Source organism: Bacteroides sp. (genome assembly GCA_036351255.1).
Lineage (GTDB): Bacteria > Bacteroidota > Bacteroidia > Bacteroidales > UBA7960 > UBA7960.
Window position 1 is genome coordinate 1 of record JAZBOS010000079.1, and the last position, 57,671, is coordinate 57,671.

44 protein-coding genes and 1 pseudogene (1 of these 45 running past the window's edge) are annotated in these 57,671 nt (G+C 47.3%); 24 read left to right on the top strand and 21 right to left on the bottom strand.

Translation table 11 applies throughout. The features are described from left to right. The 3 genes from V2I46_07255 to V2I46_07265 form a co-directional block, all read right to left on the bottom strand. A partial coding sequence (locus V2I46_07255) for a ubiquinone/menaquinone biosynthesis methyltransferase (GenBank protein ID MEE4177289.1) occupies positions 1-669 on the bottom strand: 669 nt, incomplete at its 3' end. A gap of 62 nt (positions 670-731) precedes the next feature. Further along, positions 732-1,517, bottom strand: coding sequence for a tRNA threonylcarbamoyladenosine dehydratase (locus V2I46_07260; protein MEE4177290.1), 786 nt, complete (start codon positions 1,515-1,517; stop codon positions 732-734). A 3-nt stretch (positions 1,518-1,520) separates the two neighbouring features. Beyond that, entirely contained in the window at positions 1,521-2,195 is a 675-nt protein-coding gene (locus V2I46_07265; protein MEE4177291.1) for a TatD family hydrolase, read from the bottom strand. A 226-nt stretch (positions 2,196-2,421) separates the two neighbouring features. Between V2I46_07265 and ppdK the strand changes: the two genes are divergently transcribed. Next, positions 2,422-5,181, top strand: coding sequence for a pyruvate, phosphate dikinase (gene ppdK, locus V2I46_07270; GenBank protein MEE4177292.1), 2,760 nt, complete (start codon positions 2,422-2,424; stop codon positions 5,179-5,181). A 221-nt stretch (positions 5,182-5,402) separates the two neighbouring features. Beyond that, positions 5,403-5,714 (top strand): GxxExxY protein, encoded by a 312-nt coding sequence (locus V2I46_07275; protein ID MEE4177293.1) that lies wholly within the window; start codon positions 5,403-5,405, stop codon positions 5,712-5,714. Positions 5,715-5,793: 79 nt separating this feature from the next. On the opposite strand, the gene V2I46_07280 is transcribed toward V2I46_07275, so the two are convergent. Beyond that, positions 5,794-7,452: a M28 family metallopeptidase gene (locus tag V2I46_07280; GenBank protein MEE4177294.1), complete on the bottom strand. Its 1,659-nt coding sequence runs from the start codon at positions 7,450-7,452 to the stop codon at positions 5,794-5,796. 239 nt (positions 7,453-7,691) lie between these two features. Here V2I46_07280 and pckA point away from each other — a divergent pair, with 239 nt between their 5' ends. Then, positions 7,692-9,317 (top strand): phosphoenolpyruvate carboxykinase (ATP), encoded by a 1,626-nt coding sequence (gene pckA / locus V2I46_07285; protein MEE4177295.1) that lies wholly within the window; start codon positions 7,692-7,694, stop codon positions 9,315-9,317. Here the strand turns inward: pckA and V2I46_07290 are convergent. Continuing rightward, positions 9,314-9,610 (bottom strand): hypothetical protein, encoded by a 297-nt coding sequence (locus V2I46_07290; protein ID MEE4177296.1) that lies wholly within the window; start codon positions 9,608-9,610, stop codon positions 9,314-9,316. The two genes, pckA and V2I46_07290, sit on opposite strands and share 4 nt — an antisense overlap. Between V2I46_07290 and V2I46_07295 the strand changes: the two genes are divergently transcribed. Together V2I46_07295 and V2I46_07300 are read left to right on the top strand one after the other, a co-directional pair. After that, positions 9,546-9,737, top strand: a complete 192-nt coding sequence (locus V2I46_07295) for a cold shock domain-containing protein (protein ID MEE4177297.1) — start codon at positions 9,546-9,548, stop codon at positions 9,735-9,737. The genes V2I46_07290 and V2I46_07295 overlap by 65 nt on opposite strands. Positions 9,738-10,011: 274 nt before the next feature. Then, a complete protein-coding gene (locus tag V2I46_07300) occupies positions 10,012-11,889 on the top strand; it encodes an ABC-F family ATP-binding cassette domain-containing protein (protein MEE4177298.1) in 1,878 nt (625 codons plus the stop codon). 490 nt (positions 11,890-12,379) lie between these two features. Here V2I46_07300 and dnaN read toward each other — a convergent pair whose 3' ends face one another. From dnaN to V2I46_07325, 5 genes are all read right to left on the bottom strand, one after another. After that, on the bottom strand, positions 12,380-13,504 hold the full coding sequence (gene dnaN / locus V2I46_07305) for a DNA polymerase III subunit beta (protein ID MEE4177299.1): 1,125 nt from the start codon (positions 13,502-13,504) through the stop codon (positions 12,380-12,382). An 81-nt stretch (positions 13,505-13,585) separates the two neighbouring features. Next, positions 13,586-14,659 carry a DUF4340 domain-containing protein gene (locus V2I46_07310; protein MEE4177300.1) on the bottom strand — a complete coding sequence of 358 codons (1,074 nt, stop codon included), beginning with the start codon at positions 14,657-14,659 and terminating at the stop codon, positions 13,586-13,588. 3 nt (positions 14,660-14,662) lie between these two features. Next, complete coding sequence (gene gldG / locus V2I46_07315) at positions 14,663-16,399, bottom strand: gliding motility-associated ABC transporter substrate-binding protein GldG (protein MEE4177301.1); 1,737 nt, start codon at positions 16,397-16,399, stop codon at positions 14,663-14,665. A gap of 38 nt (positions 16,400-16,437) precedes the next feature. Continuing rightward, positions 16,438-17,169: a gliding motility-associated ABC transporter permease subunit GldF gene (gldF, locus tag V2I46_07320; GenBank protein MEE4177302.1), complete on the bottom strand. Its 732-nt coding sequence runs from the start codon at positions 17,167-17,169 to the stop codon at positions 16,438-16,440. Between the two features lie 6 nt (positions 17,170-17,175). Next, positions 17,176-17,964, bottom strand: a complete 789-nt coding sequence (locus V2I46_07325) for an SAM-dependent chlorinase/fluorinase (protein ID MEE4177303.1) — start codon at positions 17,962-17,964, stop codon at positions 17,176-17,178. Positions 17,965-18,154: 190 nt separating this feature from the next. Between V2I46_07325 and V2I46_07330 the strand changes: the two genes are divergently transcribed. The 11 genes from V2I46_07330 (at position 18,155) to V2I46_07380 (ending at position 36,611) form a co-directional block, all read left to right on the top strand. Then, positions 18,155-19,150, top strand: coding sequence for a PhoH family protein (locus V2I46_07330; protein MEE4177304.1), 996 nt, complete (start codon positions 18,155-18,157; stop codon positions 19,148-19,150). Between the two features lie 18 nt (positions 19,151-19,168). Then, complete coding sequence (locus tag V2I46_07335) at positions 19,169-20,125, top strand: phosphoribosylaminoimidazolesuccinocarboxamide synthase (GenBank protein ID MEE4177305.1); 957 nt, start codon at positions 19,169-19,171, stop codon at positions 20,123-20,125. A 271-nt stretch (positions 20,126-20,396) separates the two neighbouring features. Then, positions 20,397-20,975, top strand: a complete 579-nt coding sequence (locus tag V2I46_07340) for a hypothetical protein (GenBank protein MEE4177306.1) — start codon at positions 20,397-20,399, stop codon at positions 20,973-20,975. Further along, positions 20,972-25,201, top strand: a complete 4,230-nt coding sequence (locus V2I46_07345) for a gliding motility-associated C-terminal domain-containing protein (protein ID MEE4177307.1) — start codon at positions 20,972-20,974, stop codon at positions 25,199-25,201. The genes V2I46_07340 and V2I46_07345 overlap by 4 nt, the downstream gene beginning before the upstream one ends. Before the next feature lie 105 nt (positions 25,202-25,306). Then, positions 25,307-27,643, top strand: coding sequence for an OmpA family protein (locus V2I46_07350; GenBank protein MEE4177308.1), 2,337 nt, complete (start codon positions 25,307-25,309; stop codon positions 27,641-27,643). Positions 27,644-27,787: 144 nt separating this feature from the next. Further along, positions 27,788-28,705, top strand: a complete 918-nt coding sequence (locus tag V2I46_07355; GenBank protein ID MEE4177309.1) for a type IX secretion system membrane protein PorP/SprF — start codon at positions 27,788-27,790, stop codon at positions 28,703-28,705. A 431-nt stretch (positions 28,706-29,136) separates the two neighbouring features. Continuing rightward, positions 29,137-31,071, top strand: a complete 1,935-nt coding sequence (locus V2I46_07360; GenBank protein ID MEE4177310.1) for a KamA family radical SAM protein — start codon at positions 29,137-29,139, stop codon at positions 31,069-31,071. Positions 31,072-31,485: 414 nt separating this feature from the next. Beyond that, on the top strand, positions 31,486-32,799 hold the full coding sequence (locus V2I46_07365; GenBank protein ID MEE4177311.1) for a bifunctional lysine ketoglutarate reductase /saccharopine dehydrogenase family protein: 1,314 nt from the start codon (positions 31,486-31,488) through the stop codon (positions 32,797-32,799). Between the two features lie 35 nt (positions 32,800-32,834). Continuing rightward, positions 32,835-34,169: a saccharopine dehydrogenase C-terminal domain-containing protein gene (locus V2I46_07370; GenBank protein ID MEE4177312.1), complete on the top strand. Its 1,335-nt coding sequence runs from the start codon at positions 32,835-32,837 to the stop codon at positions 34,167-34,169. A 163-nt stretch (positions 34,170-34,332) separates the two neighbouring features. Continuing rightward, a complete protein-coding gene (locus V2I46_07375; protein ID MEE4177313.1) occupies positions 34,333-35,490 on the top strand; it encodes an MFS transporter in 1,158 nt (385 codons plus the stop codon). Beyond that, complete coding sequence (locus tag V2I46_07380) at positions 35,490-36,611, top strand: ROK family protein (GenBank protein ID MEE4177314.1); 1,122 nt, start codon at positions 35,490-35,492, stop codon at positions 36,609-36,611. The genes V2I46_07375 and V2I46_07380 overlap by 1 nt, the downstream gene beginning before the upstream one ends. Before the next feature lie 38 nt (positions 36,612-36,649). Here the strand turns inward: V2I46_07380 and V2I46_07385 are convergent, their stop codons facing one another. Next, positions 36,650-37,405 (bottom strand): isoprenylcysteine carboxylmethyltransferase family protein, encoded by a 756-nt coding sequence (locus V2I46_07385; protein MEE4177315.1) that lies wholly within the window; start codon positions 37,403-37,405, stop codon positions 36,650-36,652. Between the two features lie 242 nt (positions 37,406-37,647). Between V2I46_07385 and V2I46_07390 the strand changes: the two genes are divergently transcribed. Beyond that, on the top strand, positions 37,648-38,487 hold the full coding sequence (locus V2I46_07390) for a mechanosensitive ion channel domain-containing protein (protein MEE4177316.1): 840 nt from the start codon (positions 37,648-37,650) through the stop codon (positions 38,485-38,487). Positions 38,488-38,589: 102 nt separating this feature from the next. On the opposite strand, the gene V2I46_07395 is transcribed toward V2I46_07390, so the two are convergent. Further along, positions 38,590-40,956: a hypothetical protein gene (locus V2I46_07395; GenBank protein ID MEE4177317.1), complete on the bottom strand. Its 2,367-nt coding sequence runs from the start codon at positions 40,954-40,956 to the stop codon at positions 38,590-38,592. Positions 40,957-41,249: 293 nt separating this feature from the next. Between V2I46_07395 and V2I46_07400 the strand changes: the two genes are divergently transcribed. Both V2I46_07400 and V2I46_07405 read left to right on the top strand, forming a co-directional pair. After that, positions 41,250-41,972 carry a TerB family tellurite resistance protein gene (locus V2I46_07400; GenBank protein MEE4177318.1) on the top strand — a complete coding sequence of 241 codons (723 nt, stop codon included), beginning with the start codon at positions 41,250-41,252 and terminating at the stop codon, positions 41,970-41,972. Between the two features lie 194 nt (positions 41,973-42,166). After that, positions 42,167-43,861: a T9SS type A sorting domain-containing protein gene (locus tag V2I46_07405; protein ID MEE4177319.1), complete on the top strand. Its 1,695-nt coding sequence runs from the start codon at positions 42,167-42,169 to the stop codon at positions 43,859-43,861. Between the two features lie 13 nt (positions 43,862-43,874). Here the strand turns inward: V2I46_07405 and atpG are convergent, their stop codons facing one another. The 9 genes and pseudogenes from atpG to V2I46_07450 form a co-directional block, all read right to left on the bottom strand. After that, positions 43,875-44,771: an ATP synthase F1 subunit gamma gene (atpG, locus tag V2I46_07410; protein MEE4177320.1), complete on the bottom strand. Its 897-nt coding sequence runs from the start codon at positions 44,769-44,771 to the stop codon at positions 43,875-43,877. 48 nt (positions 44,772-44,819) lie between these two features. Further along, positions 44,820-46,400, bottom strand: a pseudogene (gene atpA, locus V2I46_07415) (F0F1 ATP synthase subunit alpha). 21 nt (positions 46,401-46,421) lie between these two features. Beyond that, complete coding sequence (atpH, locus tag V2I46_07420) at positions 46,422-46,967, bottom strand: ATP synthase F1 subunit delta (protein MEE4177321.1); 546 nt, start codon at positions 46,965-46,967, stop codon at positions 46,422-46,424. A gap of 21 nt (positions 46,968-46,988) precedes the next feature. Continuing rightward, positions 46,989-47,483 carry a F0F1 ATP synthase subunit B gene (gene atpF, locus V2I46_07425; protein ID MEE4177322.1) on the bottom strand — a complete coding sequence of 165 codons (495 nt, stop codon included), beginning with the start codon at positions 47,481-47,483 and terminating at the stop codon, positions 46,989-46,991. A gap of 95 nt (positions 47,484-47,578) precedes the next feature. Then, positions 47,579-47,842: an ATP synthase F0 subunit C gene (gene atpE / locus V2I46_07430; protein ID MEE4177323.1), complete on the bottom strand. Its 264-nt coding sequence runs from the start codon at positions 47,840-47,842 to the stop codon at positions 47,579-47,581. Between the two features lie 51 nt (positions 47,843-47,893). Further along, a complete protein-coding gene (gene atpB / locus V2I46_07435) occupies positions 47,894-49,015 on the bottom strand; it encodes a F0F1 ATP synthase subunit A (GenBank protein MEE4177324.1) in 1,122 nt (373 codons plus the stop codon). An 85-nt stretch (positions 49,016-49,100) separates the two neighbouring features. Beyond that, the gene (locus V2I46_07440) at positions 49,101-49,487 is read right to left on the bottom strand and encodes a hypothetical protein (GenBank protein MEE4177325.1); all 387 of its coding nucleotides are present in this window, start codon (positions 49,485-49,487) and stop codon (positions 49,101-49,103) included. 61 nt (positions 49,488-49,548) lie between these two features. Continuing rightward, a complete protein-coding gene (locus V2I46_07445) occupies positions 49,549-49,947 on the bottom strand; it encodes a polymer-forming cytoskeletal protein (protein MEE4177326.1) in 399 nt (132 codons plus the stop codon). A 91-nt stretch (positions 49,948-50,038) separates the two neighbouring features. Then, positions 50,039-52,657: a tetratricopeptide repeat protein gene (locus V2I46_07450; protein MEE4177327.1), complete on the bottom strand. Its 2,619-nt coding sequence runs from the start codon at positions 52,655-52,657 to the stop codon at positions 50,039-50,041. A 225-nt stretch (positions 52,658-52,882) separates the two neighbouring features. Here V2I46_07450 and V2I46_07455 point away from each other — a divergent pair, with 225 nt between their 5' ends. The 5 genes in view from V2I46_07455 to V2I46_07475 are tightly spaced (at most 49 nt apart) and all read left to right on the top strand, a layout consistent with a single transcriptional unit that may run on beyond the window. Then, positions 52,883-53,758, top strand: coding sequence for a M23 family metallopeptidase (locus tag V2I46_07455; protein ID MEE4177328.1), 876 nt, complete (start codon positions 52,883-52,885; stop codon positions 53,756-53,758). Then, entirely contained in the window at positions 53,758-54,924 is a 1,167-nt protein-coding gene (locus tag V2I46_07460) for a 1-deoxy-D-xylulose-5-phosphate reductoisomerase (protein ID MEE4177329.1), read from the top strand. The genes V2I46_07455 and V2I46_07460 overlap by 1 nt, the downstream gene beginning before the upstream one ends. Before the next feature lie 49 nt (positions 54,925-54,973). Beyond that, complete coding sequence (rseP, locus tag V2I46_07465) at positions 54,974-56,296, top strand: RIP metalloprotease RseP (GenBank protein ID MEE4177330.1); 1,323 nt, start codon at positions 54,974-54,976, stop codon at positions 56,294-56,296. Between the two features lie 31 nt (positions 56,297-56,327). After that, a complete protein-coding gene (iadA, locus tag V2I46_07470) occupies positions 56,328-57,488 on the top strand; it encodes a beta-aspartyl-peptidase (protein MEE4177331.1) in 1,161 nt (386 codons plus the stop codon). A gap of 17 nt (positions 57,489-57,505) precedes the next feature. Next, positions 57,506-57,671 carry the start of a ribonuclease Z gene (locus tag V2I46_07475; GenBank protein MEE4177332.1) on the top strand. 764 nt of this gene lie beyond the right edge of the window, so only the first 166 of its 930 coding nucleotides appear in the window; it begins with the start codon at positions 57,506-57,508; the stop codon falls past the right edge of the window.

Below are 57,671 nucleotides of genomic sequence, written 5' to 3' on the forward strand. Positions count from 1 at the left end.
CACTTGGCTGAACCCTGCCTTCAACAGGATCTTTTTCATTTCTTCGGGGGTATAAAAATCGGAAGCTGAATGGGCAAGATATTTATAGGCCGGTTTATCTCCCGAAAGCAAACCACCCACCGGCGCAGTGATATACCGCATCTGGGCGTGAAACAAACCACGCATCACAGGGTTATCAGGCTGACTGGTTTCCACAGCCACAAATTGTCCTCCGGGTCTCAACACCCGGAGTATCTGGGCAAAGAATTTATCCGTATCTGGATTCTTATAGGTCAGGTTACGAAAGGCAAAGGCAATGCCCACGCCATCAAAAAAGCCATCTTCATAGGGCAAATCGGCCGCATCTCCATAACGAAAATCGACCTTGCTGCCGTTCCTTTCTGAAGCTTTCTTGCGTGCCAACTCAAGCATGGGCTGGCTGAAATCAATGGCATAAATTTCGGTTCCGGCAGGAGCATTTTTTTCGAGACGAAAGGCAAGGTCGCCCGTTCCGGTACAAAGATCCAAAAGCCTCTTGGGTTTATTATCCAGCAGCGCCTTCGTGGCTTTTTTGCGCCAGCTCTCATCGAATCGAAGGGTTAAGACACGGTTGATAAGGTCATATTTTGGGGGTACCGACATAAACATCTTTTGCAGGGGCCGGTAGTTTTTCTTTTCGGATGCTTCCAAGTTTCTAATTTTAAAGGTTCGGGAAATCAGTAGCATGCTAACAAGCAAAGAGGCCTTTTGGTTTAATCGGCTATCACTTTACCGGATTTTTCAGAAGCAACGCGGGGCCTGTTGACCAGCTCAATACCGATACCCAGCAATTCGCGAATCACCACAGAAGCACAAACACACCCAAAAATGGCCGGCATATAGGAGATTGTACCCACGGTGGTTTTCTTATTGGGTTCATTTTCCACGGGTGTTATGGCTTCCTCATCCACCAGCTCCGTTGAAAAGACCGCTTTAAAGCCCCCTAAAACACTCAAGCGGCGGAGGCGCTTGCGCAAAATCCTGGCCAGGTTGCAATGAAAGGTATTCGAGAAATCGGCCACCACGACTTTTGAAGGGTCAAGTTTTCCTCCTGCCCCCATAGAACTTACCAGAGGGAGGCCAAGTTTCACTGCGCTTTTTATCAGGAAGATCTTCGGGCTGAGGGTATCTATGGCATCTACTACATAATTGTATGATTGCTCAAGGATTTCATCGGTGCGTGCATCGCGCAGAAACTCATCATGCACCGTTAGTTTCAATTCAGGGTTGATATCAAGGAGCCGCTGGGCCATCAGGCTTGTTTTCCTTTTCCCGTGGGTTGATTCAAGGGCCAGTAGTTGCCGGTTACGGTTCGAGGGGTTAACCTGGTCTCCATCAGCAATGGTAAGCTGACCCACACCTGCCCGGCACAACATTTCAGCCGCATAAGCCCCTACCCCTCCCAGACCTGCAACAAACACATGCGCAGCGCGCAGTTTGTCCAGGTTCTCGGTCTTAATAAGCAATTCGGTGCGTTCCTGCCAGTGTGATGTATTCATTCGCTATTCCCCAAAAAGCTTTGTAAACCGTTTATAAATTCTTTCTCCGAGCACCTCCTGGTTGGTTTGTTTCAACTGGGCGGCACGATCATATACTGCCTCGATCTCCAGACCAGAATCGTCAGTCTCCAGAAAGAAATCATCCAGGCCAATATGAAGAAGGCTATGCAAAGCGCGATTGTGGTCCTTAATTATGGCGGGGCCAAATGAAAGCAGGCAGCCAGCATCGAGACATTGCTTTGCAAGTTGCGCCGATCCACTGAACCCATGAAAAATCCAGGGCTGGCTTGCCTTCAGTAGCTTCCTTAGGCCCAGCACCTCCTGAAAAGCACGCACGCAATGAATCACCAGGGGCATTTGGAGGGATTCAGATAGTTCAGCGTGGATCCTGAAAATGGCTTCCTGCATTTCCATTGGCATTTCAATGGCCTTATCCAGTCCGGTTTCTCCAACAGCAACCACCTTAGGATAGCCAAGGGCAAAATGCAACTGTTCCTTCAGGATTGCAGGATCCTCCTTACCACGGATATTCCAGGGATGCAATCCAACGGACAATAACTGGTCGCCGCTGGTGTTGAAACTGTCAATATCGGAAAGAAAAACATTGCGCAGTGACCTCACCCCCGGCCTGGCCGGTCCATGGGTATGCATATCAATAAAAAGTGGGTTTGTGTTCATTAAAACAAAGTTAAGAATTTAGGACTGACAGAAAAACATTTGTGAATATCCGCAAATTTTCCTTAAATTTGTACTCTTTTTTACAGCGCATTTTACGCTTAACTAAAAGATTTTCAACAACATAAGTAGATTTTTTCGAAACTTAAGGGTCAATAATATCAATTTTTTAAAATCAAAACAGATGAACGACAAAACGAAACAAGCAGATCAAATAGTTGATACTATAATGAAGAATAAAAAGGTATACTTCTTCGGCGGCAAGCGTGCCGATGGTGACTCTACCCTTCGTAACCTGCTTGGAGGTAAAGGCGCTAACCTGGCCGAGATGGTGAACATTGGAGCACCCGTACCTCCCGGATTTACAATTACCACAGAAGTTTGCACCCTCTATAACCTCCAAGGCCGCGAAAATGTGGTTGAGGCCATTAAAGCTGAAGTTCATGAAAACATGCGTAAAGTGGAAGCCCAGATGGGTGCCGGTTTCGGTGATAAGGATAACCCCCTGCTGATGTCGGTCCGTTCAGGTGCCAGGGCATCTATGCCTGGCATGATGGATACCGTCCTTAACCTGGGTTTGAACGAAGCCACCCTGGAGGGACTTGCCAAGAAAACCGGTAATGAACGCTTTGTATGGGACTCCTACCGCCGTTTCGTTCAGATGTACGGCGATGTGGTTATGGGCATGAAACCCGCAAATAAAGAAGACCACGATCCTTTTGATGAGATCATGGATCACCTCAAAGAAGAAAAAGGTGCCAAAAACGACCAGGACCTTTCCACCGATGACCTGAAAGAACTGGTTAAACGCTTCAAGAAGGCAGTGAAGGAAGTTACCGGAAAAGACTTCCCGGAAGACCCGTGGGAGCAGCTCTGGGGATCCGTAATGGCTGTTTTCGAATCGTGGAACAACCCCCGTGCCACCTATTATCGTAAAATGCACAACATCCCCGCAGAATGGGGAACCGCTGTAAACGTCCAGGCCATGGTATTTGGCAATATGGGCGACACTTCGGCTACTGGAGTGGCCTTTACCCGTGATGCTGCCACCGGTGAAAATATCTTCAATGGTGAATACCTTGTCAATGCACAGGGAGAAGACGTGGTGGCCGGTATCCGTACCCCCCGCCAGATCACCAAAGAAGGCTCACTGCGCTGGGCCAAACTACAGGGCGTAAGCGAAGAAGAAAGGAAAGCCAACTATCCTTCTCTGGAAGAGCTTTTTCCTGAGCTTTACAAGCAACTCGATGAACTGCAGAATAACCTGGAAAATCACTACCGTGATATGCAGGACCTGGAGTTCACCATTCAGGAAGGCAAACTTTGGATGCTTCAGACCCGCAATGGTAAACGTACTGGCCCAGCTATGGTGAAGATCGCGATGGATAAGATGCGCGATGGCAGCCTCAAGGAAGAAGAAGCCATTATGCGCGTTGAGCCCAACAAACTGGACGAGCTGCTCCACCCCGTTTTCGAGAAGAATGAATTGGCCAAATCCAAAATCCTGGCCAAAGGATTGCCCGCCTCCCCTGGTGCTGCCACCGGAAAAATTGTCTTCTTTGCCGATGATGCTGCTGAATGGGCTGCAAAAGGGGAAAAAGTAATTCTGGTGCGTTTGGAAACATCTCCTGAAGACCTGGCCGGTATGGATGCTGCTGAAGGTATTCTCACTGCCCGTGGAGGGATGACCTCACACGCAGCTGTTGTGGCTCGCGGCATGGGTAAATGCTGTGTGTCGGGCGCAGGTGCCTGCATCATTAATTACAAGAATAAAACAATGACCATTGGCAGCACTGTCTTGAAAGAAGGAGACTTCATTTCGCTGAACGGTACCACAGGTGAAGTAATTGATGGGAAAGTGAAGACCGTTGACCCGGAGATGAGCGGCGACTTTGCTGAATTGATGAATCTGGCCGAAAAGCATACCCGCATGTATGTCCGCACCAATGCTGACACCCCTAAGGATGCCCGCGTTGCACGCGAATTCGGTGCCAAGGGAATCGGTCTTTGCCGTACCGAACACATGTTCTTCGAAGGCGAACGCATCAAAGCCATGCGCGAAATGATTCTGGCTGATAATGAAGAAGGACGCCGCAAGGCCCTTAAGAAACTGTTGCCCATCCAGCGTGAGGACTTTGAAGGAATCTTCGAAGCCATGCAAGACCTGCCTGTAACAGTTCGTCTGCTTGACCCGCCTCTTCACGAATTCCTTCCCCAGGAGCCCGAAAACCAGGCTGTTATGGCCAAAGAAATGGGGATCACCCCCGAGGAAGTGAAAGCCAAGGTCGACTCTCTCCACGAACAAAACCCCATGCTGGGACACCGTGGATGCCGACTGGGTAATACCTATCCTGAAATCTCTGAGATGCAGGCACGCGCCATAATGGAAGCTGCCGTGAATCTGAAGAAAAAAGGCATCAAAGCCATCCCCGAGATTATGATCCCCCTCACGGGTACATTCGAAGAGATGAAACTCCAAGAAGAAATCGTTCGCACCACCTGTGAACAGGTGCTGGAAGAAAACAACGAGCGCATTGAATACCTGGTTGGTACAATGATCGAAATCCCCCGTGCTACCCTGATCGCTGACAAGATCGCCCAAACCGCCGAGTTCTTCTCGTTTGGTACCAATGACCTGACGCAGATGACCTTTGGCTACTCGCGCGACGATGCCGGGCGCTTCCTCCCCGTCTACCTGGAGAAGGGCCTGCTAAAGCACGATCCATTCCAGGTTCTTGACCAGGAAGGTGTTGGTCAGCTGGTACGCATTGGTGTTGAACGTGGCCGCCAGGGACGCCCAGGGCTGAAAGTGGGCATCTGTGGTGAACACGGCGGAGAACCCTCCTCTGTTGAATTCTGCAATAGCGTTGGAATGGACTATGTAAGCTGCTCACCCTTCCGCGTGCCCATCGCACGTCTGGCAGCAGCGCAGGCTGTGGTCCGCGAAAACCTCACCAAAAAAGGCGGTGCTGGTTATACCACTGCTTAATAAAAGGTAATTATTATCAAAAAAGCTGCTTCGGGGCCCGGAGCAGCTTTTTTTGTTTTCCGTTTTTTTAAATTTCTAAAACCACTACAAAAAAAGCTTAAAGGAGACACAAAAACCTCAAAATTTTTAAAAAAAGATAATCTTTCTTTGTGTCTCTTTGTTTTATTTTTTTGTGGAACTTTGTGTAATAGCTTATTTTTTATTTTCTCAAGATGGTGAAAATGAGCTTGGAAATAGAGAACAGGCTATCAAACATTATCATTGGATGTGCTATTGAAGTCCACAAATTATTAGGGCCAGGAATACTCGAATCCGCATATAAAGAATGCTTGTATTACGAATTAATAAGATCAGGCCTGAATGTCCAAAATGAAAAACCAATGCCTGTCATTTACAAGAAAGTGAAACTTGATCATGGTTATCGCATCGACTTACTTGTTGAGGATAGGGTAGTTATTGAGATTAAAATAACGGACTGCTTTACAGACGTGCATCTTGCACAGGTCCTTACCTATTTAAGACTTGGCAACTAAAGGCTTGGGCTGCTGCTTAATTTCAACGTAACCACAAAAAAAAACGGTATTAAAAGAATCATTTATAAAAAACCAAACCTTACTCCGGAAAATAACTTTCTCTTATCGCCTTAAACTCCGATCCTTCCTTCCATTTTGGCCAATCATTGCTGTTCGCCAGTTTCCAGGCGATATAAAATGCCAGGCGCGCATCCTCCACGATGCCATCCATGTTCCAGGTCTCAGCCTCATATTTGTCTGCTGGTTTATGATAGTTATTAGCCAGCCAATCTTTTTCCTTTTGTGCCATCCATTCGCGGCCGTGTTCACGATGATCCATATTACCCCGGGCAAAAAGCGCGGGCACTCCTGCCCTAGCAAAGGCAAAATGGTCAGCACGATAATACATCCCTGACTCAGGCGTGGGGTCGGCCACCACATAACGATCCTGCCTTTGCGCTGCTTCCTCCACCAGATCATCCAGGGTCGATTGCCCGAAACCGGTAATCATCACATCGTGCATCCGCCCAACGGGAAGCATCAGGTCGTTGTTGAAGTTAGCCACCGTCTTTTCCAGCGGAAATGCAGGATGTTTTGCATACCAAAGGGCGCCCAACAGCCCTTGTTCTTCAGCGGTAGGTGCCAGAAACATCAACGAACGACGGGACCTGTTTTCCAGTTTGCCAAAAGCTTTGGCTATTTCCAGCATCCAGGCAAGGGAAGTGCCATTATCTACCGCACCACGATAAATGGAATCACCGTTTATCACGGGGCCAATGCCAAAATGATCCCAGTGAGCCGAGAAAATAATGACCTCATCGGCAAGATCCGTACCCGGCATAACCCCAACCACGTTTTGAGATACATCATAGGTAAATGTGCTTTCCATCTCAAATGAAAGGCGGGTATTCAGATCAACAGCTTTGAAATTTGGCTCGGCGGCCTTTGCCGACAGTTCGGAGAATTCCAGCCCGGCAAATGAGAACAGTTCCTCAGCGGCCTCAGTAGTGAGCCAGCCCTCTACATCAGCAAACTCAGCATAACCGTTCTCATCCTGCAGGTAGAGGTTGGGTGAAACCGCCCCGTTTACCACCACACTCCAGGGGTAGCCCGCCCCTCGTGTATTATGTACGATAAGCAAACCTGTGGCACCTTGCCGCGCCGCTTCTTCATATTTATAGGTCCAGCGGCCATAATAGGTCATGGCATTCCCGGTGAAAAGATCCGGATCTCCTGTTGCCAGACCGGGGTCATTGACCAGCACCAAAACGATCTTTCCGCGAGCATCCAGCCCTTCGTAATCATTCCATCCGTATTCAGGGGCTACGATGCCATATCCGGCAAACACCACCGGGGCGTCCTCAATCTTTGTGAATGGCTGTACTTTTCGCGAAAAAGCCACAAATTCGCTGAGATTATTGAACATCAGCTCTCCTTTCCCATTCGTCAACCTGAGGGTTTCAGCTGGTTTCACCTTCACTTCAATCAGCGGCACCTCCTGGAAATAACTCCCGTTGAAGGCAGGCTCTAAACCGAGGCCGATGAACTGTTGCTGCAAATAATTAATGGTAAGTTCCTCGCCTTCAGTAAAAGGCGCACGACCCATAAATTCATCAGAGGCAAGCACCTTGATGTATTCTACCATGGCTTCTCCATCGATAACCGCTTCTGCCTGAAAAAAATCCTTATCTGCATTCGGGCTGCAACCAGGAACCCCAAGCCCAATGGCCAGTAAGATAATGATCACGTTCTTTTTCATGATTTTTGATTTGATGATACAAACCTAGTGCTTTCAGCCTTTCGCTGGAAGAAAATCTTTCATTTTTTCATCCTGAAAAATGAAAAAATAGATATGGCTAAAATATTTCCTTTTTCACTACATCTCATGTAGCATTTTTCTTAATTTTGGCACAAACCCTTTCGGGTTGTTTCCAATCATCCAATAAAACAATAAAAAACAATTTCATGCAGGATCTTACAACAGCGGGCAGCAACCAACTGCAAACGCCTGATTTGAGCCAGTATGGCATTCAGGATGTGAAAGAGATTTATTACAATCTCTCGTTTGATGAATTTTTCAACCATGAAACCAATCTTTCACTTGAGGGTTTTGAAAAAGGTTTCGTCACCAATCTGGGCGCGGTGGCGGTCGACACAGGCATTTTCACTGGCCGTTCCCCAAAGGACAAGTATATTGTCCGCGAGGAAACCTCACAAGACAATATCTGGTGGGCTGATGGGGGAAATAACCGCTCAGATAACAAGCCTATTTCAGAGGATGTGTGGAAAGAACTCAAGCAAAACACCCTGAATGAATTTCATGGTAAAAGGCTTTATGTCCAGGACGCCTATTGCGGAGCCAATGAGAATACGCGCCTGAAAATCAGGATTGTCACAGAAGTTGCCTGGATGGCTCACTTTGTTAAGAATATGTTTATCAGGCCAACCAAAGAAGAGCTAAAGGACTTTGAACCCGACTTTGTGATGCTCAATGCCTGCAAAACGGTCAACCCAAAGTGGAAGGAGCAAAAACTCCACTCAGAAGTTTATGTTGCCTTTAACCTGAAAGAAAAGTGTGCCGTGGTTGGCGGTACCTGGTATGGAGGGGAAATTAAGAAGGGTTTCTTCTCGATGATGAATTATTACCTGCCCCTCAAAGGAATTGCTGCCATGCATTGCTCGGCCAACATGGGCAAGGACGGTGATACCGCTATATTCTTCGGACTTTCAGGAACAGGAAAAACAACACTGTCGGCCGATCCTGAACGTTTCCTCATTGGTGACGACGAACACGGTTGGGACGATGAAGGCGTCTTCAACTTCGAAGGAGGATGCTATGCCAAATGCATCAACCTTTGCAAGGAAAATGAACCCGATATATATAACGCCATCCGCCGCGATGCCCTGCTCGAGAATGTTGTTTACGACCCAAAGACTGGTGAAGTAGATTTTGAAGACACCTCCAAAACCGAGAACACCCGGGTCTCCTACCCCATTTATCATATTCAGAACATCGTAAAACCGGTTTCAAAAGGCACCCACCCTAGAAAAATCATCTTTCTCACTGCCGATGCCTTTGGTGTCATTCCACCTGTATCGCGCCTGACACGTGACCAGGCAATGTATTATTTCCTTTGCGGGTACACTGCCAAGCTGGCTGGCACCGAACTTGGCATCAAAGAACCTGTACCTACCTTTTCGGCAGCTTTTGGGGCGGCCTTTCTGCTGCTCCACCCCACGGTCTATGCCCAGGAACTGGCCCGCAAGATGGATGCCAATGACTCAAACGCCTACCTGGTAAACACCGGATGGATCGGTGGCGCTTATGGCGTTGGCAAACGCATTGACCTCAGGAGCACGCGGAACATCATAACCGCCATCCTCGACGACTCGATTAACAATGCCGAATACGAGGAAATGGCGCCTTTTGGCCTGATGATACCCACAACGGTTAATGGCGTCAGTCCTGCAATCCTCAATCCACGGAATGCATGGAAATCGCCAGATGAATACAACAAGCAAGCCATTGGACTAGCACTAAAGTTCATTGAAAACTTCAGCCGGTTTACGGATACCGAAGAAGGCAAACGCCTGGAAACGGCAGGTCCCAAAGCCAGTATTTAAACATTTTTTTCTAAACCCCGGCAGCTTACCGGTTCCAATAACACCTCTCTGCTTGCACCAGACGGAATCCCTGCTGCCGGGTTTTTTAAGCCCAGAAGGCCCATCTTACGGTCTAACCCAAAGAATTTATACCTCTTATATTCATTTTTTATGTAATTTCCTTGCGAATGATTCAGAAAATCGTATTTTTGAATGTTAATTTTTTCATTATCAATTAATTTTTGTGTTATGGAAACCGGGATTGTTAAGTTTTTTAATGAGAAGAAGGGGTATGGTTTTATTGTTGATGACAAAACCGAAAAAGATGTTTTCGTTCACCACACTGGCCTATTAGACCCAATCACTAACGACGACAAAGTCACTTTCGAGATCGCGGAGGACGAAAGAGGAAAAAAAGCGGTGAACGTCAAAAAAGCCTGAAGTTTCATTGAAAAACTTGGAAAACCCCGCCTCCTAAAAGCGGGGTTTTTTTATGCCCGGAAAGGCCTTATGCATTTAAGTTTTGCCCAACCAATGATTTCCTATCCCATAATTACCTTTTTTCAAAACTCCTGTCGTTAGAAATGGCAAGAAAAAAGAGTTTTCTATCTTTCCTAACAAAGACAACCACAACAACCACGACAACCATCAAAATTTTTAACCTCCTTTTTCATTACCTTTGCACACCAGTAAAGCAGGCAAAACAGAGAAACCCGTGAGTTATTTCCAGGCACAGCAGATTACGAAAGCATATGGCGAGAAAGTCCTTTTTGAAGACCTGTCATTCAGCGTATCAGTCGGCCAAAAAGTAGGCCTGATTGCCCGTAACGGAACTGGCAAAACCACCCTGCTGAACATCATTGCAGGTCTTGACCAGCCTGATAGCGGGATTTGTACTTTCCAGAACGGCATCAAACAAGCCTACCTGCAACAGGAACCTTTTTTTAAGCCCAATCTGACCATCTCCGAAGCCCTGCTCAATGCCGATAACGAGATAAGCCGCACGGTCAGGGAATATGAAGAGCTCCTTTCTACGACGGGTGCCGGCCACGACACCAAACTCAACGAACGCTTGCACCTGCTGGTGGAACGTATGGATGCGCTTCAAGCATGGGACTATGAAAGCCGGGTGAAGCAAGTGCTGACCCAACTGAAGATTGGTCGTCTCGATGCAACGGTAGATGAACTTTCTGGTGGACAAGTGAAGCGTCTTGCCCTGGCGCGTATACTCATTGAAGAAGCCGACCTGATTCTGCTTGATGAGCCCACCAACCACCTTGACCTGGAAATGATTGAATGGCTCGAATCTTACCTCGCCCGAAAAAAACTTACCATACTGCTCGTCACCCACGACCGCTATTTTCTCGACGCTGTTTGCAATGAAATCATTGAGCTGGAAAACGGAAAACTTTATAACTATCGCGGAAACTATTCCTACTTCCTCGAAAAGAAACAAGAGCGTCTGGAAGCCGAAACGGCTTTTGCCGACCGTGCCACCAACCTTTTGCGCAAAGAAACCGAATGGATGCGTCGCATGCCCCAGGCCCGCACCACCAAGTCGAAAGCCCGCATCGACTCCTTCTACGAACTGAAGGATCAGGCCGTCCGCAGCAACGAAACGGGCGTAGGAGAGATAAAAATGGAAATGGCACGCTTGGGGAAGAAGATCCTTGAATTGGAAAATATTACCAAACGCTTTGACGGCAAGCCCTATGTAAACGATTTCAGCTATGTGTTCAAACGCGGCGAACGGGCCGGCATCGTCGGGCCCAACGGCAGCGGCAAGTCAACCCTGCTTAACCTCATCACCAGCAGCATTCAGGCCGACAGCGGAAAAATCACCATCGGCGAAACCATCCGCTACGGCTATTACCGCCAGGAAGGCCTGCAGGTGAACGACAACAAAAAGGTGATTGAAGTCATCAGCGACATCGCCGAAAGCATCAGCCTGGGCAAGGGCAAGGCTTTCACCGCCTCGCAGTTCCTGCATTACTTCAACTTTCCTTATCACGTGCAGAATGACTATGCCGGCAAACTTAGCGGAGGTGAAAAAAGAAGGCTTTACCTGATGACCGTGCTGATGCAGAATCCCAACTTCCTCATCCTCGACGAGCCCACCAACGACCTCGACATTGCCACCCTCAACGTGCTGGAGGATTTCCTGGAAAACTATGAAGGGTGCCTGCTCATTGTGTCGCACGACCGCTACTTTCTGGATCGTCTGGTGGATCACGTGTTTGTCTTCGGAGAAAACGGCCGCATCAAGGATTTTCCAGGCAATTACACCCAATACCGCCTGAGCCGCAACAAACAGGTGCAAGCTGAAAAAAAGACAGAGAAAGCCGAAACCCCGGCAAAGCCTGAAAAAACTAAAGAGAAAACAAAGCTCACCTTCAAGGAACAAAAGGAATTTGAGATACTCGAAAAGGAAATTGAAGTCCTCGAAGTGCGGAAGGCAGAACTCATTGAGAAAATGAACACGGGTAAACTTTCCCCCGAAGAACTCCTGGATGCCTCACAAAAATATGCCGAAACCGAAGAGGCCCTTGAAACTAAAACCAACCGCTGGATCGAGCTATCCGAATGGGCTTAAAATAGCATTCTTATCTCCAAACATAAACCCCACTTGGTAAGAAAGTTGGCAGGAGCTCAATCAGAGGAAATGCACGATCCAGGTTGTTTGTTCCCTTACACTCCATTTCATTGATACTGCTGAACGTTTTGGCAATAATCATCCAAACCCTTTGGACCATTATCCCCTGTCAATTTCTCATTTTTCAGCATTCTCCTTTCACAGACCTGCCAAAGACCTACCACGGTCGTGTGAAAACGTCTGAAACACGACCATGGTACGACCATGGTCAGAAGGGGGTAAGAGTTTTATCGACAGATATATAATTTTTTACCATAAAAAATGTTTTTATAATTATTATATATATACCTGATTTTCAATACATTGAAGCTATTGTATAAAAAATGATCAGGCTTGCTTTGAGGGTTCTGTGACTAGTTAGCTGAAAAGCCATAAAAAAACCGCCCCGGGGAATTCCGGAGCGATTCAAATATTCCATCCTTAAAGGGATTTATGCGTTGAGCATCACAGGCATTACAAGCATCAGGATGTCTTCGTCCTTGTTTTCGTTATCGACCGGGAGGATCAGGCCTGCCCGGTTGGGTTCCGACATTTCGACCTTGATTTGATCGGTGTCGAGGTTCTGGAGCATTTCGACCAGGAAGCGGCTGTTGAAACCGATCTCGATGTCTTCGCCTTCATAGCTGCAAGCGAGCCTTTCGCGCGCTTCATTGCTGTAGTCGAGGTCTTCGGCCGAGAGGGTCAGCTCACTGCCGGCGATACGCAGTTTAACCTGGTATGTGGTCTTGTTGGAAAAGATTGAAACCCTGCGAATGCTGGTCAGGAAAGGATTGCGGTCAACCGTCATCTTGTTGGGGTTTTCCTTGGGAATGACAGCAATGTAATTAGGATATTTTCCGTCGATCAGGCGGCACACCATGATGATGTTCCGGAACGTAAAACGGGCGTTGGTACTGCTGTAGTCCACCTTCACGGTGTCGTCTTCCTGGGCAAGGATATGTTTCAGCTGGTTAAGCGGTTTTTTGGGGAGTATGAAGCTGGCTTCGTCATTGCTTTTCACGTCGAGGCGACGGTAGCGCACCTGTTTGTGGGCATCGGTGGCGACAAAGGTTGTCCCTTCCTGCCCAATCTCGCAGAACACACCAGCCATCACGGGACGCAGGTCGTCATTGCTGGCGGCAAAGAGGGTCTTGTTAATGGCCTCAAACAAAACATCCGACTCAATGTTGAAGGTGGATTCACTTTCAATGGCAGGAACCTGGGGATATTCATCACCATTCTGGCCTGCCAGTTTGTATTTCCCTTCGCCTGCAGTCAGTGTAACCCCAAAATTATTTTCATCAATATCGAGGGTCACAGGAATGTCGGAGAAGGTCTTCAGAGTGTCGAGCAGGATCTTGGCGGGAATGGCCACGCTGCCTTCGCCTTCCGACATGTCAACGCTGATGCGGGCAATCATGGTAGTTTCCAGGTCAGATGCCGATATTTTGATCTCGCTGTCGGTTAGTTCAAACAGGAAATTATCCAAAATGGGCAGGGTATTGTTGGTACTCAGCACCCCGCTGATGGCCTGCAGTTGTTTAAGCAACAACGAACTGGATACAATAAATTTCATACTTTACCTGATTTTTAATTATGTGTAGCAAAGATAGTTTTTTATTAAAGATATGCTTTAAAATGCCCCAAATTTTTGGCCTCAGCTGTTTTCTGCAGATTCGGGATTTAGCAGAAAAAAAGAGAAGGGCCTTATGATGCGGCTAAAGACAAAGTATTGTGCCAGGGCAAAGGCTCCATCATTCACTTGGAGGTAGAAGCGGTTGGGGTCTGTATCAGTGCCCGGTGCAAGGTCTTGCAGCATTTCGGAACTGGCTTCGCGATAGAAAAAACGCATCCGGGTGGTCTGTCCGTTCTGAGCGGTCACACTGATCTCCAGGAAAAAGGGGCTGCGCATTTCCCGCAAACGTAGGCTGTCGTCTTCACCCGTCAAAAGTTTCTCATAGTGCATCTCCGTAAACGAATCAAGGAAGCGGCTGACTTTCGGCCAATCCACCAGCGCCGGATCCACTTTCTGCCCTTTATGAAAAAGGTGTATCTCATCGGACTGCTGTTCCAGGCGATAGGATTCGTCTTCCCTTTCGGGGAAGTTCACCTCAACGCTCTGGATTTGTTTGGATGCGAGGTCAAGTACCACGGGGTCGCGCCAGCTGGTTTCCCCGGTAGAAAAAAGGTCAGCCAGTCCGCCCTCAATGCCGGGAACGTGGACGGCAAAGGGCATATCCGAGCGGTAGAGCCGCATATAAGTGCTTTCTCCATCAGGGGTGTCATCACCCGTAAGAAGCCGCTGTATTCGCTTGGTACGCGGGATAAGGTTAAGGCCGCCAGGTAATCTGATCCAGGGGGTGCGTGCATAAATGGTGACCAATACACCCTCTTGTTCAAGCGCATCGTTGACCTGATCCTGATCAGCGAGTGCCACAGGCAGACGAACCGTTAAATGCCGGAGGGTGCCAAGCAACTCCCTGACCGCAGATTCGTTGGCCCTGAAGTGGTTGTTGACCTGCCATATGCCAGAAGGGTCTTTTTCAAGCAAAAGAAGTTCGCCATTCTGCCGTTGCATTTCAATGCGAACCACCTCAGTATCTTCGCCCGGGATACGGAAATTACGATCACGCTGACTCAGCGAGCCTTTTTTTTCCGAAAGGTAGAAATATAACCCAAAGGCAGCCAGCAGTAAGACCAGAATCAGGAGAATGGTAGCAGTTCTTTTCATTTCTTAAAGTGATTTGCCTGCATAACGGCGTTTGCGCCAAAGGAAACGAAGGATGCCGAAAACGGTCAGCAACAGCACCGGGACCAGGAGGTTGATTAACTGGATGAAGATTTTATCGCGGTTCACGCGGGTTCGATCGAGCATGCGTAAGCGCACATCCTTAACCCTTGCCTCGAGGATGCCTGAATCATCGGCCAGGTAGTTTACGGCATTCATAATAAAATCACGGTTGGCAAATGTCTCGCCTGAATAACGGTCATATCCCAGGGGCAGGGGTTGTCCACCTTGTCCAAATTGGTTACGGATCAGATCGCCATCGGTCACCACGATCATGGCTGTAGGCACGCTCTCGTCGCGGGCTTGAAAGCCTTCGGGGAGCGTAATGGCGGGTATTATTCGGTTTCGGAATACCGACTGAAAATTGCCTTCGAGGAGTGCAGCCACGGGCTGAGGCCCTGCTGCATATTCCTGCTCATTGGGTTGTTGCTGTAACAGGTCGAGGGCCACCCGGGCAGGGGTTGGCACCACGCGCGTATAGGGCGAGGTCTTCAGCAAAATGGTTTTCATAACGCCTTCGGCAGTGACCGTATCGAGGCTGCTGATGAATTCGCTGCGGACCAGGTTGAGGTTTTTAACAATCTTATGATCTCCCACAGGATCGAGAAGAGGGAAGAAATACCAGGGCATCAGGCTGATCTGCGGACGGTCGCCTATCATTCCGGTGGTCACCGGAATGGGCGCTGCCCGGAGATCCATCAACAGGTCAGTATTCATTCTTACCCCATAGCGAAACAGCATGTCCTCGAGATTCAGGGGCCATGCCATGCCAATGGATTCGAAGTCAGGCGGAACCAGGCTATCCATACTAGCAAAAACCGGGTCGACCAACCAGAGCATAGAGCCTCCCTGCATAATATACTGATCGAGGAGATATTTTTCATCTTCTGAAAAGGCAATCCGGGGCTTGGCAATGATCAGCGTCCGGTATTCAAGGATTTCTTCCAGGTTATCGTCAAGGCGCAGCCTTTCAACCTGGTAAAAATCATTGAGTGAGGTGGCAATATCGGCAATATACTGGTTTTCCTGCTCGCCATGCCCTTCAAGGAAGGCAATTTTTTGTTTCTTTTCAGTGGTGAGCTGGCGTATTGTATTGGCCAGGTTGTATTCGAGCGCCTGACCCGAGTTGTTAAGTACATCTTCAGCAGGCTTACCCACCTGATCCTGGAGCAATTGAAGGGGCACTTCCTTTCCACGATAGCTTACCAGGGCGCCGGGAAAAATGACTTGCTGGGAAGAGGCGTCGGTTTCGCGCACCTGTAGCTGGGTGGGCTGCAGGCCTTTCTGGACAAGCATATCCATCAGGCCTTCGCGCTCAGGGGATTCCGTTGGGTTGATAAACTCGTATTGCACGTTGCTTGAATAAGCCCTGAACTCATCAAGCATTTCGCGGGTCTGGTTGCGCAGGCGCTTGAAACCGGCAGGGAAATCCCCTTCGAGGTACACCCGGAAAAACACCAGGTCGTCGAGTTGCCGCAACATGTTGCGGGTGCCTTCAGTCAGGGAGTAACGCTTTTCGGAGGTCAGGTCGCAGCGGGCAAATTTCACTGTACCCAGGGCATTGACGGCAAGGATGATGGCAAGTCCCAGCAGCAGTTGCTGGATGTTGCGGCGTTTCACATCCCTGCGGGCAGGGCTTGTGCGGGATGGATCGGGTTTATTGAGTTTGCTGAATATCTTCATTTCGATCAGGCTCCTTATCTTATGGGTTAACCCCTGCCCTACCATTTCCTGCTTTCCAGCCGGATCTTGGTAAAAAGAATAAAGAGGGCGGTAAGGCTTAGGAAATAGATGAGGTCGCGGGTATCGATCACGCCCCTGCTCATCGATGTATAATGGGCATAAATCCCCAGGTTGCGGATCAGTAAATCGGCCTTGCCGAAAAGCTCAAGGGTATAGATCATTTCAAAGCCAATGAAAATAAATCCGCACAGGAAAACGGCAATAATAAAAGAAACGATCTGGTTTTCGGTAATAGAGGAAGCAAAGAGCCCGATGGCCACAAATGCAGCCCCAAGGAAAAGTAGCCCCAGGTAAGAACCCCAGACGCCTCCCATATCGAGATTGCCATGAGGCAGTCCAAAACGGTGAACAGTTATCACAAACACAATCGTGGGAATCAGTGACAACAACACCAATACCAATCCGGCAAAAAACTTCGAAAGGATAATACCCAGGTCGGTAATGGGCTTTGTCAGCAGCATTTCAATGGTCCCCGAGCGAATCTCATCGGAGAAAAAACGCATGGTGATGGCGGGGATCAGGAATAAAAAGACAAAGGGGCCCATGACAAATAAGCCATCGAGGTTGGCATAGCCTGCCCGCAGGATGTTGTAATCCGTCGGGAACACCCACAGGAAAAGACTGATGACAATAAGAAAGACCGCAATGACAATATAACCGATCAGGCTGTTGAAAAAGTTATTGATTTCTTTCTTGAAAAGTGTTAACATATCCTTTTATTGATCCGTATTAAAATCGATAGAAACGGTTTCGTTGAGGTACAGTCCTAGAAGTCCGGAAGCCTTACCGCGATTGATGGCAATTTCAAGAAATCCGGTAGAGCCAAACAGGGCAAGCTTTTCCCCCTCCACCACATCATCGTAAGACTGGGAAAGGCGGTCAATGCCACTTCCCAACGAACGAAAATTAATGGAAAAGGGTCTTCCCTTACCAACATTACGAAAAGTAGGCTGGTCAATGTTGACAAAAACATTTTCATAATCGTCAATGAAAATGATCTTGCCAATGATCTGGTTGGGATGTACTACCGGTCTGAACAGGATGCGTTCGTTCAGTTTGGTATGCGGGGGCCCCAGTTCGCTGAGGGCTTTACCCCCGGCAATCATTGAGGCCGCCCTGGCAAAGACATCGCGGGTGGAAAAAGTAAAGTAATCGCTGTCCTGCAAAATATCAATCTCCACCACCTCCTGGGGGTTGTGGTCAAAAAGCAGGGAGAAGATACCATTGTCGGACCCTATAAAATAATGCCCCTGATGTTTCACGGCGATATGGGGGCTCTCCAGGCCCCCTTCGGTATTGATGCCTACCAGATGAATGCTGCTCTCTGGGAAATGCAGATAGGCATTGCGGAGGACAAAACTGGCGTGCATGATATTGAAGGAAGGGATCTGATGAGAGATATCGACAATGTTCACCCCCGGAATGAGCTTCAGCAGCGTTCCTTTAACAGCGCCAACATAGTGGCTCCCAAGGCCCCAGTCGCTTGTGAGGGTAACAACAGTCATTCAAGGTCTTTTTTTAGCGCAGCAGATCGCGTATTGATGAAGGGGCAAAATTAATGGGCTTACCCGAAAATTCCCAAATTTATTGTTATTTTGCAGCAGTAAAAATACAGAAATAATATCAGCCCGTTGAATTTTAAAAAGGGCTTTTTAATAAATTATTTTCTGATAAAAAGGGACAAGACCGCCTTGTATGGGTGAAAAGACATTAAAACTGGAAGGCCTTCATCCGCCAGACATCTTCGGGCTTCGTGAAGAGAAGCTTCAACTGCTGCGAAACATATTTCCAAAACTTAAGTTGATAGCCCGTGGCGAAGACCTCAAACTCATCGGTGATGATGAAGAGATTCGTTATTTTGAACAGAAGTTCGGGCTGATGGTGAATCATTACGATCGTTTCAGCAAGCTCACCGAAGAGAACATCCTTGAGGTGATGGCCCACGAGGATGGAACCATTCGTGAGACTTCGGGCGAAAAAGAGGAAGGCGAGCTGATCCTTTACGGAAAGAACGGGATGCTGATCAAAGCCCGCACCCCCAACCAAAAGCGCATGGTGGAAAGCTTTAAGCGCCATGACATGCTGTTTGCCATAGGCCCTGCTGGCACCGGAAAGACTTATACTGCAGTAGCCCTGGCCGTCAGGGCATTGAAAAACAAGGAAGTGAGGCGCATCATCCTGGCGCGGCCCGCTGTAGAAGCAGGCGAAAACCTGGGCTTCCTTCCGGGCGACCTGAAGGACAAGCTTGACCCCTACCTTCAGCCCCTCTATGACGCCCTCCGCGATATGATTCCCCCGGCCAAGCTGGCATCTTATTTAGAGGAGGGCACCATCGAGATCGCTCCCCTTGCCTTTATGCGCGGACGCACCCTCGACAACGCTTTTGCCATCCTCGATGAAGCCCAGAACGCCACCGACAGTCAGCTGAAGATGTTTCTCACACGCATGGGCAAATCGGCCAAGTTTATCATTACTGGCGATATCACCCAGATCGACCTGCCTCGCAGTCAAGTTTCCGGCCTTATTACAGCAACAAAAGTCCTCAATAAGGTATCAGGTATCGATTTCATCTTTCTAAACGAGAAAGATGTGGTGCGCCATTCGCTGGTGACCAAGATCATTGATGCATACGAGCGAACTGCCCCCGCACCGAAAAAAGAAAAAGGAGAAAAAGAAAACAACCAAGCATAAACCAAAGTCCATTTTTTTATGAAAGCTGTAACCCAAACCCAGTTTCATTTTCCCGGGCAAACCGGTTTCTACAAAGGAAAAGTGCGCGATGTTTATACCATTGAAGACCGCCTGATGCTGATGGTGGTCAGCGACCGTATTTCGGCCTTTGATGTAGTACTCCCAAAAGGCATACCCTACAAGGGGCAGGTGCTGAACCAGATCGCCGCACGTTTTCTGGACGCTACTGCCGACATCGTTCCCAACTGGAAGATCGATACCCCCGATCCCATGGTCACCGCTGGCATCTTTTGCGAGCCCTTTAAGGTGGAAATGGTCATCCGCGGTTATCTCTCCGGACACGCCTGGCGCGAATACAAGCAAGGAAAACGCAGCATCTGTGGCGTCCCGATGCCCGAGGGGATGAAGGAAAACGACCGCTTCCCTGAACCCCTGATCACCCCTACCACCAAGGCCCTGATCGGGCACGATGAGGATATTTCGCGCGAAGAGATCCTTTCTTCCGGACTGGTTAGCGAAGAAGATTATGTGCAACTCGAGGCCTATACCCGCGCCTTGTTTCAACGTGGCACCGAAATGGCCGACGAGATGGGCCTCATCCTGGTGGATACGAAATATGAATTTGGGAAGGCCAACGGAAAAATTTACCTGATCGATGAAATTCATACCCCTGATTCCTCTCGTTATTTTTATGAGGAAAGCTATGCAGAGCGGCAGCAGGCCAGCCAGCCCCAGAAACAGCTTTCCAAGGAATTTGTCAGGGAATGGCTGATGGAGCGCGGCTTCAATGGGCAGGAAGGGCAAGCGGTTCCCGAAATGACAGATGAATTTGTAGCCAGTGTGTCCGACCGCTATATTGAGCTGTTTGAGAAAATTACCGGCGAAAAGTTCATGAAAACTCCGGCCGAAGACATTCTTAAGCGCATTGAGGAGAACTGCCTGAATTTCCTGGAAAACCAACAGGGGCATTCTTAAAACAACAAAACAGAAAAACCAGACGGGAAAAAACCGCCTCTGCAGGCAGTTTTTTCCCGTTTTTTATAACCCTTTGGGCCAAGCCTTCGTACAAACAATGAGATGTAAATAAAAAAGCCTTATTTTCCGGTTGTTTTCGCCCGGGTAAAAAGCTCCGGTGAAAACAGGTGTTTTATTCCACTTCTTAGCAAACAAAACGGATTCACAGGGATTAGGCAGGCTTTATATTTGCAATGATATTGTCAATCAGGTATTTGTAAATAATACATAGATGAAGAAACCGATATTCACTTTCGCCTCTGCATTGCTGATGTTATTTCCCCTGATTTTAAGCGGAACCCCACCCTTTGATTGCCAGATCACAGTTACGGGTGGAGAAACCAGCATCTGCCAGGGCCAGCCACTGGTGCTCATTGCCAGGGTTGATAAGGGCTTAAGTGAAACAGCAGGACATCAATGGGAGGCCGAAGGCAAGCTGCTTTCAGCTTCCGACAAGGCTTTTGTAAAGTTCGACACCAGTCATCCAGGTATTTTCAAGGTCAAATACTTTGCCATGGACCAGGAGGGGAACCAGGCGCAATGTGAGCTGGAAATAAACGTTGCAAGCTTGCCTTCGGTAGAGATTGTGGAAAACTTTGGGGTTTTTCAGCGGATTTTGTTCAAAAAACCCATGCTTAGCCTTCACATTAATTCAACGGAAAGTCATACCTTTCAATGGTTTTTGGATGAAGATGCCATACCTGGTGCCAACGGGTCTGAATTCAGACCCAAATCAGCAGGAAAATATCACGCAAGGGTCACAAGTCCGCAGGGCTGCAGGACCTTTTCGAAAGAAATAATCATAGAATGAAGCGTTTTTTGAAAAATAATCGCGAAGCAATGAAAAACCAGATTCGCCACGGTAACAAGAGAAGAATTTCCCGTCTTGGGATTTTTCCATTATTATACCTGCTGTTTCATGCGGGAGTATTAATGGCCCAGCCCATTACCGTCATCATACAAACACCCGATGGAGTGCGAGAAGTGTGCCAGGGTTCCGGCACCTTTATCCTTACTGCCTATGCGGAAGGAGGCAACCAGAATTTTGTGACATATGAATGGGATGCTGATCCGGGAATGCTTATTCCGGAGGGAGACTATGCCATTTTCAACAATGAGTTCTCTACCCCGCCCGGGGTTTATCCTGTCAGTGTCACCGTTACCGACAGTGAAGGCAACTCTGGTTCGGCTTCCATTAATATAACGCTGAAAGAAACCCCCATCGTTACCATCACGGCTGACGGGCCAACGACATTCTGTGACGGAGGTTCTGTAAATCTCATTGCCGACCCTGTCAATGGTTTCGATTTCATCTGGAGGCGCGGCAGTGTGGAGATACTCGACGCAACACAGCCCATTTACACGGCTTTTGAAAGTGGTAGCTACCGCGTAAGGATCATTGCAGAAAACGGATGTTTTAGTCTCTCTAATGTAATTCCGGTTACTGTTCATGAACTTCCTGACGTAACCGCCACCAATGACGGACCGGTGTGTGAAGGAGGCGACGTTCCATTACAGGGAGGTCCTAACGGAATGGTTTCCTATTTCTGGGCCAGCCCAGACAATCCCGGATTTACTTCTGCCGTGCAAAACCCACTCCTTGCAAATATCAGCCCGGATGAAGCTGGTGAATACATCCTCACGGTGACCGATTCCAACGGATGTGAGAACACTGCATCCACCTTTGTTGTAGTGGATGAAATCCCCGTAGCACCGTTATCGGCCAGTTCAAGCGACCCTATCGTCTGCAATGGCACCGAAGGCAACATGACCCTTACCGCCACAGGCGGAAGCGGACAGGTCCTCCGGTGGTTTACCGGAAGCTGCGGCGGGACCTTCATTGGCGAAGAAAATAACCTGGTGGTACCCATTCCGCCAGAAACCACTACTTATTATGTACTATGGGAATCTGGCGCCTGCGGGCAGTCGGCCTGCGCATCGGTTACTGTAATCGTTTCCGATCCCCCTGAACTAAGCATCACCAGTACACCCATCAGCTGTAACGGGGAAGAGGATGCCACTGCTACCGTCAATATTACGGGGGGCACACCTCCTTACACCATCCTCTGGAGCACAGGAGCCACAACCAATTCCATTGAAAACCTAGGGCCCGGAACTTACAGCGTTTCTGTAACTGATGCCGCTGGCTGTATTGTGAATGAAGAGATTACCATCGTCGATCCTGACCCCATAATCGTAACCATTACCAATGTGGTTCCTCCGCTTTGTTATGGTGAAGCCAGCGGCGAGGCAACAGCTTCGGTAGAAGGGGGAACCCCTCCATTTACCTATCTCTGGAGCGATGGCCAAACGACAGCCACAGCCACCGGTCTTGAGGCTGGCACCTATCAGGTGACCGTCTCGGATCTTGGGGGATGCACAGCCACAGCTTCCGTTACCATCGTTAATCCGCCTCAAATCCTCCTCCAGGTTATTGCCCTGAACAATGTGACTTGTTATGGAGGAAGTGACGGATCAGTAACCGTTTCGGCTTCAAACGGAACGGAGCCCTATACCTACGTTTGGGATCACGGCCCCACGGGACCAACGGCAGAGAACCTGGCTGCAGGCGATTATTTTGTGACGGTAACCGATCAGAATGGTTGCGAAGCCAGTCTGAGTATCCTGATTACCCAACCCGATCCCATTGAGGCCAATGCAGGCCCCGACCAGACCATATGCCTGGGGCAAACGGCTACACTGACCGCTTCAGGTGGAGATACTTACCTCTGGAGCACGGGAGAAACCACCGCCTCTATTGTCGTTTCTCCACTAGAAACAACGACTTATAATGTTACCGTATCTGATGAATGCGGCGAGGACACCGATGAGATCACTGTATTCGTTGAAGAGGGCCCCCTGGTTGACCTTGGGGAAGATATTACGGTCTGTGAAGGCGAAGAGGTCATCCTCGATGCTGGCTTCTTTGCCGACAGTGAGTATCTTTGGTCAACCGGTGAAGAAACCCAGACTATCACCGTTACCGAAGGCGGAACTTATTCGGTGATCGTCACCAATACTGAAAATGGATGCAGCTCGACTGACACCATTGAGGTGATCATTAATCCCTTACCACCTGCTGAAACCGGACCAGACCAGACCATTTGCCTGGGAGAAGAGGTGATCTTAGGGCCATCAGACCCAGTCCCCTCTCCCACCAGCACCTATCTCTGGACCAGCGTTCCCGAAGACCCCAGCCTGACGGAACCCACCATCTCCAATCCTACTGTTAGCCCCACGGTTACTACGGTTTATACGCTTGTTGAGACCTATCTTGACACTGGTTGTCAGAATGAGAATTCGGTAACCATCACCGTTGTGGGCGAGGCTCCCGACCCGGGTGAGGATCAGACCATTTGCCAGGGTGAATCTGTAACCCTTGGGCCGGAAACGCCTAACCCCGGAAGCACCTATTACTGGACCAGCAGCAATCCCGAAGAAGTATTTGACGACCAGGTGCCCAATCCGATGGTCACACCGCAAATCACTACGACATACACCATTCATGAGGTGGTTGGCGAATGTACCTTCTTTGCTTCCGTGACCATTACCGTTAATCCTGCTCCGGAAGCCGATGCGGGCACTGACAAGGATATCTGTTTTGGTGAAAGCGTGGTGATTGGTCCCGATGATTTTGAACCCAATCCCACCAGTACCTTCTTCTGGACCAGCGTTCCCGAAGATCCAAGCATCTCCGATCCGACCATTTCCAATCCAACGGTTAGCCCGGAGGTTACTACCATATATACCCTCACTGAGACCTATATCGAAACGGGCTGTTCGAAACAGAACAGCATTACCGTAACGGTTCATGAACTTCCCGTTGTAGTGATCGCCGAAGATACCGACATTTGTGAGGGCGAATCCATTGAAATTGGCGATCCAGATGCCCCTGAAGATTATTCCTATGTCTGGACCTCCGATCCGGAAGGTTTTGAAAGCACCGAAAGCAACCCCTCAGTCAGCCCGCAAGTTACCACCACTTATTATGTTACGGTTACCAGCGCCTTTGGCTGTGAGGCCAGCGGGGAAGTCACCATTACCGTTTACCCTGCACCAGTGGCCCAGGTATCGGACGACATTGTGTTCTGCAGCGAGTCAGAGATTGAACCCGTTTTCATCGGCGGGGATGCAGTGGAAGGCTATACCTACTCCTGGACCTCAGACCCTGAAGGCTTCACCTCATCCGAGGCAAATCCCCAGGTCCTGTATACCGGAACCACGCCCATCACCTATTTCCTCACTGTTACCAGCGAATTAGGCTGCACAGCAGAATATACCGTCACGATCTCATTATCTGACCTGATTCTTACGGTAGACAATCCCGAGATCTGTGATGACGAAGAAACCCTCTTCCTGGGCGGATTCATCACTGTGGAAGGCGGCAGTCAGCCTTATTATTATCAGTGGTTTGATGACCAGGCCAACCTTCTGGATGAGACCCCTGATTTCATTGCCGTAGCGCCATTCCTCGAAAATTACATCATAGTGGTCACCGATGCGGATGGCTGCATGCGTATGGAAACCATCCAGGTCATTCTGAAGCCATCGCCACAAGTGACCCTTGAGGTGGATCCTCCCGGTACCGCCTACTTCGGACAGACCATTACCTTTACGGCCGTTCCTGCCAATTACGACAACTATGAGTTCTTTGTGGATGGTGTATCGGTTCAGAACGGAACCTCTAATATATTCCGAAGCAGCGAATTAAAGAACGGCCAAGTCGTTTATGTGGTCGCAACCCTTGATGAGTGCACCGGACAATCCGAGCCCTATACGGTAAGCATCAGCGGGTTACCCAATGCCTTTACCCCTGATCAGGACGGCATCAATGACATTTTTGGCAAAGACCACGATCTCGTTATCTTTAACCGCTGGGGACAGGCCGTTTATGAAGGCACCGAAGGCTGGGATGGCACCCATAATGGCAACAATGTAAGCCCCGGAACGTATTATTACATCCTGGAAATCATTGACCACAACAACCAGAAAACATTACTGAAGGGTTCTGTCACGGTCATTCGCCACAGGGATTGATAAAGGTCTAAGCAGGGTGCAATGCAAAACCCAGCGAACCCGGGAATAAAAAAATAAACAGCATCAATTTGAGATTCAGCAAATAAAATGAAATATCCCAAGCAAATGAAAAAGATATTGATCTACGGGCTGCTGGTCCTTCTGGCCATGCCCCTCTCGGCACAAAGGGTGCTGAAGCTGCTTGAAGCCGGGGATGAACATTTTCGGAAAGAAGAATATACCCTGGCCAAGGATGCCTACGAAGCCATCCTGAAACGGGACCGCACAGCCAATATCCGGCGTGAGGTTTCTTTCAGGCTAGGACAGACCTACCGGCAAATGCTTAACTATGCAGAAGCCCGGAAATGGTACACCCTGGCCATGAATGTGGGTTACGACAACCCGGAGATTTATATGCACCTGAGTGAGATGAACCTGGGATTGGAAGATTTTGACCTGGCCATAGAATTTGCAAACCGCTACCTGGAAAAGGTTCCCGGAGACCGCTTTGGCCGGAAACTCCTTGAGTCAGCCAAGTTCAGCAAAGAAAACTACTTTAGAGAAACCCTGTTCGAGGTCGTTAATGAAAGGCCGCTGAATACCACAGGGCAGGAATGGGGTGTCGCCTTTTTCCCTGACGACCGCATCCTCTTTGCTTCGACCTATACTGAAACTGGCCGCCTCGACACCAGGACCGGGACAGGATTCTCCAGCATTTATGAATCAAAATTGAACCGCACCACCGGCGAATGGACCGAGCCAGCTTTGATCAAGGGCGAAATTAACACCGAATTCTACGAAGGCTTCCTCAACTACGATCCCGAAACCCAGACCGGTTATTTTATGAATTGCGGCGGACGTGATGGCACCAGGGAAACCTGCGACATCTACACGGCTAAATACAATCCGGAAACCAATACCTGGGGTGCTCCTGAACTTTTTTTTCTCAATAGCCAGCAACACAACATTGGCTATCCTTCCATCAGCGAAGACGGGCAGGTGTTGTATTTTGGCGCCGACATGGCCGGAGGATACGGGGGATATGACCTTTACAGGATGACCAAAGACCCCGAAGGAAGCAAGTGGAGCGAGCCCGTGAACCTTGGCCCTCAAATCAACACCAGTCTGAACGACGCTTATCCATATATTGCCGGAAACATCCTGTACTTTTCTTCCTTTGGACACCCGGGATTTGGCGGTTTCGACCTGTTTTATTCTGAAATAGATGAAGACGGTGATTTCACCAAACCTGTCAATATGGGCTCGCCCATCAACAGCAGCGCCGACGATTTTGGTTTCATCATCAACAAGGAATACACCAGTGGGTTTTACACCTCTGACCGCCCGGGAGGCGTGGGAAATGATGACCTGTATTCTTTCCGCATTATTTCACGCACCTTTGACCTGAAAGGCATCATTACAGATGCAGAGACAGGAGAACCCATGCCCGGTATTGAAGTCATACTTTATGGCGATAATGACAAGATCCTGAAAGTAAAATCCGACAGCGATGGGTTTTACCGTATTCCACAGCTCGATTCAGAAGTGAACTACATCGTCGAAGTGGTGGAAGATGGCTTCAGCCCCTTCTCCGAATCCCTTTCGGTCAAGGATAAGCTTATTGCCAGCCGCTTCCTGTCGGTACCCGAATTTGAAAAGAACGTAGCGATGAGCCCGGCTCCGATGTTGGCTGCCCGCACAGACGATGAGATTGGTCCTGATGGCAGCTTCCCCACCCGCCCGGCCATAACAGGTATTACCGAAGGGCTGCCCACAGTTCATTTCGATTTTGCACGTTTCGACCTGACGAGCTTTGCACAATTGCAACTCGATAGTGTACTTTCTTTCCTCGATACCCAACCCGGAGCAGGGCTGGTGGTCCACGCCCACACCGATGAGGTCAGCGGCTATCTGTTTAACTTCTACCTCTCGCAAAAACGGGCCCACAGCGTCATTGATTACCTCCTGAGCCGAGGCGTCAGCGAGGACCGGCTGTATCCCTTTGGCCACGGAAAGATGGACCTGGTGGTGGTCAATGCCAAAACTCCAGAAGAACACCGGCTCAACCGCAGGGCTACCTTTGAGGTGATCCCGATGCCCGACTTCAACACCTTCCTAGCCGACGCACCACGCCACAGTTTCCGTTACCTCAACTCCCTGGAGAAAGAGGCTCATTATGCCCGTGGCATTGAGTTCATGGTGCAGTTTGCGGCTACCCGCAACCCGGTCCACCCGCAATATTACCGCCGGATTATGGAAGCCTTCCCTGAAATGGATATTCTGTATTACTACGACATGGACCGCTTTCACCGATATTCAGTGGGGACGTTCAGACAAATGGATCAGGCGATGGATGTACACCGCCGCTTGCGCGAACTGGGATTTGATGCTTTTGTGGTAGCTTTCCGCGATGGTGAAAGGATCAGCCTGAGCGAAGCCAACCAATTGTTGCAGAATCAATAACCCGAATCGCTTTAATAGGACATTGCCTGCTTATAAACAAATGAACTTTTGGTCATGAAACGAACAGGTTTAAATCACATGAAAGCAAAAACAGAGCACTTCCTGCGAGTCGTGCGTGGCCATTTATTTAAAAGCTTTTTTGGCATGAAAAAGACCCTGGTATTCATCCTGGCCCTCACCCTTTCGGGAATGGCATCGTTCGCCCAGAACGATCCCAGTTTCAGCCAGTATATGTTTAATGAGAAGATCTTCAACCCTGCCTCCCTGCAGTTGACCAATACCTTCGACTTCTCATTGGTAGCCCGCCAGCAATGGATTGGCTTTGACAATGCACCCTCATCGCAGGTATTCAATGCCAGTTCCTATATCCAGGACATTTACGGCGGGCTGGGGATTAACATCATCAACGATAAGCTGGGTTATGAGAACTTCCTGACCATCCGGGCCAATTACGCTTTCCCTGTGCAGGTTGGCGTGGTATCACACCTGATATTCGGACTTGGCGCTGGTGTGGTCAACCGAACCATCGACGGCACACAACTGACTTACGAGGATCCTAACGATCCCAATGGATTGTTCACAAAGGAGACTTATACCAAGCCCGACTTCTCGTTCGGCCTGGAATATACCGACCCCAACCTCCGGATGGGCTTTGCCATCACACACCTTTACCGCTCAGTTGAGAATGCCGGCATTGACTATGCCCCCAGGCATTACTATATGTATGGAAAATACCGTTTCGACAATGTGTTCCCGAATGTTGACCTGGAGCCCTATCTGCTGATCAAAAGCAATCAGCGAAGCACCCAGTTTGATGTCAATATGATGGCCTATTTCAACAAACTGCTCTGGACCGGATTTTCCTATCGACTGGGAGATGCTGTGTCAGCAATGCTTGGTTATGCCATTAGTCCTGCCATCCGCGTGGGTTATGCTTACGATTATAGCATCGGGGTAAACCGCCGTTACAGCGGTGGCTCGCACGAAATCATGATCCAGGCGTCCCTTGGCGGATTTAATAAAGAAAGGGTTTCACCCAATACCCCCAGGATATTTAACTAACTCCTCCTTGCCTGAAAACCCTGAGGCTGTCACAGAAAAATTCCTGATGACAGCCTCTCTTTTTTTGCTCTGACGATAAATCCCTCGCTAAAAAAGTAAAGAAAAGGCTTGGCTGATATCATCCCCACGGCTTTCCGAAATTAATTTTTCTCATCCCATTTCCATACTACGCTCGGAGTTAATACGGAGTTTATTCGGTTTAAACCGAATAAACTCCGTATTAACTCCGTATTAACTATCTCCATGGTCCCTGAAAGCCCTGAAAATACTGGGAAAACAGACCAATCAAAATAAGCATTAACCCTATTATTTTGTATCTATTGAACTGGTTTTTGTATTTAATGAGAATATTCCCATAAATTCCTGTCTAAATTTCTTTTGAGACTAATTCTATTTTTCTATTTTTACCTGTAAATCAAACAGATCAGGTCATGAAAAAAGAAAGTAATCCCAAAAAAGGTACGGGAGACCCGAAAGGAACCCGGACGGTATTGCAGACCCGGATCATCGATGATGTCTTCACCGATGCCGTTGACAGCGTAAAACCCCGCTTTATAGTTGACATCGAAGCTTATGTAAACCGTTTATGGGAGGCTAATCCTGATATTTACAAGGTTTTAAAAGATGCTCCCTCACTGGAAGATGCCCGGGCAAGCCTGTATTCCTATCTGGAGAAGGCTGAGCGAAGGATCTTTGAAGTGGACAATGACCTGCACATCCTGGAGAAATCGACGGTCAGGGAGGCCATCAGGGTGTTTAAAAGCATTATCGGGCCAGTCAATGAATACAGGACTGGTGTATCAGCGCTAAACTTTCTTTTCCGGCTCGCAAAGGGAGAACTGGAAGCCCTGAAGCACGAGATTTCAGCTGGCTTTCTTCTTGAATTTATTAATCTGTTCAGGGGGGTGGATGGCCGTTCGAACATTTATTTTGAATCGAAGCAGGCCAAGAAAGGCATCCCCGATTTCCTGCAGATGGAAGGCCGGAAAGCCTCTGAGGTCAGGGCCGAAATGCTCAATGAGCTTTCGTCGAATATGAGCAAATATTTGCGTAAATATCCCAGCGGGCTCGAAGAAGAAGTCATTGCCTGGCGCAAAGCGAACCAGAAACGAATCATGCGTTATTTCAATGCCACAGAGGATGATTGGAACAATTACCAGTGGCATTTGAAACATGTGATCAAAGATGCGCAGCCCCTGTTTGATCTGATTGAACTCACCGAGGAACAACGGGAGGCCATTACCCTTGCTGCGAAAAACAAAGTGCCGTTTGGCATCACGCCTTATTATCTGAGCCTGATGGATAATAAGCTAAACATCGGTTATGATCACGCGGTTCGTGCCCAGGTGATCCCGCCACTGGATTATGTTCAGAAAATGGTAGAGAACCGCGAGAGCCGAGGTCTTCAGTTTGATTTTATGGGAGAGCATGACACCTCGCCCGTTGACCTTGTTACACGCCGCTATCCAGGCATCGCCATCCTGAAGCCTTACAACACCTGTGCACAGATCTGTGTGTATTGTCAGCGCAACTGGGAAATCGACCAGGTGCTCGATCCCCATGCCCTGGCAAAAAAGGAACACCTCCGGGCAGCGCTCGATTGGATGGATGAAAACCCTGCCGTGGGCGATGTGCTGATCACGGGAGGAGACCCCATGGTGATGCGCGATGAAACATTGCGGTCCATCCTGGAGGAGGTAGCAGCCAAAAAACATGTTTACCGCATCAGGATTGGCACCCGCACCCCCGTGGTCCTGCCCCAGCGTTTAAGCCAGAAAACCATCGATATGCTTGCTTCTTTTGTTGAATACGGGAAAAGGCAAATAAGTATCATTACTCATTTTGAGCATTCGTATGAGATCACCCCAGAGGCCATGAAGGCCGTGAAGCGCATCCGTGAAGCAGGGATGATGGTCTACAACCAGGAGGTGTTCACCGTGGAGAATTCTCGTCGCTTTGAGACCGTAAAACTTCGCCTGGATCTGAAGAGCATCGGGATTGATCCTTATTATACCTTTAACATGAAAGGCAAGGAGGAGACCAAAAGATACATGGTTCCGATCGCCCGGATACTGCAGGAGCGTAAAGAAGAAGCAAGGCTTTTGCCGGGCCTTGACCGTACCGACGAACCTGTCTTCAATGTTCCCAAGCTGGGCAAAAACCAATTGATGGCCTGGCAGGACCACCGCCTGGTGATGATCCTGCCCAATGGCGCCAGGGTGTATGAGTTCCATCCTTGGGAAAAGAACATTCAGCCCATCCCGCCCTACAACTATGTGGATGTGCCCATTTACGATTACCTGGAAGAGCTTGCAGCAAGGGGCGAGAACATCCGCGATTACCGCAACATCTGGTTCTACTATTGATTTTCGGGATCTGCAGGAAAAGAAAAAGCAGCTGGGGAAATGCGTACCTCAGCCGTAAATTTTTCTATTTATTCAACTTTTTCTGGAAATTCACCGGAAAAGTCAGGGCACATCCTGAAAGCATGTTACTAAGGCCGTCAGCATCGCAATCCCTCCTGCCGTAAAATCCAAAGCACTTTTTCTCATAAGGGAAAAATTGGATTATGATCTGTCCTTGAAATTTTTTAAGGGAGCTTATTACAAATGTAAGGAAGCCAGAAAAACAATAAAACACAAAGCCCTTTTTTCCCATTATTTAGAATGAAAATGAATAATGAAAATATACCCTCACCATTCCCTCTTTTGACAGGTTTTTTTTGTTATGTTTGCCGTGAAATTTCAAAATACCTGATTTAATAGATAAAAGTTTGATATATGGGTGTATGTGTAGGGATTAGGCATGAAGACAAGTACTTAATGGAACGCAGGGTGGCGATCACACCCCGGCACGTTGAACAGCTAATCAAACAGGCAAACCTGGAGTTTGTGGTTCAAACTTCTCCCAAAAGAATTTTCAGTGATGATGAATTCAGGCAGGCTGGCGCGCGGGTGGAAAAAGACCTAAAAGAATGCCCTGTGATCTTTGGTGTGAAAGAAATCCCCCTGGATACCTTTGAAAAAAACAAAACCTATGTCTTTTTCAGCCACGTCATTAAAGGGCAGCCATACAATATGCCCATGCTGAAAAAGATGATGGAGAATGGTTGTAATCTCATTGATTATGAGCGCATTGCCGATGAGCAAAACAAGCGGCTTATTTTTTTCGGAAAGTTTGCCGGTCTGGCGGGGATGATCAACTCGCTGTGGAGCATGGGGCAGCGCCTCAAAGAACTTGGCATGGCAGATAACCCATTCATCCATATCAAACAATCACATCATTACACCTCGCTGGAAGAAGCCAAGCGACACATTGCTGAAGCAAGCCGCCAGATAGCCGAAAAAGGGCTTCCGGAAGCACTCCAACCTTTCACCATTGGATTTACGGGTTATGGCAACGTTTCCAATGGTGCACAAGAGATAGCAAACCTGCTGCCCTCCATGGAAATTACGCCTGAAGAGTTACTTCGTTTAAGAAATGAGAAGAACTTGCCCAAAAACATTATTTACAAAATCATCTTTAAAGAAAAACATATCTCGCGGCGAACGGATGGCACTGTCTTTGACCTTCAGGATTATTACCAGCATCCTGAGAAGTATGAAAACGACTTTGAGCAATACATTCCCCACCTGACCATCTTGATGAACTGTATGTACTGGGATGCAAGATATCCGAGGATCGTGACCAAAGACTACCTTGAAAAAGCCTTTAAAGCAGGCAGGCCCAAGTTGACCGTCATAGGCGATGTGACATGTGATCCCGATGGTTCCATTGAGATTACCCATAAGGGAACAAAAATTGAAGATCCCGTTTTTGTTTACAACCCCTTCAAGCGCGAACCCCTCATGGGATTCAAGGGTGAAGGCATGCTGGTAATGGCCGTTGACATTTTGCCAAGTGAACTGCCCAGGGATTCTTCCGAGGCCTTTGCTGATGCCTTGTTTAATTTTATGGAGCCCATTGCAAAGGCCGATTATTCTGTTCCTTTTGAACAGGTTGGCCTGCCCGGACCGATCAAAAAAGCGCTGATTCTGCTTAATGGCGAACTTACGCCCGATTTTAAATACATAGAAGAATACCTGAAAAAATAAAGCCTATTCCAAACACCATTTAAATATTCATTTGTATGAAAAAAGTTCTGATTCTTGGTGCCGGTATGGTTGTCAAGCCCATCGTCACCTACCTGCTCGACAAGGGTTATTTTGTTACTGTGGCTACTCGTACGAAATCGAAAGCCGAAAACATGATTCACGGTCATCCAAACGGGGCAGCTGTTGCCTGGACGGTGGATAACACCGCTGCACTGGATGAAATGATCGCCTCACACGACCTGACGGTAAGCCTCTTACCCTGGATTCACCACATTATGGTTGCCAAGCATTGCATCAAGCACAAAAAGGATATGGTGACCACTTCTTATGTAAAACCCGAAATGAAGGCCCTGGACCAGGAGGCAAAGGATGCAGGGATCATTATTCTGAACGAATTGGGCCTCGACCCAGGTATTGACCATATGGGTGCCATGCGTATCATTGATCACGTTCACGACCGTGGCGGAAAGGTCGAAGAATTTTATAGCCTTTGCGGGGCCCTGCCGGCACCAGAGGCTGCCACCAATCCCTTTAAGTACAAATTCTCCTGGAGCCCCAAAGGGGTCGTTATGGCAGGAAATAATGATGGTAACTATCTTAGGCACGAAAAAGTGCATTACATCCCCACCCAGGACCTTTTCAAGAACCCATTATCTGTTGACTTTCCTGAGGTTGAAAAGCTGGAGATCTATCCCAACCGCGACAGCCTGCCCTACATTGAACTTTACGGGATTCCAGAAACCAAAACCATGATGCGCGGCACTTTCCGCTACCCGGGCTGGTGCGAAAGCCTGGATGCGATGAAGGCTTTGAAGCTCATTAGCAGCGATAACTACGACTTTACCGGAAAAACCTATGCCGACATGGTCGCATTGCTGATTGGTGAAGCTGACGCAAGCAATATCCGTGACAAGGCCGCAAAATACCTGGGCCTCCCGGTGGATGCTTATGCCCTTGAAGCAATTGAATGGCTTGGTGTTTTTGAAAATATGCCCATGAATCGTCAGAACGATACCCCGTTTGAGATCATTTCCGATCTGATGATCGCCAAGATGGAACTTGGGCAACAGGAACGTGACATGGTTGCGATGCAGCACATTTTCCTGGCCTCCTACCCGGATGGAAAGCGCGAAGTGATCAAATCGTCTATGCTGGATTTCGGCACCCTTGAAACCGACACAGCCATTGCCCGAACGGTTGCTCTCCCGGCCGCCGTAGGCGTTGAGATGATCCTGAAAAACGAAATCAGTGTAAAAGGCGTTCATATTCCAGTGATTCCACAGATTTATCAGCCCATCCTCGATGCCCTGGAAAAAATGAATATCCGTATGGTCGAAGAATTTGGGTTGCCTGAAACTGACATCATCTAATTTCAAAGACTTTAAAAAAAACCGCTTCAACCCGTATTTTGAAGCGGTTTTTTTTTCAATAAAGCTAAATCGTTTTAGCAATTGTTTATTTTTGCAAAGCAACAATCCGCTAATTGTCCAAAATACACTTTCACAATAAAGGAACAAACCAAAAACAAGAAACATGGCAAAAAATAAAAGTTTCCCGATCTTCCTGGCATTTTTGTGTATGGGTTTCGGCGATGCTGTAGGCCCTTTTGTCGGACTGGCAAAGGTACAGTTCAGTCTTTCCAATTTTGAAGCCCAGATCATTGCCTTCATGGGTTTCATCATGTTTGGGATTTTATCGGTCCCCATGGGCATCTTCCAGGACCGGAAAGGCAAAAAAACCGTATTGATGTTAGGTTTGATCCTGGCCCTTGTGGGCCTGGTAATCCCACTCTTTGGCCTGTCCAGCTACGGCTTGTTCCTGCTGACCATCCTTCTGCTTGGCGCTGGGGCAGCCATTCTCCAGGTAGCAGGCAACCCTATCATGCGCGATGTGTCGCCCGAAGGGAAATACGCTCGCAATCTTACCCTCGGGCAATTCATCAAAGCCATAGGCTCCCTGTCGGGATCGCTTATTCCTTTTGCCGCCGCCAAATGGTTCGGGTTGGACTGGAAGATCCTTTTCCCCATTTACAGTGCTGCATTGCTGCTCACGCTGGTTATCATCGGGCTTACCCGCATTGAAGAAAAGAAAGCGCTGGATGCTACCCCGGCAAGTTTCTCCTCTTCCCTATCCCTTTTAAAGAATCCATTCATTGCCATGATGGTGTTGGGTATTTTCCTGTATGTCGGGGCAGAAGTCTCAATCAGCTCAGGAACGCCCATCCTGCTCAGCAATAAATTCAACATTGATTTGCAGACCTGGGGTTTATTGGGTAATGCCTTTTTCTTTATCTCGATCCTGATCGGGCGGTTTTTAGGTTCTGTCATTCTGAACTACCTTCAACCAAAGCGCTTTTTGCTCATTTCTGCTTTGTTATCCTTAACGGGCCTTGTGCTGATGCTCTCGCCGCTTCAGAACCTGGTAATTCTTGGTATTCTGTTTACCGGCCTCGGGTTTGGTAATATTTTCCCACTGATCTTTTCGATCACGGTTGATGCAATGCCCGAAAGGAGCAATGAGATCTCAGGGCTTATGGTTACAGCCATTGTTGGCGGGGCTATCATTCCGCCGCTTATGGGTCTGGTTGCTGACAATACCTCCGTGACCATTGGTTTGCTGGTTCCCCTGGCTGCCATCTTGTATATTCTTTACACGGCATTCTATGTTTCCCGAAAAATTCAATCCGCCTGATGGACTTTATCAATGACAAGCGAATCGTACTGACCCTTGACGGTGGAGGAACCAATTTCGTTTTCTCAGCCATACAGGGGAACCGTGAGATTATAAGGCCTATCACCCATCCTTCTCACGGTCATGATCTTCAGCGCTGCCTAGAAACCATTTTGAAGGGATTTAAGGAAGCCAGCCAGCAACTTGATCAAAAACCTGATGCCATCAGTTTTGCCTTTCCTGGCCCAACAGATTATCCCAATGGCATCATCGGCGACCTGGAAAACCTGCCGGGTTTTCGGGGAGGTGTAGCCCTTGGACCTATGCTGGAAGAAACCTTCCAGGTCCCGGTTTACATTAACAACGATGGCGACCTGTTTGCATATGGCGAGGCTATTTCCGGGTTTTTACCCATGGTGAACCAAATGTTGCGAAAAGCCGGCAGCACCCGTCAGTACAAAAATCTGATCGGGATCACCCTGGGTACAGGGTTTGGTGCAGGGCTGGTGCGAAACAATGAACTTATCATTGGCGACAATGGTGCAGCAGGCGAAATCTGGGTGGTGCGCAGTAAAATTCACCCTCACTCCTTCTCAGAAGAATGTGTCAGCATCCGTGCAATCAAAAGGGTGTATGGCGAACACTGCCCCGACTGCGCCGCACAAGACCTCTCACCCAAGGACATTTTTGAAATTGCCAAGGGGGAAAGATCAGGACATCAGGAGGCTGCCAGGGAGTCGTTCAGGCAGATGGGCGAGTCTATTGGGGAAGCACTGGCTTCCGCCCTGACGCTATTTGATGGTCTGGTAGTGATTGGGGGTGGCCTTGCCAATGCCTGGCCCTTGTTCCTCCCCGAAACCATTAGGGAGTTAAACAGCACCATTGAGAAACTGGACGGACGCAAGGTTGGACGCATGGAGATTAGCGCTTATAACCTTGAGGATGAATCGCATACCCAGGAATTCATTGCCGGTAAAGTAAGCCGGATCAAAGTGCCCTTCTCTGAAAAAACCGTTTTCTATGATTCATTAAAGAGAACCGGAATAGGCATCACACGTTTGGGTACCAGCAAAGCCGTATCAATTGGCGCATATGCCTTTGCCCTCAATGAAATTGACAAGATGAAGGTAACGGAAGCCTAAGTTCTCTAAAAATGAAACAGTGCGACAGCACTGCATTTTTAGGCCTCTTCCCTTAAAAAGGAAAGCCGGTTTTGGGATGATTTGAGGAAAAAGTAAAAAATCAGGCTAAAGATAAAGGCGATAACCCAAAAGTCTATCTTAAGGTCAGGCAATCCCTTCCGGATGGAATCCTGAAGGAAATCGAACAGAAACAATACGGAAAAAACCGCCAGCAGGCCGGTTTTTTCTTTTTTCAGTACTTTCTTCAAGTTAAATTTCAATGCGGGCTTTTCCCAGTTCCTAAACCGAGGAATAAAAGCAGGGGTTCTTCTTGCCCATTCCAGGTATACTTCCCCAAATTTCTGACGCAAGTATTGCTCCTCAGCAAACATAATCCTTTCGTAATATACCCAGTAAAGCAAAATAAACGTCAGGATAAACCAAACATTCATTGTAAGCACAGCAACGCCAAGCCACATAAAAAAGTTCCCAACGTATAGCGGATGCCTGACTGCAGAATAGATTCCGGTAGTATTTACCTCATCGGCAACCTGCTTAGCTGTATTGCGTCCTGAAGTGTTCTTGGCAGAGTGACCAACGGTGTACGCCCTGATGGAAAATCCCAGCAGGCAAAAAAACAGGGCCAGAATCTGATCATAGCGGTCAAACCAAAGCGGTGGTTCTCCCAAAGATATTCTCAAGTATTCGGAAAAAACAAAAAAGATTAATCCTGCCACCAGGATGAAAATTGGAAGCGTTCCTCGATGACGGAACAGAAAGATGCCTTGCTGTTCCATTTCTTCTATTAATGCCATAACGATCCAGCAATTTTTGAGTGGAGCATGCAAAAATACAAAAGGATTACGATCCTTTTATTTATCGTGGATAAAAAAATAAAATTATGATAAAATCAACCTGAATTTTTTCCAGCAATACATGGTTTGAACAATTGGTGAGATATAGCGTTGGATAAAGTATACTGCAAATTACGAATTGTTTTACTTTACCAATTCCCATTATAAGGTCATTTTTTTACTAAATCAAAATCAGCATTATTATGGAAAACCTTGGATTAGAAGGCGGCAACCTGAGTAACATAATGGAAATGATTAACTCTTTCCTGGTGACTTACGGATTGAAACTTATTGGTGCCATTGCGGCGCTTATCATTGGTTTCTGGCTCATCAAAAAGTTTAGCAAATTCCTTCAAAAAACATTTGAAAAGAGAGAAATGGAAGCTTCGCTTGCTTCATTTCTCCGCACATTTATTACAATCGCTTTAAAAGTACTTGTGGTCATAAGCATCCTTGGAATGGTTGGCATTCAAATGACCTCGTTCATTGCCATTATTGGAGCGGTAGGACTTGCTGTGGGATTAGCCTTATCAGGTACCCTTCAAAATTTCGCCGGAGGAGTCATCCTCCTCTTGCTGAAACCCTTTAAAGCCGGAGATTTCATTGAAGCACAGGGATTCCTTGGCAGTGTACAAGAAGTCCAGATATTTAATACCATCCTGAATACACCTGATAACAAAAGAATAATCATCCCCAATGGCCCCCTTTCTACAGGCCCCATGACCAATTACAGTGCATTACCCACCCGGAGAGTTGACTGGGTTTTTGGCATTGGCTACGGAGACAGTTTCCCGAAAGCAAAAGAGGTGTTGTCAAAATTGATTTCCAATGACAGCAGGATTCTGAAGGACCCTGAACCAGCTATTGTGCTTTCTTCCCTGAGTGACAGCAGTGTAGACATAACAGTAAGGGCTTGGGTTAACGGAGCCGATTACTGGGCAGTTTTCTTTGAAATGCAGGAAAAAGTGTATGACGTTTTTGCCAAGGAAGGAATCAATATTCCTTTCCCGCAAATGGATGTTCATTTGCACCAGCAGAAATAAAAACCTTCAATAAAGCAGAAACCCCCTTCCTGCTCCCCATATGGGATAAAGGAAGGGGGTTTTCTTTTGAACCCTTTTCTCTGAAAAAAAACAGTGCATTAATTAGCGAACCATTCCCTCCATCGATTTCTTGAGCTCGCGAGCATGGCCAAGGAATTCATCAACGCTCATTTCGCGCAGGAAAATCAAACCGTGCGTTGCCCTGATCTTGGGATGGGGGTTCAGGTAAAAATAATTCTTACCTAGCAACAGCTGGATATCTTTTAGTTGTTCGACCCAAATCTTCTGTGCAAGGTCACTGAATTTCCCATTCAGCTCATAACTTGGGAAGGATGCATCCACCTGACTCACATAACAATGTGTAAAAGCCTCATTCATTGCCGCCATGGCATTTAGGGAAACAGGAAAAACGACATTGGCTTCAGCGGGATGAAAGCGGTACCATACATTCCTGTATCCCCACACCCGGAGTTTGCTCAGGTCAGCTTCCTTTTTCCAAAGACGCAGTGCTTCTGCAGTAGCCTGAAGTACCTTATAGTGTGTATCGGGGCCACTGCCCTCCGGGTCAAAGGTAAGACTCAGCACTGTTGGTTTCAGCTCACGGAACATCTCAAGGATGGGTTGCACGTCGCGCTCCTGTTCAGGCTGTTCGGTGAAAATATCACCCTGATAAAAGCCCAGGCGGAGGTGACGAACATTTTTCACCTGCAATCCGTAATGTGCCCAAACAAGTTCTTCTTCAAACTCTCTGATCATACCTTTCAGCTGCTGAATTTTGGGAGGATTTTTCTCTCCGTCATAGCTGTTTCTCAGGATCGTCAGAACCTCATTGATGACATCCCTGAGTTGTTCTGTACTCTTAATATTGTAAATGTGGACCAGAGCCCGAACAACCCGGTGGCAAACTCCTCGGCGCCGCTCATGATGTTCACCGGCGGCAACCTTGTTCAGGTAATGGTATACATCCTTATCACTCTTTAATTTGTAGCCGACCTCATAAAAGTCAGGATAATCCACCATCTGGATCTGCCCATCATCCAGAAACTTTTTGGTCTCCACGAGCAAATCGGTAACAAAACGATTGGTCACAGCGGTAAACCCGGAAGTAAGGACCGCAAAATGGAAATCATTGGAATGGACACGAATATGGTTTGCAATAAAGGGAAGAATACCCAGCATAATATCATCATGGTGGGGTCCGGTATGCAGGAATATCTCGTTTTCTTCCTTTCGCATTCCTTTCTCCATTTTCTCAATGATACTTTCCGTTACAGCGTTTACAACAGCTTCGCTATCTTTAGCATTGGGAATCAACCTTGCATACGGGTCATTTTTCAAATCCTCAGGCAAAAGATGGTGCCCGTATTTTCCCAACTTCTTACAAAGTTCAATAATAGCCCGTTCAGTTTTTTCGTGAGTCCATTGCCCGGCATGAAAGAACCGATTCACACTGTCATTTAAGCGTGAAGCTGCCCCTGAAGTAATGTAAAACCGGCTGTTTCTGAGTTTCTGGAGCACACTGGCGGGAAAAAGATTAATCATTTCACTCTCCAGTGATTGCTTGACCATATTGGCCTTGGCCTCACCAGCAGCAATGATGATTGCGGTAGCTTCAGGATTATTGATAATGGTTTCAAGACCAATAGTGATGACCAACCGATTGGCGGAGATCTCAATTCCACCCAGATCGGACGCTGCAACAGCCTGGGTTTCAAAGTTGGTTTCTGTAAGCCTGGTAGTGCTAAAAAGATCAGATCCCCTCGTGTTGAAAGCGATGTGCCCATCAGGTCCCAAACCACCGAGAAAGAATCCAATCCCTCCTTTCTCACGGATCTTGCTCTCATACTGGCTGCACCAGTCATCAATCAGGAATATAGAGTCCTGCTGCAGTTTTTCAACGGACGACCTGCACTCGCGGTAGCGCAGGGTAAGGTCAATATTATAATCAGGAAATACTTCCGAAAAATGCTTCCCTTCTGCCAGCGGAATCTCATCACAATTGATCAGCAATGCCCGGTTCTCGTCAAATCCAAACCCCTTGATGTAATAGTTCATTACATAATGGTAGAAGCTGTTGTGTTGTTTGGATGGAATGGGGAAGAATTCATCAATCTGCACAAACTGAAGACCGCTAAGATCTGGTCGCTTGCTGACCTTTAATCCATATTGATCGCGTATTTCCCTCCCGTCCTTATTATCCCAGTTTGAAAGCAGAAATTCAGTCCACTTAATAAAAAACTCAGGGGTTTTTCCCGTTGGAAGACTGATCACGCCTTCCGGATTCTCGCTCACCCATTCCAGGAAACGAAGGGATGTAATTAGGCCCAGTTTCGGGAAGTTGTCCACAACGATGTATGGAATCTTTGTCGTGACTTTCCTGATTCCCGATTGCTCAATAAATGCATGTTCAACATTGGAAAAAGCACGATGCTCTTTCTCACCACCATCAGAATGATTACTCTTGGTCATGACTAAAAAGTTTTAATAAATTTTCGGCCAATTAAGGTATTCAAAAGAAAAGGCCTTTAAACCCTGAGGGATTATTAAGGTCCATTCCAGAAGGACTTGTTTATGCATACAAATATAAGAAAGCCCCTTAAATAAATCGATTTAGATTTGAATAATTCGAAGCAAATAGATAAATAAATTTTCATGAAAAATGAATGGATAGATTCAATTTTTCAAGAAAAACTTGCTAAAAACCTTAACTTTTAAAAAATTAATTTCGTGGCTTTTGTAATTTTGCTTCTAAACAAGGAACCATGGCATTAAAAGGGTACGGTAAATGGCTGCTTGGGGGATTAGGCTGGGCTTTCGGTGGACCCATCGGGGCCATCCTGGGGTTTCTTCTGGGATCAGCTTTCCAAGGGATGGATTCAGGAGTTTATGAATACCGGGGCACCACTCCCGGTGATTTCCGTGTAAGCCTCCTGGTCCTTGCTGCTTCCGTAATGAAAGCCGATGGCCGTCAATTGAAATCTGAGCTTGATTATATTAAGGCGTTTTTTCTTCAAAATTTTGGGGAGGCTACAACCAAACAATACATGGTAGCTTTTCGCGACGTGCTCAGGCAGGATATCCCCCTGGAATCTGTTTGCCTGCAAATCAGATCCCATATGGACTTGCATAGCCGCCTGCAACTCCTGCATTTTCTTTTTGGCATATCAGCTGCAGATGGGCAGTTTCACCCGCTGGAGGTAGATACCATTGAGAAAATTGCCCATTTTCTGGGAATTAATCATTACGATTTCATCTCCATCAAAAATATGTTCATCAAGGAAGCGGATAGCGCCTACCGTATTCTCGAAGTGGAACCAGATGCCTCTGAAGAAGAAATCAAAAAAGCTTTCCGTTCGCTTGCCCTCAAACATCATCCTGATCGTGTCAGTCATCTTGGAGAAGAATTCCGCAAAGCTGCTGAAGAAAAATTTCAGCAAGTGAATGAGGCCTACAACACCATAAAGAAGCAAAGAGGATTCAACTAATAAGATCTAAAAACATTTGTTAGAATTATTTTTTAGCCCACCAAACATTCAATTAGTATAGCATTATTAGCTTTCCGTTTAATATTTTTTTAAAATCAATCAACTTTTTTGTTGCATTTTAATAATTATTGAATTAAATTGCGTTCCATAATCTAGATTATCCCGGGCTATTTTTTCAACCTAAACCAAAACCCATGAAAAAGAACGTAATCTTTTTTCTTGCTCTCATTCTGCCATTGATAACAATGGCACAAAATCCTGATCCGGTGCTCATCAGGACAGGTTCACAATTCCAATTCAACACCTTCTCTAATTTCACCTATGGATGTTATAGTAATTTCTTTCAAGACAATCAGGGAGTGCTTCACGGCGCCTACGTTGACAATTATGAACTTTTCTACTTCTTCTCTGAAGACGATGGTAATTCTTGGGAAGTAGAACAAGTAATGACGGGTTATGAAGGTAAAATCAAAAATGCGGGGATTGTTGCAGACAGCAATGGCGGGGTATTCATCCCATTTGAAGTGCATCCCAATTACAATTACGGTCAAAGTCCTACCGGATATCCAGAGTTTATTTACCAAATATATTGTGCAAAAAAAGTGGAGGAAGGCTGGACATTTGACCTTGTTTTTAATAATGAAGTAGGAAGTAACAGGGGATATAATCTTGGTGATGTCCTAATTGATGAAAATGACAAAGTACATATATTTGCTTCCAAGTATGGTTGGTTTCTTTATGGTGGTGAAGTTTCCCTTGCCATAAGAGACCCCGAATCAGGAGATTGGACCACTGAATTAGTAGTTGCTTTTAACGATACACCAGTTGACAATACTATAAGCAACCCAAGGGCTTCCATCAATGAAAATGGTGATTTGGCAGTCGTTTTTTGGAGAAGTTATTTTTCCCGAATTGACTATTGTCATAAGCCCAGCGGTGGCTCCTGGAGTGCAGCTCAAACCATTCACAACGCCCCAAACGCCAACAGATCATACACCATTGCAGCCGGCACGGATGGGGAATTTCATTTGCTTTATGAATTGGGTGATGGAACCTTCCCCTTATATTACAAATCCCCCCTGGAACCGGGACCAGGATCGGTTATTTATACCCCTGAAGCGGACACTCGTTTTATCCCAACGCTTCATATTGATCAATCGGGAAAGAGTAGCGTAATCATTCAGCGGACAGCTCCCAATGCTCCCTTGCTGCTGACAAAAGAGTATATTAATGATGAGTGGGAAGAGAATTTTGAAGCTTTTGCTACTGAAGAGCTAATCACAGCACCCTTTGTTGTCAAACGTCCGCAAGGCCAGTACACCTATTTTCACACCTTGTTTATCAAATATTTTAGGTCAGATACGGGAATTCATGGTCCTGATACTATTTATTTCTGGAAAGCCTTCAACATGAAGGAGCTCACCCTTGTTTCAGAGCCTGAAGGATCCGGCGAACTGCTGGGTGCTGGCGAATATCCAATTGAAAGTGCAGTGACCGTTAATGCCGAGCCTGTCGGTGATTATATGTTTCTGCAATGGGAAGATGCAGATGGAAATATACTCTCTACAGAACCTGATTTTGAATTTACCATGCCTTTGGATCATGCCACCCTGACGGCTGTTTTCCAGTCAACTGCTTCCGTTGACCCAATAACCGCAAAACCACCGGTGCAGATTTATCCTAATCCTTCGCCTGATGGAATTTTCAAACTGGTTCTCGACCGTGACATGAGTGTCCGAGTTGTCAATATGAACGGAAGAACTGTCGCATCCTCAAGGCTCAAAGAAGGCGATAATACGCTCGACCTATCAGGGAAGCCTTCAGGGATCTATGCACTGGAATTTTTTGGAAAGGAGACTTCCCTTACGGTCCGGATTATGATACAATAAAGGATCAGGAGTTTTATTCGTTTAAAACTTCTGCACCGCTTACTATTTCTACAATTTCCCGGGTAATCTGGGCCTGGCGAACTTTATTATAGGCAAGGGTAAGATTCTTCAGCAGTTCAGTGGCATTGTCGGTAGCTTTCTGCATAGCAGTCATCCTTGCCCCGTGTTCTGAGGCCGAGGCATCGAGCAAAATGCGGTAGGCATTAAATTGAATATATTTCGGGATTAGTGCTTCAGCCATCTCCTGCCGCGAGGGTTCAAGGATAATCGTAGGATCTTCAGCCTGGAACTTTGACTCTTTAGAGCTGGATTCAGGCTGGATTTCCATTTCTGCAACAGGAAGGAGTTGCTCGCTCATTAGCTCCTGAAAAACCGCATTTTTAAAATGATTGTAAACAACATCTATACGGCCAAATTCCTTTTTATCAAAAAGATCCATGAGATTACTGGCAAACTGGGCGCTATCCTTGTAATTAACATGTTCAATCACTTCTTGGTTGGCTTGATAAATAGTAAACTCCCGTTTACGGAAATATTCCTCTGCCTTGCGCCCAACCAATAACAATTGTGTTTGAAAACCTTCTTTCTCCAGCACGCGGATCTGATCAATCGTCCTTTTGATAACCAATGCATTATAAGTTCCGCATAACCCTTTGTTCGAAGCAATGGATACCAATAATGCCCGCTTGTTTTCTCCAGGCAGGGTAAACCTGCTTCTCTCCTGGGGCAACAATTCCCGGTTCAGTGTGCCCACCATTAGTTTTAAACCGGCAGCATATTGCCGAAGTCCGGTAATTCCCCGCTGTGATTTCAGTAATTTAGAGGAAGCCACCATTTTCATGGCACTCGTTATTTGCCTTGTCGATTTGATCGAGGCAATGCGGGTCCTGACTTCCTTTAAACTGGGCATAGTTTTTAAAGAGGTTTAAGATTCAACAGGCAAACTTTTCTTCACTTCCTCCACCGCCTGCAAAATGACTTTTTCTATCTCCTCAGGTAGTTCATTTCGGCGTTCAGGAGGAAATTTTAGCGTCAACAAGGTGTCCAACACATCTTGTTGATTTTTCCGCATATAAGCCTGAAATTCCTTCTCAAAAAGCTGAACCAAATCAACATGAATATCCATCAGTAAGCCCTTAACCCCGCAGTAGATGATCGCAATCTGCTCTTCCACAGGAATTGGTGAAAATTGCCCTTGTTTAAGAATTTCCACATTCCGGGAACCCTTTTCAATGATGCTGCGTGTACTGGCATCCAGATCAGATCCAAATTTCGAGAATGCCTCCAGTTCGCGATATTGGGCCTGGTCGATCTTCAGGTTTCCTGCAATCTTTTTCATGGTGGTGATCTGCGCATTACCCCCAACCCGGCTCACCGAGATCCCCACGTTGATAGCAGGCCGAACGCCGGCATTAAACAAGTTCGATTCGAGGAAGATTTGTCCATCAGTAATCGAAATAACGTTTGTAGGGATATAGGCTGACACGTCACCTGCCTGTGTTTCAATGATCGGAAGAGCAGTAAGCGAGCCTCCACCTTTCACCATATCCTTAATGGATTCCGGCACATCATTCATTTGCCTGGCGATCTCATCCGAAGAGATGATTCGTGCTGCCCGTTCAAGCAGGCGTGAATGCAGGTAGAAAACATCCCCTGGATAAGCTTCCCTCCCCGGGGGACGACGCAACAACAGAGACACTTCACGATAAGAAACGGCTTGTTTTGACAAGTCATCATACACCACCAAGGCCGAACGGCCGGTATCCCTGAAATATTCACCAACGGCAGCACCCGCAAAGGGGGCAAAGAATTGCATGGCTGCCGGATCACTTGCAGTAGCAGAAATAACCACTGTATATTCCATTGCACCATGGCGGTGAAGCGCATTGACAATGTTTGCCACGGTAGATCCCTTCTGCCCTATCGCCACATAAATGCAATATACAGGTTCACCCTGATCATACCATTTCCGTTGATTGATGATGGTATCGAGGGCAATGGCCGTTTTCCCCGTTTGGCGGTCGCCAATAATCAGCTCCCGTTGCCCGCGACCAATGGGGATCATGGCATCAATAGCCTTTATCCCCGATTGAAGGGGCTGGTTTACAGGCTGCCTGAAGATCACTCCGGGGGCTTTCCGCTCCAGGGGCATCTCATACAAGGTACCCTGTATTGGACCCACACCATCAATAGGTTCACCCAGCGTATTAATCACCCGCCCGATCAGACCTTCACCGGCTCGTATCGAAACCATATGACCGGTGCGCTTCACAATATCGCCTTCCTTCACGTTACCAGGCTCACCCAGCAAAACAATCCCTACGTTATCCTCTTCAAGGTTGAGCACAACCCCATTCAGGCCTTCATCGTTCATGGTAACCATTTCGCCTGCCTGAACATTCGTCAGTCCGTAGATCCTGGCAATGCCATCACCAATTTGCAATATGGTGCCGGTTTCCTCCAGATCGTTATCAGCGCGGAAACCGGACATTTCCTGGCGTAAAATGGCAGAAATCTCTGCAGGTTTTATTTCGGGCATGGTTTTATTACTTTTTTTTGTTTAGTCAACATTTAAATGCTTTTTCAGGTCACTCAACCTCCGCTTAATGCTGGCATCGTAACGACGGTCACCCAAGTCAAGGATGAATCCCCCTATGATCCCGGGATCGACTTTTTCCTTAAACTCAATGGTCTTGTTAGTAAAACGTTTGGCAACGTCAAGGGCTTTCTCTCGCATGGACGCATCAAGGGGAAAAGCTGTAGTCACCCTTACCGGCTCAATGTTCAGATGAGCCTTGTATTCCTCGATAAATTGCCTGGAAATGCCATCCAGAAGTGCGGCTCGACGTTTGCGGGCAATAATGAGAATGTACTGCAGGATGAGGGGATGAACCTTTTCTCCGAATAATTTTCGAAGAATGTTTTGCTTCTTGACCTCCCTGATAATTGGACTTTTCAAAACAACCTTCAACTCTTTCTCATAGGAGAAAGCCTGGCTGATCAAACTCATGTCCTGATAAGCTTCTTCCAGAATGTTATTCTCCAGTGCCAGGGACAACAATGCCCTTGCATAGCGTTTCGAAACCCGGAGATTCTTGCTTAACATGCCGAAAACCTTTTCAAACCTTTAATTCAGGACCACTTTGTCCATTAACTGATCAACCAGATTTTTGCTGATCTTCTTATCCTTGAGTTCACCTTCCAAAACCTGTTCGGCAATATCAATAGAAAGCCTGGCAATCTGGTCCCTTATTTCATGAACTACGGCCATGCGCTGCGCTTCCACTGCTTTTTTACCTTCCTCCATAATCTGGTTTACTTCTGCGTTTGCTCGCTGGCGGGCATTGCGGATCACTTCATCAGCTTCCGTCCGTGCCTGCGCAAGCAACTCAAGGCGTAACTTTTCTGCTTCCCGGAGTTTTTGTTTCTTTACCTCTTCCAGACTAGCAAGTTCTCGCCTAATGTGCTGGGCATCGCGCAGCGACTGGCTGATGGTCAGTTCCCTTTCACGAATGGTGTTTAGGATGGGGCGCCAGGCATATTTTCGCAGAACCAGCAAGACGGTCCCGAAAGCCAGCGTCATCCAGAAGATCAGTCCTAAACCAGGAGATACTAGTTCCATGACAAGCGATTTGAATGACTATACGCGCAGAGACTTCAAAAGCCCTGCATCTTTAATTCTTAACCCAGTATGTTTCGAAAAGGCGGAATGTCCCTTTAAACGAACAGCACCAGGAAACAAACCAAAATGGCGAAAAAGGTTACCCCTTCGATCAGGGCGGCTGAAACGATCATCGATGAACGAATATCGTTCCCTGCTTCAGGCTGACGAGCAATTGACTCGAGCGCCGTACTCCCGATCTTACCAATACCCCAGGCGGCGGCAAACACGGCAATAGCGGCGGCAAATCCGGCTCCCATTTTCATCCACTGAGTAGCTACCTCTACGGTGGCCTGCAACAAAACAAACAATGGTGACATACGCTTTTAATTTAAGTTAGATAATGAACTATTTGGTTTTCAATCTTTTTCTTAATGATGCTCTTCAGGAACAGCCATGCCAAAAAACAAGGCACTGAAGAAAGTAAACACATAAGCCTGAATAAAAGCTACCAGCAACTCAATGAAATTCATAAATACCATAAAAAGCAGTGACAGGGGCGAAATTACATATCCAATGGCAGTAGATATCCCCCCAAGGACAAATATCAGGCTTACAAAACCCAATATGATCATATGACCTGCGGTAATATTGGCAAATAACCTCACCATCAACACAAAGGGCTTAACGAATACCCCGATCAACTCAATGATAGGCATCAGTGGCAAAGGCAGCTTCAACCATACAGGCACTCCGGGCGTATTAAAGATGTGTTTCCAATAACCCTTGGTAGAGAACAATTGCGTCGTAAAAAAAGTAAACAAGGCCAACACCATTGTCACGGAGATATTTCCCGTAACATTGGCTCCTCCGGGAAAAAACGGGACCAAACCCAAAAGATTATTGAAGAAAATAAAAAAGAACAAAGTCAGCAAATAGGGAAGGAATCGTTGGTAGTGTTTCTCCCCAATGGCAGATAAGGCTATCTCATCACGAATAAACAAAACGATGGGTTCCAGAAAGGATTGCAAGCCCCGTGGAACTGCCTGGCTCCCATCCCGCTTATATTTCCGGCCAACACTTATAAAGATAAGGCAGATCAAAAAACTGCTTAACAACAAGGCAACAACATTCTTGGTTAAGGAAATGTCAAACAGAAAACTGGCATTTGGGTCAGGTGTGTGTCCGTCATCCAGGACCTTTATGATACGGCCCTTGGGGGAACCATCGTGGGCAATAGCAAATCCCTTATGGGCACTATGGCCATGATGAAACCTGGAACTCATAAAAAAATATGGCTTCCCTTCATAAAACAGAATGACTGGAAGGGGTATAGAAAAAGTTTTGTCACCTATATCAGCAAGGTGCCAGTCATAAGAATCCAATACGTGGCCTACAATGAGCTCACCTGCGTTGAAATTCCCTTTTCCCTCTGCGGCCTCATCAGCAGCAAGGACAGGAACGCCAACCATCAACAACATCCCCAGAAACGTGAATTTAAGGGTTCTGGACAAAACGCTGGGATTCAACACCTCCCCAAAACGGAGTCTCATGGAAACATTGTTTTTTAAAACGTGCAATTTATAAATAAAAACCTTTCAAAAACCAATGAAAAAAGGATTTTAAAACCAATATGCTTCAGCTTTTCCTCGGATGCAATTCTCGATACATATAACTGATCTCAAGAACAGTAAAAAGAAAATAATACACAAAGAAGCTGATGATAAAGCGAATGGCGTCTGACCGGACCAGGAAGGAATAAACGATCACTATAGCCAGATAAAGTAAAAATCGGGCCACGGTAATGGACATAAAGGTCTGTGTAAACTTTTTGTCACTTTCTGACGCAACCCTGTAAAGGATTACCTGTGATACAAGCAACACCAAAAAATAAAACAAGGGAATCAGAAAAAGCACCCTGCTAACCATATAGGCAGGGGCCAGCCATTGAAACAAAGCGGTAAGCAAGAAGGTCAGAATGGTAAATCCAACCAGGTACAAAATATAACGCCTCAGTCCACCCATTCCTGCAAAAAGTTTTTGGTCATGGAAAAAATAAAGGGCTTTTCAGCCCCCGCTGCCATCCTTATAACTCGAGCTTAGCTTCCTTTTTAGGTTCGGGTTTCCCGGCAAGTCCGGGTTGTGGTTTTTCCATGGTGCACGAACCTGTAAATATTGCGCCGGGTTCAATAGCAAGTTTACTGGTCACGATTTCTCCAAAAAGTTTTGAACTGGCTTTGAGCGTCAACAGCTCGCTTACTTCAACTCTGGCTTTAATCTGTCCTGAGAAATCTGCATTCTGACAAATAATATCTCCTTCAACCACACCTGTATTTCCAACAATTACCTTTCCCTTCGATTCTACTGTTCCAAGGATAGTTCCGTCAATTCGAATATCACCATTAGAAAAGATTTCTCCTTTGATAGTCGTTCCTGTTCCTACCAGGTTAATGGAAGTGTGGTCGGTTTCAGGTTGTTTGGCCATTGTATTTTCGTTTTTCTTGTTAGTGAACATATAAATCAATTGTTATGTCAAAAGTAAAATAAAATCAAATCTGTTTCAAGCATTCGGAAGTTTATCTTGTATATCGGGCTCTGAAAAACCTGAGATATTCATCTACATCCTTGTCCTGGTAAAATATAGGATAATTATCCACTGAAATTATAAACGAGGTGATGGCATCAGCATTAAAAATGCTAAAGCCCGGAGCTGACACAATTTTGCGGAAATAATCCATACCCAGGTTTTTGTCACGGAAATTCGTAACAGTTATAATCTGCCTCCGGTCATCGAGAAAAATGTTGCTCATGGACAAACGGCTGTCCGGATAATTTTCAACATTGAACTCAGTAATAAAATTGCGCAATTCGCGAGCTTCCACCTGCCTGACATCAAAGACAAAGGCAAAGAAATGAACAGCCGAAGCATTGTAGCTGTATATTGAAACCAGTTCTTCCTCAGGCAGCCCGGTATCTTCCGTAAATTCTTCCTCAGGCAATAACAAGGTATGGGTACCAAGGGATGCCAGCAAATCGGTGGCAGGTTGATGAACAGGCGTACCTTCAAAATTACGAACAACGTACTCCAATTCCTGCCTGAATTCGTTCTGCTGACGACTTTTCCCATATGCAAGGGCTTTCAGGTAACTGAATTGCGCGCGCAAAGGCAGGTCAATTTCAAGCGTGTCAGCGGTATCCCAATTCGAGATCACCTGCGAATAGTTTCCTGTGCGGAAAGCCTCATAGGTCTGCTCATATAGCTGGTTGGCCAGACTTTGGCGCTGTCTGAAGTTCTGCAAATAATTAGGGTCACCCAGAATCTGGGCAAAATCACTTTCGGGAAATTCACTGATCAACCTGCTCTTATAGCTGTCTGCACGCGATGGATCACCAAGATCGCGATAAAGGTTGTACAGATAATAATATGCATGCAATTTGTTTTCATTTTCAGGAAAACGATTCACCAGCGACTCAAAATTGGTCACAGCATTGCGCAAGTCCTTGAAACGGTCTTTAAAAATCACTCCCAGATTGAAAAAAGCCTGGGCGATCCTGCCATTGGAGGCCTCCATTTGTTCCGGAGTTGTTGGAATGTTGCGCAAATAACTTGAGCGGTCCATTGCCTCGTCACCACCAAGGCTGTCCCCCTCAGCAACACCTTCAGCGCCTCCATCAAAACCAAATGCAATCGTTTGTTTGTTACTGATACGCCAAAGATCTTCCAGTGGGCGCTCGCCAAAACGGCTGACAAACTCTGTGCGCCCAAAACTCATCGCCGAGGGATTGTAAAAATACCAGCTATTATCCTGCGGCTCTCCCATTCTGCGCTGGGTCTGCATAGCCTGGTAAGTGCGCATCCGGTCACTTTCCTCCTGACGCCTGCGTTGTTCTTCTTCCCTGAGTTTCGTAATGATCTCGTCAATGATGGCATTCCGCTCGGCAGGTGTCAAAGCAGCCAGCCGCTGAAGAGAATCTTCGCGTTCTATCACCCGAAGGTTTAATGCCAGGTCCGACAACATCACCTTGCGCTCACTAATGGGTTCAATCCCATCAAAGGTCCTGGGAAGAAATGTCATGGTGCTGTCGTAATATATGCTGGCTTTCAGGTAATCGGGTCGCTCATAATAAATTTCTCCAAGCCGCAGAAAGGAAAGCCCCTTTTGCATATTATTTCCTTCACTCACCTGCGTCGACTTGAGGTAATGATCAATGGCATCATCCTCCTTTTGTTCACGCATGGCAAGTTGTCCAAGCGCATAGTAAATGCGGTCCTGGTAAGGATCGTTCTTTTCATCACGCAGCATATTGTTCAACTCCGACCGAATAAATCCGCTGTCGCCAGTCGAAGGATCGTAAGCCATGGCCATACTGATGCGCGCCTGAAAGGCCATGTCAAAGGTCGGATTCATCTTCAATACACTGGCATAGGTGCGCTGGGCGTTGGCATAATCACCCGAATACTGGTAATGCTGACCCAGGATATAAGTTAAACGGGTGCGGTCCCGGTTTTTGCGGGTCGCACGAATCCCATCCTGAAGATAGGGTATCGCTGAGGCATATTCTTTCTGGCGTGCAAAATGATCGGCATAAGTCAAATAAAACAGCCTTTCACCTTCATCACTCAAAAGCCCCTGTTCCAGGTCCGCCTTAACTATTTCGAGCATCTCTTGCGCACGATCATAATTACCCATCGCATTGTAGCTCTTGGCTATCCATACTTTCGAATCATAAGCCAGGTCAGAGTCATATTGCCTGATGATGTATTCAAACGTTAGAATGGCCAGGGGGTAGTCAAGATTAAAAAAATGGGACCGGGCGATCAGGTAATAGGCATCATCAATCCAGCGGTTATATTCAGTGCCCCTGATAAACATAGAATGTCGCCTAATCACAAGGCTGGCCTTTTGATAGGCCACATCCATGAAATTTTTAATGCCCCCCGCCTGGGCTACATTGCCATAACGGTATATGCTGAGCACTTCATCATAATTATCCTGATGCTGCTCTGCAAGCCTGGCTAAGCCCTGACGGTAACTCTCCCGTGCATTAAAATAGCCATTGTATTTTGCACTGATGGAATGATAATTCCGGCTGATCCAGGAATTTTTCTGGGTGGAGCACCCCAGGAGCACAAAAAGAAACAGGGCAAATAACAACCCTCTGCTTAAAACGGAATAAAATGCCTTATTTTTCAAATCCAACCGCCACAATTTTTAATCATAATAATAACTTTCAATCTGCAAATTTATTTTATTTAGGCCATTCTTTGAGGCTTAACAATTTTTAACGGTCAAAATTCCACCATATTTATGTCAGCAAGCCACAAAACCCATCGAAATTACGAAATTTGCAATAATACCTGCCTTCAACCAATTTTATTAATTTTGCAGGTCTTACACCATTATCTTTAGTGCGCCCTTATGCCGCAGAAACCTGAAAAGAAGCGGAGTTTCTTTAAAAAACTTCACGACAAGTACCGCTTGGTATTAATGAACGACGATACCTTCGAAGAGAAGTTGTCTTTTCGTTTAACCCGTTTTAATGTATTTATTTTCTTTGGGGCGCTCGCCATCTTCCTGGTTGTGGCCACTACCTATCTGATTGCATTCACTCCCTTGCGCGAATACATCCCGGGCTATGGTGATTTCAATACCCGCCAGGTGCTTCGCGAGCTGACCCTCAGGGCTGATTCTCTTGAAACCAGCCTCAGGCAGAAAGACTTTTATATTGAGAATATTCGGAACATTATTGAAGGCCGCGAAATAGTTGAGGAAATGCCGGATACGCTTGATAATCCTACCTTCTATGGCTTCGAGGATCTTCCGCATTCCCCCGAAGACTCCATCCTCAGGGCCGAAATGGAAAGCATGGGGCAATTTGGCACTTCATTGACCGCGATGGAAATACTCCCTGAGCATAATATCAACCAGTTCTACTTTTTCCCTCCCATCAAGGGGGTGGTCACCAATTATTTCGATCCGGCAAGCGAGCATTTTGGCATTGACCTGGTAGCCGACCCCAACGAAGCCATTAAGGCCACCCTCGATGGTACAGTGATCTTTGCCGGGTGGACAATCCAAACCGGCTACACCGTTGGCATTCAACATTCCAATAACCTTATTTCCGTTTACAAGCACAACAGCGTCCTGCTCAAGCAAATAGGCAATACGGTGAAGGCTGGCGATGTGATCGCCATCATCGGCAACACTGGCATCCTTTCTACCGGGCCGCATCTTCATTTCGAACTCTGGTCTAACGGAAATCCCGTCGACCCCCTCGATTATATCATTCTCTGATGAACGGCTCCCAAAAAAAAAGGATGGCAATACTGGGCTCAACAGGCTCCATCGGCTGTCAAGCCCTGGAGGTGATCCGTTCCTTTCCCGAACGATTTCAGGTCGAAGTTCTGACGGCCCAAAACAACGCCTCACGTCTTATCAAACAGGCCATCGAGTTCCAGCCCAATGCCGTTGTCATTGGAAACGGGCGATTTTACCCCCGGGTCAAGGAAGCCCTTGAGCCATACCCTGTCAAAGTATTCACAGGAGCCAGTGCACTGAAAGAAGTTACTGAATTCGAAGACATTGATATGGTCCTTACGGCTATGGTAGGCATCGCAGGCCTCGAACCTACAATGGCAGCCATCCAGGCCGGCAAACAAATTGCCCTGGCCAACAAGGAGACCCTGGTGGTGGCTGGAAGCCTGATCACTCGCCTGGCACGTGAGAAAGGCGTGAATATCTACCCTATCGATTCGGAGCACTCGGCCATCTTCCAATGCCTGGCAGGCGAATTCCATAACCCGGTGGAACAAATTTACCTTACGGCCAGTGGAGGGCCCTTCCTGGGGAAAAAACGGGACTTCCTCGCTACTGTAAAAAAAGAACAAGCCCTCAAACACCCCAACTGGAACATGGGATGCAAGATTACCATCGACTCGGCATCCTTAATGAACAAAGGCCTTGAGGTGATAGAAGCCAAATGGCTTTTCGGGCTCAAACCCGATCAGATCAAGGTGATTGTGCACCCGCAATCCATCATTCACTCCCTGGTACAGTTCACTGATGGCTCTATGAAAGCTCAGATGGGGCTGCCCGATATGAAGCTTCCCATTTTATATGCCATGGCTTATCCGGAAAGGCTACAGACCAGCTTCCCAAGGTTCGACTTTTTGCAATCCCCCGGGCTGACCTTTGAAGCCCCTGACACAGAAAGTTTTCCCAATCTGCTGTTGGCCTACCAGGCCCTTGGGAAAGGCGGAAATATGCCCTGTATTCTCAATGCCGCCAATGAAATAGCTGTGGCTGCTTTCCTCAGGGATCAGGTGGGATTCCTTGAAATGTCTGAAATTATTGAATCCTGTATGCAAAAAATTGACTTCATAAATGAACCAAACCTGCAGGATTTCATTCATACTGATAACGAAACCCGAAAACTTGCACTTTCACTCATAGAAAAATAAAACAACAGACCCTGATTATTCATTTAAGTCGTTACTCATTCTTTTTTCAATGGAAATATTAATTAAAACCCTTCAATTCTTTCTCAGCCTCTCCATCCTGGTCATTATCCACGAAATGGGCCATTATTTTGCTGCCCGGTTTTTTAAGGTCAGAGTCGAGAAATTTTACCTCTTTTTCAACCCCTGGTTCTCGATTTTCAGGTTCAGGAGGGGAGAAACCGAATATGGCATGGGCTGGCTTCCCTTGGGTGGATACGTAAAAATCTCAGGTATGATCGACGAATCGATGGACCGCGAACAGATGAAGCAGCCCCCTAAGCCCTATGAGTTTCGTTCGAAGCCAGCCTGGCAGCGCCTGATCATCATGCTGGGCGGGGTCACCTTCAACATCCTCCTTGCTATTTTGATCTACATTGTCATGCTGTATTCACACGGCGAGGAATACCTCCCGGCCGAAAACGTAAAGTATGGCATCGTTGCCGATTCACTTGCCCTTGATTTGGGTATGCAAACCGGCGACAAGATCATTATGCTCAACGGCGAAAAAGCCGAAGATTTCATGGAAATCCCCAAGGAGTTCATCATGGGCATTGTAGAAACAGTTACCGTTGAACGAAATGGGGAATTACTAACCCTTGACGTGCCGGAAAGCTTTTTTGGGAAATTGGTGCAAAGCAAAGGAGGGGGTTTCTTTTCCATCAGGTACCCCTATATTGTTGAGTCATTCCTGCCCAATTCGGCCGCCGAGGCGGCCGGTGTCCGCCCCGACGACCACATCGTGGGCATCGGGGGTAACGAAACATGGTCTTTCGACGAGTTCAGGGTGGCTATTGCCAATTATCGCAACCAACAAACCACCATCGCTGTTGAACGCCAGGGCGAACGAATGGAGTTTCCCATCACGATCTCTGAAGATGGCACTATTGGTGCCTATGTCAAGCCCATGGCAGATCTGTTTGATTTCGAAACGCATACTTATTCCTTCTTTGCTGCCATTCCTGCAGGCATCACAAAGGCTTATACCACTACTGTCGAGTATGTAAAACAACTGGGATTGCTCTTCAGGCCAGAGGTGAAAGCGGCCGAAAACCTTGGTGGCTTCATTACCATTGGAAACATCTTTGCCCCAACCTGGGACTGGCTTCACTTCTGGTCAATAACCGCTTTCCTTTCGGTCATACTGGCCGTGATGAATGTGCTGCCCATTCCAGCGCTCGATGGCGGACACGTGATGTTCCTGCTTTACGAAGTGGTATCAGGCCGCAAACCAAATGAGAAATTTATGGAATATGCCCAGATGGTCGGAATGATCCTTTTGCTGGGTCTCATCCTTTTTGTAAATTTCAACGATGTTCTGCGACTGTTTAAATAGTGTCGCATTAACCTTTTAAAACTTTTTGCCCATGTTGCTTTTCAAAGGATGTGAGATATTTGGTCCGCAATCCCTGGGCCGCAAAGATGTGCTCGTTGCCGGTAAAAGCATTGTTGCAATAAGCGAGGACATTCAGTTGTCCGAAAATCTGGAGCTTATCAAAGTGGATTGTTCCGGCCTGAAAATGATCCCCGGCCTGATCGATAACCATGTGCATATTGCCGGTGCCGGAGGCGAAGGGGGACCCGCCTCACGCACCCCGCAGCTGCAACTGAGCCATATGCTCGAGGCAGGCGTAACGACCGTGATCGGATGCATGGGTACCGATGGCATCACTCGCAGCCTCGAAGCGGTTTTGATGAAAGCCAAAGGACTTCGCCAGGAAGGCGTCAGCGCCTGGATCTATACCGGGTCTTACCAGGTACCCACCCCTACCCTTCTAGGCGACATTGCCAAGGACATCGCTTTGGTGGATGAGATTATTGGCGCGGGCGAGATCGCCATATCCGATCACCGCTCTTCCTGCCCCACCAACGAGGAACTGCGCCGCATCGCAGCCCAGGCACGCCTGGGTGGAATGCTCGGTGGAAAGGCAGGCATCGTCAACATCCATATGGGCGATGCCCGGAAGCCCTTTAACCCCCTATATGAGGTAGTTCAAACAAGTGAACTGAAATTTAGCCAGTTCCTGCCTACCCATTGCAACCGCAACCATTATATCTTTGAAGATGCCCTGGAATATGGGAAGAAAGGTTATGTAGATCTCACAGCCAGCTCTTACCGCTATTTTCCGGACATCGAGATAAAACCCTCCACAGCCATTCGTCGCCTGCTGGAAGCCGGCGTGCCCCTCGAACACATCACCATGAGCAGCGATGGGATGGGCTCGCTGCCTCACTTCGATGAAAACGGAAAGCTGGTGAAGCTGGAGATGGGCCTGCCACGATCCATCTTTGAAGAAATGCGTGATGCCGTCACGCAGGAAAATATTGCGCTGGAGAACGCACTGAAGGTTGTCACCAGCAATGTGGCCGATATCCTTTGGCTGAAAAATAAAGGCCGCATCGCCCCCGGAAAAGACGCCGACCTGGTGGTCATTGACAATGATTTCCGCATCATCCATCTCGTGGCCAATGGCCAGCTGATGATCCACGATGGGAGCATGTTGAAAAAAGGCAGCTACGAAGCGTAAAATATGCCAAGCCCGTCATGCAAAGAAAATTCCAGGTACATATTCTAGGCTGCTCTGCGGCAACGCCCACCTCGCTGCGGCATACCACTGCACAGGTACTGGCTTACCATAACAAATACTTCCTGCTCGATTGCGGCGAAGGAGCCCAAATGCAACTCAGGCGCCTCAAGCTACCCATGATGA

Excerpts from the sequence above, each read along its gene's own strand:
- V2I46_07260 (MEE4177290.1), bottom strand. The coding sequence starts at position 1,517 with ATGAATACATCACACTGGCAGGAACGCACCGAATTGCTTATTAAGACC.
- V2I46_07265 (MEE4177291.1), bottom strand. The coding sequence starts at position 2,195 with ATGAACACAAACCCACTTTTTATTGATATGCATACCCATGGACCGGCC.
- ppdK (MEE4177292.1), top strand. The coding sequence starts at position 2,422 with ATGAAGAATAAAAAGGTATACTTCTTCGGCGGCAAGCGTGCCGATGGT.
- V2I46_07275 (MEE4177293.1), top strand. The coding sequence starts at position 5,403 with ATGAGCTTGGAAATAGAGAACAGGCTATCAAACATTATCATTGGATGT.
- V2I46_07280 (MEE4177294.1), bottom strand. The coding sequence starts at position 7,452 with ATGAAAAAGAACGTGATCATTATCTTACTGGCCATTGGGCTTGGGGTT.
- V2I46_07295 (MEE4177297.1), top strand. The coding sequence starts at position 9,546 with ATGGAAACCGGGATTGTTAAGTTTTTTAATGAGAAGAAGGGGTATGGT.
- dnaN (MEE4177299.1), bottom strand. The coding sequence starts at position 13,504 with ATGAAATTTATTGTATCCAGTTCGTTGTTGCTTAAACAACTGCAGGCC.
- V2I46_07310 (MEE4177300.1), bottom strand. The coding sequence starts at position 14,659 with ATGAAAAGAACTGCTACCATTCTCCTGATTCTGGTCTTACTGCTGGCT.
- gldG (MEE4177301.1), bottom strand. The coding sequence starts at position 16,399 with ATGAAGATATTCAGCAAACTCAATAAACCCGATCCATCCCGCACAAGC.
- gldF (MEE4177302.1), bottom strand. The coding sequence starts at position 17,169 with ATGTTAACACTTTTCAAGAAAGAAATCAATAACTTTTTCAACAGCCTG.
- V2I46_07325 (MEE4177303.1), bottom strand. The coding sequence starts at position 17,964 with ATGACTGTTGTTACCCTCACAAGCGACTGGGGCCTTGGGAGCCACTAT.
- V2I46_07330 (MEE4177304.1), top strand. The coding sequence starts at position 18,155 with ATGGGTGAAAAGACATTAAAACTGGAAGGCCTTCATCCGCCAGACATC.
- V2I46_07335 (MEE4177305.1), top strand. The coding sequence starts at position 19,169 with ATGAAAGCTGTAACCCAAACCCAGTTTCATTTTCCCGGGCAAACCGGT.
- V2I46_07340 (MEE4177306.1), top strand. The coding sequence starts at position 20,397 with ATGAAGAAACCGATATTCACTTTCGCCTCTGCATTGCTGATGTTATTT.
- V2I46_07345 (MEE4177307.1), top strand. The coding sequence starts at position 20,972 with ATGAAGCGTTTTTTGAAAAATAATCGCGAAGCAATGAAAAACCAGATT.
- V2I46_07350 (MEE4177308.1), top strand. The coding sequence starts at position 25,307 with ATGAAAAAGATATTGATCTACGGGCTGCTGGTCCTTCTGGCCATGCCC.
- V2I46_07355 (MEE4177309.1), top strand. The coding sequence starts at position 27,788 with ATGAAAAAGACCCTGGTATTCATCCTGGCCCTCACCCTTTCGGGAATG.
- V2I46_07360 (MEE4177310.1), top strand. The coding sequence starts at position 29,137 with ATGAAAAAAGAAAGTAATCCCAAAAAAGGTACGGGAGACCCGAAAGGA.
- V2I46_07365 (MEE4177311.1), top strand. The coding sequence starts at position 31,486 with ATGGGTGTATGTGTAGGGATTAGGCATGAAGACAAGTACTTAATGGAA.
- V2I46_07370 (MEE4177312.1), top strand. The coding sequence starts at position 32,835 with ATGAAAAAAGTTCTGATTCTTGGTGCCGGTATGGTTGTCAAGCCCATC.
- V2I46_07375 (MEE4177313.1), top strand. The coding sequence starts at position 34,333 with ATGGCAAAAAATAAAAGTTTCCCGATCTTCCTGGCATTTTTGTGTATG.
- V2I46_07380 (MEE4177314.1), top strand. The coding sequence starts at position 35,490 with ATGGACTTTATCAATGACAAGCGAATCGTACTGACCCTTGACGGTGGA.
- V2I46_07385 (MEE4177315.1), bottom strand. The coding sequence starts at position 37,405 with ATGGCATTAATAGAAGAAATGGAACAGCAAGGCATCTTTCTGTTCCGT.
- V2I46_07390 (MEE4177316.1), top strand. The coding sequence starts at position 37,648 with ATGGAAAACCTTGGATTAGAAGGCGGCAACCTGAGTAACATAATGGAA.
- V2I46_07395 (MEE4177317.1), bottom strand. The coding sequence starts at position 40,956 with ATGACCAAGAGTAATCATTCTGATGGTGGTGAGAAAGAGCATCGTGCT.
- V2I46_07400 (MEE4177318.1), top strand. The coding sequence starts at position 41,250 with ATGGCATTAAAAGGGTACGGTAAATGGCTGCTTGGGGGATTAGGCTGG.
- V2I46_07405 (MEE4177319.1), top strand. The coding sequence starts at position 42,167 with ATGAAAAAGAACGTAATCTTTTTTCTTGCTCTCATTCTGCCATTGATA.
- atpG (MEE4177320.1), bottom strand. The coding sequence starts at position 44,771 with ATGCCCAGTTTAAAGGAAGTCAGGACCCGCATTGCCTCGATCAAATCG.
- atpH (MEE4177321.1), bottom strand. The coding sequence starts at position 46,967 with ATGTTAAGCAAGAATCTCCGGGTTTCGAAACGCTATGCAAGGGCATTG.
- atpF (MEE4177322.1), bottom strand. The coding sequence starts at position 47,483 with ATGGAACTAGTATCTCCTGGTTTAGGACTGATCTTCTGGATGACGCTG.
- atpE (MEE4177323.1), bottom strand. The coding sequence starts at position 47,842 with ATGTCACCATTGTTTGTTTTGTTGCAGGCCACCGTAGAGGTAGCTACT.
- atpB (MEE4177324.1), bottom strand. The coding sequence starts at position 49,015 with ATGAGACTCCGTTTTGGGGAGGTGTTGAATCCCAGCGTTTTGTCCAGA.
- V2I46_07440 (MEE4177325.1), bottom strand. The coding sequence starts at position 49,487 with ATGGGTGGACTGAGGCGTTATATTTTGTACCTGGTTGGATTTACCATT.
- V2I46_07445 (MEE4177326.1), bottom strand. The coding sequence starts at position 49,947 with ATGGCCAAACAACCTGAAACCGACCACACTTCCATTAACCTGGTAGGA.
- V2I46_07455 (MEE4177328.1), top strand. The coding sequence starts at position 52,883 with ATGCCGCAGAAACCTGAAAAGAAGCGGAGTTTCTTTAAAAAACTTCAC.
- V2I46_07460 (MEE4177329.1), top strand. The coding sequence starts at position 53,758 with ATGAACGGCTCCCAAAAAAAAAGGATGGCAATACTGGGCTCAACAGGC.
- rseP (MEE4177330.1), top strand. The coding sequence starts at position 54,974 with ATGGAAATATTAATTAAAACCCTTCAATTCTTTCTCAGCCTCTCCATC.
- iadA (MEE4177331.1), top strand. The coding sequence starts at position 56,328 with ATGTTGCTTTTCAAAGGATGTGAGATATTTGGTCCGCAATCCCTGGGC.